Below are 56,576 nucleotides of genomic sequence, written 5' to 3' on the forward strand. Positions count from 1 at the left end.
AGGGCGTGGCGAAGCGGTCGAGCACTTCGAAGGTGTCACCGTCCAGCACGCTCACGTGGTGATCGCCGGTTTCCACGGCCAGCGTGATGTTCATCGGGTCCGAGGACCAGACGGGTGTGTCGGCGGGGGTATAGTCGTCGCGCAATTCGCGGCTGGCCATGATCTCGGCTTCGCCCCAGACCGGGGTTTCGGCAAGCGGGGACTTGAGATAGGCGGCGATTGCGTCAACTTCTTCCGTCGACAGGGTATCTGCGAAGGCGGGCATCTGGGTCGCGGGGCGACCGTCGAGGATCACGCCGGCCACCTTGGGGCCGCGCATACGCTTGAGAGTTTCGGGGATCAGCGCCGGGCCGGTGCCGCCAAGGCGGCTTTCTTCGTGACAGGAGGCGCAGTGCTCCTGATAGAGCGCGTCGGCGTCGATGGTCTCGCTCGCGCCGGCCATGCCTGCAAGGGCGATGGCGGCGCTGGCGAGGCCGAATTTTAGGCCAGCGTGGAGAGAAGGTCGCTGGCCAGAGGCGCGGGCCGAGACTGCATCACCGATCCGTCCAACAGGGGAGTTTGGGAAGGTAGGATGTTTAGAAGAACCGGTGTTGCGGGTCATGGCTTTTGCCTCGGAAAGGGGTGACGTTCAGGCGTTCACCTTCGTCGGTGACGCCGATTTCGGCGTTGCTGAGATAGCAGGCGGGATCTTCGGCCCAGGGGTCGCCGGTCAGTTGCAGGGCGCGGATGCGGGTGTTGCCGCCGCAGACGTCCTTGAGCTGGCAGGCGCCGCAGCGGCCCTTGAGCGGACGCGGGCGGGTGCGCAGGGTGGCAAGCATCGGGTCATCGCCGGTCCAGAGGTCCGAGAACTTCTGCGTCTTGACGTTGCCGATGGTGTAATCCGACCAGTAGGTATCAGGGTGGACCTTGCCCAGAAAGTCGATGTTGGCGACACCGAGACCGGAAGAGTTGCCGCCCCAGGCCGCGAGATGTTCGCGCAGGTGGGCTTCTTTTTCGGCGTTAAAGTTGGCACGGACCCATTGCAGGAAATAGCCTGCGTCGGCGTCGTTGTTGCCGGTGACGATGTCGAGCGGGCGACCACCGGAGGCGGACTCCCATGCGCGTTCCAGCAGCAGGTCGAGGCCTGCGCGGGTCATCAGGTGGTGGGCGTCTTCGCCCCGGTTCTTGTCGCCACGACCGGCATAGACGAGGTGCGAGAGGTAGAATTTGTCGACGCCTTCGTCGTCGCAAAGCTTGATCAGGTCGGGCAGGTTGTGCTGGGTGCCTTCGGTCAGGCAGAAGCGCAGGCCAACCTTGACGCCACGCTTTTTCAGCTCGCGCACACCACGCACGGCGTTGTCAAAGGCGCCTTCGACACCGCGGAACCAATCATTGGTGTCTCCGATGCCGTCGATCGAGATGCCGACATAGTCAAAGCCGATCTCGGCGACGCGGTCGGCGGTTTCGCCGAAGATCTTGGTGCCGTTGGTCGAGAGGGCCAGAACGCGGGTCTGTTTGCGGGCCTTTTCGGCAAGTTGGAAGAGATAGGGGCTGTCGAGGGGTTCACCGCCCGACAGGATCAGCGCAGGCACCTTGAAGTCCCCAAGGTCGGCCAGCGTTGCCATGGCCTGTTCCTCGCTGAGTTCACCGGGAAAGTTCACGTCGGCAGAAACGGTATAGCAGTGGCGGCACTTGAGATTGCAGCGGCGGGTCAAGTTCCAGATGACAACGGGTTTCACGGGCCCCGAACCGCGGCGTTGTCGCACGGGTGTCGGGTTGACCAGCTGGTGCATGTATTCGGTGAGGCGGAACATGGGGTTACCCCTTCTTGCGGAGCCGCAGCCCCGTCTTTTTCAGGATACGGGTCGAATAGAGGATGTCCGCGCCGCGCAGCGCATCGCCAAGGATGGCGGTGATCTGGCTGCGTTTCTCTTCGACCTCGTCGCGCGAGGCGCCGTGGACCATGGCAAACAGGTTGTAAGGCCATTCCGGCAGGGCACGCGGGCGTTCGTAGCAGTGGGTGACAAAGGGCAGGGCGCCGATCTGGGGGCCAAGTTCGTCAAGGCGGTTATCGGCGACGTCCCAGACGGTCATGCCATTGGCTGTCATGCCCAGTTTGTAGTGATTGGTGGCGGCCGCGATACGGCGGATGACACCGGTGTCCTTCATGTCCTGAAGGCGTTCGATCAGCTCCTCTTCGGGAAGGTCCAGCGCTTGCGCGGCCTCGGCATAGGGGGTGGGCACAAGTGGCAGGCCTCCTTGCAGGGCTTCGATGATAGCGCGATCTGTGGCGTCGAGTGTCATGCTGCGACCTTGAACCCTATGAAGAACTCTTTCAGTTTCGGGAAGCAGTGCACCTTGATGCCTGTTTCCGCTTCGATTTTCCCGGCGACGTCGGCAATGCCCTCGGGGGTTTCCGTTGCCAGGACAAACCACATGTTCAGGTGGTGTGTGCGTTCATAATTATGCGCCACCTCGGGATGCGCATTGACTTTGGTCAGGATGGTTTCGAATTCCGCCGCAGGCACCGCCATGGCGCAGAGACAGAAGGCACCACCCATCGGCGCGACATCGAAGAACGGGCCGAAGCGGGTTAGAAAACCGTCTTCTTTCAATTGCTTGATGCGGGCGATCAGGGCGTCTTCGCTGATCCCCAGTTGCGCAGCAAGCGGGGCAAAGGGGCGATGCGCCAGCGGCATGTCTTCCTGAAGCAGGTTGATCAGGTCGCGATCGGATTGGGTCAGGTCACTCATGCCGCGCGCTCCGGCCGGGCGGCGATCATTGCGCCGGTCTGCTTGAAGCAGCGCAGCGAGAACAGCGCCTTGTACTGGACGCCCGCCAGCTCGGGAATGGCGGCGGCATTGCCAAGGTGCTTGAGCGCCTCAAGGCGGCTTTGGGCATGGATCATCGAATAAAGACGATAGGGCCAGACACCTTCGACAGGGGTGCGTTCATAGCAGAGCGTCACACCCGGTTGCAGGGCAAGGCGGGGGCCTGCGATGGCCACCTGATCGGCGGGCACGTCCCAGACAACCATGGCATTGGCGCTCCAGCCAAGGGCGCGGTGACGGACGATCACGCCAAGGCGCGAGATGATGTTGGCCTCGGCCAGAACCGCGACGCGGGTCAGGATGTCGTCTTCGCTGCGACCCAGATCAAAGCCAAGCGCGGCATAGGGGGCGCTGGTGAGGGGGAGGCCGACCGAGAGGGCCTGAAGGATGTCGCGATCGTCTTCGCGCAGGACGCTAAGGTCGGTGGCGCGGCGGGTGCGCGGGATCTTTCCGGCCTCGGGCTGGTTCATGCGGAAGCCGAGATCGACGTTGAAGGGGCGCACAAGGCGCAGGTCGAGAACCCGCAGGCCGCTACGCTGTTCAAGACGGGCGAGGGTGGCATCGACATAGGCGCGGTCGGGGCCGGTGGCGACGAACCAGAGGTTCCAGGTGTCTTCGCGCAGGTAGGAGTGGTTGATGCCCGGTTCGTCCTGAATCAGCGCGGCCACTTCCTCGATGCGCTCGGGCGGCGCGGCGATGGCGGCAAGCGTACTGGCCGAGATGGTGTTGGGCGCGCAGGTTGCGCCGACGCGGGCAATGCGGCCACAGGCGACCATGCGTTGCAGGCGGGCCAGAAGGTCATCCTCGGCGATGTTGAGGACATTGGCCATGCGCTGGAACGGGCGCGCGGTGATCGGGAAGCCGCGCTGCCAGTCGTCAAGCAGCGCGCGGTCGATGGGATCGGCGACGTTTTTCATGATCAAAGCCCCGTGCGGTGGGCGCGGGCGGTAAAGAAGATGCCCGAGGGGCTGTCTGCTTCGATCTCGCGCAGTTTTTCAAAGGTGTGGGTGTCGTAGACCATGACCTTTCCGGCATCGCGGACGCTGATCCAGATTTCGTGGCCGCGCGGTGTGAACTCCATGTGCAGCACGGCCGGGCCGGGTTTGAATTCGTGGATGATGGTCTTGGTCTTGCTGTCGATCACCTGAATGGTGTCGTTCAGCGGGTGGGCAAAATTCACCCAGACCTGGCGGCCGTCCGGACGTGCCATGGCGAACACGGGCTGGCCATAGGTCTGGGTGCGTCCGGTCTCCGTGAGTGTGTCGGCATCGACCCAGAGCACTTCGTGGTGGCCGACGGCAGGCAGGACGAATTCGCGGCCCGTCAATGCCCAGCCTTCGAGGTGAGGCATCTTGTAGACGGGCATTTCCTTTTTGCCACGGCCATAGCCGGGCAGGACGCGGATCGGTTTGGGATCGTCTTCCCAGAGATCCAGCGCGGTGAGGCCGTCTTCGCCGAAGAGGCCGGTGATATAGGTGCGGCCATTGCCGGTGATCAGCGCGTCATAGGGGTTTTCGCCCATGTCGGTGATCTTGGTGATCTCCATCTCGTCGCCGGAGAGGTCGGCAATCCAGGTCTCGCCGGAATCCCACATGGTAAAGACAAAGCGTCGGCCGGGGGCGTCGACTAGGCCGATGGTTTTGCTGTCGGTGGGGATGTCGGCAACCATCTCGAGGGTCTCGGCATCGAAGATGCGCACGCCGCCTGGTTCGTAGTTGGACACCGCGACCAGTTTGCCGTCGTCCGAAATCGCGCCGCCGATGGCGTTGCCGGCCTGAACCACGCGGCCCGCGATTTCACGGGTGACGATGTCGACCTTGGTCAGCCCGCCGTCGCGGCCAAAGACATAGGCAAAGCGTTCGTCGGGCGAATAGACCAGCGAGGCGTGCGAGAGATCGCCAAGGCCTTCGATCCGGGCCAGGGCGGCGCGGTCGGATTGGTCAACCAGAAGGACAGAACCCTTGGCACGTTCGATCACCAGACCCAGATCGCCGGTGGCGGTGGGTTCGGCAGAGACCGAGGTGGCGAGGATCAGGGCAAGCGCGGTGGTGAGGCGTTTCATTCGTAGTCTCCCTTGAGGAGGTAATCGGCAATCCATGCAGCTTCGGTTTCGCTCATCAGCGGGCGCCAGGGCGGCATGGCGGTGCCCTCGATCCCGTCGAGGATCACCATTTGCAGGATGTCGGCTTCGTAGTGTTCGATCGCCTCGCGGCGCAGGTCGGGGCCAAGGCCGCCCTTGAGGCGCAGGCCGTGGCAGGAGCCGCAATCCTGATGGACGAGGCGTTGCAGGGCGTCGGCATTGACCTGATCCTCGGCCCTTGCGGCGCCCGGATGCGTCAGGGCACAGGCCAGGACGATCAGGGCGCCAAGGAGAGCCGCACGCTGGTTTGCATTGCGGCGGGGGAGGATGCGGGCGAAACTAGGCATGGGCGCTAACCGGCTCGAACAGCTCGGCGGCGTTTTCTCCGTAGAGGGACACCACCTTGCCGATGATGAAAAGGGTGGGGTTGATGACGTCGGCCTCGCGTACGTCGCGGGCGGCGTTGCCAAGGGTCGAGACCAGACGGCGCTCTTCCCTGGTGGTGGCCTTGGTGATGGCGAGGACCGGTGTCTGCTCGGAAAGGCCTTCGGTCATCAGGCCCACGGCGATCTGGCCGATGTTGGAAACGCCCATATAGATCACGAGGGTGGTGTCGGGATCGGCGAGGCGCTTCCAGTCGAGATCGAGCACCTTGCCGGCCTGACGGTGGCCGGTCACGTATTGCACGCTGGTGGCAAGGCCGCGGTGTGTGAGCGGCACGCCGGTCGAACAGGACGCGCCCTGCGCGGCTGTGATGCCGGGGGCGTATTCGATGTCGACACCGTGTTCGATGAGGTAGGCGGCTTCTTCCGAGCCACGGCCAAAGATCATCGGATCACCACCCTTGAGGCGGGCCACGGCTTTGCCGGCCTGTGCCTGTTCAAGCAGGATCTCGTTGATCCGGTCCTGCGGCACGGGGTGGTGACGCGGGCATTTGCCCACGGCGATGGTTTCGGCGTCCTTGGGCATCAGGGCGAGGATTTCGTCTGACACCAGTCGGTCGTAGACGACGACTTCGGCAGATTCGAGCATCCGCAGGGCACGCAGGGTCATCAGTTCGGGGTCGCCCGGGCCTGCGCCGATGAGGAAAACTTTGCCGGTCATGGGGTATCTCGCTCGTCCTAAAGATTACTTTGAACCGGGGTACCGTTGCGCCTCTGCCCAGGGTCGGGTGGGGCAATGAGGGCTTGGGAATCCTGGCATCTCATGGACGCAAGATGGCAAGACAGCACTTTGGCTTCCTTGACAAAAGTTAAGGCCCGCAAAAATCATGCGGGCCTCTGGGGTATTTTAGGGATTCTCGGGGCGCGGTCAGGGCGTCACGGTCACCATGCCGATCATGTCATGGCTTTCCCAGTGCGGGCCGCAGAGGTAATCGACGGGTCCCGGTTCCAGGAAGGTGAATTCGATGACTTCCTCGGGAAAGGCGCGATCGGATTCGGGCATGCCCGCGTCGGGCGACAGGACGCTGTGGCTGGTGCGTTTTTCGACGTTGACCCAGCGCACGGTTGTGCCTGCGGGAACGGTGATTTCGGCCGGGCAGAATTTGTATTTGTACATGGTGACAACCGTCACGCCCTCCGCTGCGGAGGATGGTTCACCGAAGATGTCGACGTAACGCTGTTCGGCCTCGGCGCAGAGCGCGGCCGCGTCGTCATCGCCGGCAAGAACGGGGAAAGCCGCCGCGACGGACAGCAGGGTGGCGGTCAGAAAAGAGGTGTGGCGCATCTCGAAAACTCCTCGCCTTGAAAAGAAAGAAGCGGCCGGGAGGGCCCGGCCGCTTGGGTTTGCTTATTGCTTGACCACGTTGATTGTGGCGTTTGCGTCGTCCAGTGCAAGGCTCGTGTTGAGCGTCACGTGGTGGAAGCGCGCAGCGGCATAGTCATCGTGGATGGCAAAGCCGACGGTGTAGGTCTTGCCCGCTTCGAGCGGAACATCACCTGCGGCACCGGTGTCGAGGGCGCGGGAGAAGACCACGGTCCACATGCCAGCCGAGAGTTTGGCCGATGCGGCGATCTCGCCTTCGTTTTGCACCCGGCTTTCCAGCAGGTAGCCGTTGGTGGCGCTGCCGTCGGCATAGACGCGCATCAGGTCCATGAAGGTGCCGTCGGCGAGATACTGGTCGATCTCTTCGGCTGCCTTCAGCTTGTCCCAGCCGCCCTGAGCCTTGCCGCGACGCCCCTTGATCTCGATCTTGGTGCGCGACTCGGCGAGGTACTTGCTGACGCTGGTTTCGGCATTCAGGCGTGCGGCGATGTCACCTGCGGCGGCAAGACCTTCTGCACCCGGATCAAAGGGCATGTAGGTGTTGTCCGCGTGGCAGGTTGCCCAGCAGCCGACCTGTTCCCCCAGTTCGATACCGGTGCCGGTGATCATCATTGCCACCTTGACCTGGTTTTCCGGGTCCATCTTGCCACCGTCCACGAAGGGGGCAGGGGCGTGCGGCGTGTCCGGCCATTGCAGGCGGAAGTAGACGTTTTCACCGTCGTGGGCCGCTTGCAGGGTGGCCGGGATCGTGCCGCGTTTGCCCGGGATCGGGGTGGGTTCAAGCTCGTCTTCCTTGCCGCCAGCGCCAGCCACGATCTTGTTGCCGATGGCTTCAAGTTCCTTGGCGTGGCAGGTGGTGCATTGGTCGCCGCCCTTGGTGAGGGGACGTGCGCCGCCGTGCTGTTTGCCGTTCTGGACCCATTCGAACGAAGCCTGACCCGGGTAGAAGAGGGTCATGTCCGCCGGGGTGATGGCGTTCCAGTCTATGTTGCCGCCAACCGAAGCACCGGCGTCGGCCGAGGTTTCACCGGCTGCCAGGGCACGTTCCGCGGCCACGGCTTCTTCGACCGCAGCTGCGATCTGGGCCTGAACCTGTTCACGCGCTGCCGCGTCTGCCGCTTTCTTTGCGTCGGCTTCGGCTGCTTCCTTGGCTTCGACACGTGCCAGGCTGTCGAGGTATTCCTGCGGGATCTCGCGGATGAAGTCCGGGTTCGGAGCTTCGATCATCTCGAGGAATTCATCGGAGGCGCGGTCACGCGGGCTGGTGTGGGCGATGCCCTTGTGGCAGTCGATACAGGTCTGGCCGGTGGTCATCGCGTTGAGGTGCTGCTGACGGGCGCGGGGTTTCTGGAACTCGGGCATCATCGACTCGAAGTCGTGACAGTTCCGGCACTCGCGCGAGTCGGTGGCCTTCATCCGCTTCCATTCGTTCTTGGCGAGGTGCAGACGCTTGGCTTCGAATTTCTCCTCGGTGTTGATGGTGCCCATCACCTTGCCGTAGAGCTCTTTCGAGGCCTTGATCTTGCGGATCATCTTGTGGGTCCAGTCCTTGGGCACGTGGCAGTCGGAACAGACTGCGCCCACACCCGAGCGGTTCACGTCGTGAATGGTGCCCTTGTACTCCTGGTAGACGAAATCATTCATCTCGTGGCAGGAGATACAGAAATCCTTGGTGTTGGTGGCTTCCATGGCGGTGTTGAAACCACCCCAGAAGACGATACCGGCGATAAACGCCGCAGCGATCCCGGCAAGTGGCATTCCGTAGATGAAATACCGCCGCCAGATCGGCTTTTTGGTTTCCGTTTCGTTGGTCATGTCCAAGCTCCGTCTTGGCTTTTTTGCTAACGGCCCCATGGGGGAAGGGCGCTTGATTGGATTGCGAGGAGCGGAAGGCATTTGCCGGGTTCTTGGCGGGTGCTACCGGACTGTCCTGCCGGTCGCCGCAATCCCGATACCGCTTTGTAAAGAGGAAGGGCGGGCGCTGGGCCCGCCCTTCCGGAGACGATGAAACGTCGGTTTAGGTGACGTGGTTCGAACGGTTGTAGACGTTGAACTTGCCGGTCGGGGCGTAGAGACCCTTCACGCGGCCGATTTCTTCCAGCGTCTTGGCATCGTAGATGACCATTTCGCCGTTCGGCTCCTTCGAGGTTGCACGGTTCCACTTGGAAACCCAGACCTCGGTACCGTCCTTGTTGAATTCGAAGTGAACGGCAACGTTACCTTCGTCTTCAGTGATCTGGATGGTCTTCACGATCTCGCCGGTCTCTTTCGAGATGACCTGCACCGATTGCTGAACTTCCAGCTCGGGGTGCTTGGTCTGGTCAGCCCAGTAGTAGTCCGAATTCGGGTGAGTCCGGATGAACAGGCCCGCACCGTCGGTTTCCACTTCGTAGCAGGTTTTCCAGGCTTGGTCCGGGTGACCTTCGGGGTCGTTGCCCCAGACAGTCACAGTACCTTCGCCGAGGTGAGTCGTACCAGCAACCGGACCGCAGTTCGGGTCGTTCCAGTTGGCGCCGGGGCCGGGGTGCGGCAGCGGTGCGGTGTCGATCATCGCCTCAAGCTTGCGCTCTTTGGTGTCGACAACAACCATCTTGTTCGACGCGTTTGCGGCGATCTGGAAGTAACGACCGGTCGGATCAAAGAAGCCGTCGTGCAGGAACTTGGCCGAGTTGATCTTGTCGATACGCAGGTTGTCGAGGTCCGAGTAGTCGACCTGCCACAGCTGGCCGAGTTCTTTCACGGCAACGATCCAGGTCGGCTCGTTCGGGGTGGTGTAGATGGCAGCCACGCGGCTTTCTTCCACATAGTCACCGTCAACGTTGGTACCGCGGGTCGAAACCACTTTAAGCGGCTCCATGGTCATCGCGTCAACAATTGCGAAGTGCGGAGGCCAGTAGGCACCGCCGATGACGTATTTACCGTCGCCGGAAACAGCCACGTCGCGGGCGTCATAACCGATGGAAACTTCCGAAACCAGCATCTTGTCCGGCGTTTGCCAGAGGTCGATCTTGGTCATCTTGCCGTCGCGGCCCATGGTGTACCAGAAGCGGCCCGGGTTTTCCGGTTCTTCCAGCTTGTGGTGCTCGGACGCTTTCAGAACGTGCACAGCGTAACCCGTTGGGATGTGTGCCAGAACTTCTTTGGTGTCGCCGTCGATCACGGCCACTTTACCCACGTCACGCTCGATGACGACGAAGAAGTTTTCCCAGTTGCGGCCGTGCAGCGGCTCGGTCGGGTAGTCGGCTTCTTCTACATAGACCTTGCGGGTCTGTTTCATCTGCTCAAGCGACATTTCCGGCGGCTTGGGCGGATCCATCATGATGTAGGTCGCCATGTCTTTGATTTCTTGCTCGGTCATGATGTCCGAGAAGTTGTTCATACCGCCTTCGGTACCCCAGGAGATAATCTTTTCAAGACGTTCCTGGCCGAGCTTGAGCGTGCCGGATTCGGTCACGGTGCCGTCGGCATTCTTTTTCTTCACGATCGGCTCGAGGCTTTTGCCGGTCGCGCCTTTGCGCAGTACGCCGTGGCAACCGGCGCAGCGTTCAAAGTAGAGCTGCTTGGAAGCTTCGAAGGCTTCTTCGCTCAGGGTGGGTTGTTCAGCGATTGCAGGCACGGCAGTGGAGCCAAGCAGAAGCGCGAAGCCAATCCCTAGTGCCCGTTTGGATTTTTTGTAGGTGATTCCAAGTGACATGATCACTCTCCGGTTTGCTGGTGAGGCAGGCTCATGTCTGGCGGAATCCGGGATTCGTATCCTTGACTTTCGTTAAGGAGTCACAGGTTTGCCCCGACTACTCCTTAGTACAAGGGACGCGCAGTCCTGTTTCCCGCGTGAAACAGGGTAAAATCAAAAAGCAGGGCAAGCCGATGTTTGCAACGATCGGGCGGATTTATTCCGAAGGTTTCAGGGTCTTTTTCCTGTCAGCGGCAGTTTATGGAATGTTCACCGGGGGGATCTGGCTGATTTGGCTGATCTCGGGGGGCGGGTTCGAGTTCGCCGGACCATCCATGATCGAGACCGAGTGGCATTCGCACGAAATGATCTTTGGCTATGCCACGGCGGCGGTGGGCGGTTTCTTCCTGACCGCCGTGCCGAACTGGACCAATGCGCCGGCTGCGCGGGGCGCGTTCATTGCCGTTGTCTCGGGGGCCTGGTTGATCGGTCGCGTCGCGATCTGGTTTTATGCGGCATTGCCTGTCTGGTTCGTGATCGCGGCTGACCTTCTCTTCGTGCCGATCCTGGCCGCGAAGGTGCTGTCGCAGCTGTTGAAGCGGCCAAAGCCGCAGAACATGGTGTTTCTCTTCATCCTGAGCAGTCTCTGGGTTGCCAACGGGCTTGTGCATCTTGAATGGGCCGGGATCGCCAGCGGCACGCTGGATGTCGGGATGCGCATGGGACTGTTGTCGCTGTGTTCGATGATCGCGATTCTCGGGGGGCGGGTGACACCGGCATTCACGCGCAACGCCATGAAGCGGGCAGGGGTGCCCGAGGCCGATTGGCCCGTGTCGCGCCCGCCGCTTGAAAAGGCAACGATGATCCTTGCGCTGGGTCTGCCGTGGGTGGTCACCTTGCCGTTGGATGACCGCTTTGTCGGGACGCTGGCGGTGCTGTTCGGGGTGGTTCAGATCCTGCGTGTCGGACTTTGGCGTGGGGCGTGGACGCGAGCCCAGCCAATCCTGTGGTCGCTGCACCTTGGCATGGGGTTCCTGGGGCTTGGTTTCATACTCTGGGGCGCGGCGCTCTGGGGGGTGGGAAGCGAGATCGGTGCCCTGCATGTTCTGGGAATCGGCTGTGTTGGCGTGATGACCGTCGCGGTGATGAGCCGGGCCTCTCTCGGGCACACGGGACGGCCGCTCAAAGCGCCGAAACCGGTGGCCTGGGCCTATGGTTTGATGGCGGTGGCGGCTGCGTTGCGCTGGGGCGGGACAAGTTTGCCGGTAGAACTCTACATGCCTGCGATGATGGTCTCGGCGGCTTTGTGGTCCTTGTCTTTTGCCTTGTTTTTCATGGCCTTGGCGCCCGTTCTCGGGGCGCCACGCATGGGGCGCGCCAGCTGATCGGCGCGGTTTTGCCTGCGGAATTTCACCCCCCTTGACTTTCGTTAAGGATAACCCACGCGCCGGACGGCATTTTCACTACATCATCAACTAGGGCAAAGGAGAGCCCAATGCGTGAAGTCATGACTAAAAGCATGGCCCGTAACATCTTCTACGGCGGGTCACTGTTTTTCATCATTATCTTCTTGGGACTATCGTTCCATTCGCATCGCTATATCGTCACCACCTCGACGAACGTCGAGACCCTTACCGAGAGCGTCGCTGCCGGTAAGAAAGTGTGGGAAGATAAAGCATGCATCAACTGCCACACGCTGATGGGGGAAGGCGCCTACTTTGCTCCTGAACTTGTCAACGTAATGACACGCTGGGGTGTAGAAGATGACCCCGAAGGTGCATTCGACGTTCTGAAAGGCTGGATGGACTCTCAGCCCACCGGAATCGAAGGCCGTCGTCAGATGCCTCAGTTCAACCTGAGTGACGAAGAAGTTCGTCAATTGGCTGACTTTTTCCTGTGGATCAACACGATCGACGCACAGGACTGGCCACCGAACGAAGCGGGTTAAGGAGGTCTGAACTATGAAATACAAAACTCAGAGAATTGCCCTTGTCTACTTCGCGGTAGCGATGGCCCTCTTCGCGATCCAGGTGCTGGGCGGTCTGCTCGCCGGCTGGATCTATGTTTCCCCCAACACGCTGTCGGAACTCTTGCCGTTCAACATCGTGCGCATGCTGCACACCAACTCGTTGATCGTCTGGCTGATCCTTGGCTTCTTTGGCGCGGCCTACTTCCTGATCCCGGAAGAGACCGAGCGTGAGATCCACAGCGAAAAACTTGCCTATATCCAACTGGCGATCCTCGTGGTCGGCACCCTGGGTGTGGTCGTGACTTATGTCTTCAACCTGTTCGAGGGCCACTGGCTCCTGGGCAAGGAAGGCCGCGAGTTCATCGAACAGCCCAAGTGGGTCAAGGCAGGTATCGTGGTTGCGGCTCTGATGTTTCTCTACAACATCACGATGACCGTGCTTAAGGGTAAGAAAACCGCTATCTCGAACATCCTGCTTCTGGGTCTTTGGGGTCTGGCGCTGCTCTTCCTCTTCAGCTTCTACAACCCGCACAACCTGGCACTCGACAAGCAATACTGGTGGTACATCGTTCACCTGTGGGTGGAAGGCGTCTGGGAACTCATCATGGCCTCTATCCTGGCCTACCTGATGCTGAAGCTGACCGGTGTTGACCGCGAGGTTGTCGAAAAGTGGCTCTACGTGATCGTTGCTGCGGCCCTGTTCTCGGGCATCCTCGGCACTGGCCACCACTACTACTGGATCGGTACCCCCGGTTACTGGCAGTGGATCGGCTCGATCTTCTCGTCGCTGGAAGTCATCCCGTTCTTCGCCATGATGGCATTCGCCTTCGTGATGGTGTGGAAAGGGCGTCGTGACCACCCGAACAAAGCAGCTCTGCTGTGGTCGCTCGGCTGTGCCACTCTGGCCTTCTTCGGCGCGGGCGTCTGGGGCTTCCTGCACACGCTGCACGGTGTGAACTACTACACCCACGGCACGCAGATCACCGCCGCTCACGGCCACCTGGCCTTCTACGGTGCCTATGTCTGCCTCAACATCGCTATCTTCAGCTACGCATTGCCGATCCTGCGCAATCGTGACCCCTATAACCAGGTGCTGAACATGGCCTCGTTCTGGCTGATGACCTCTGGCATGGTCTTCATGACCTTCGTGCTGACCTTTGCCGGTACGATCCAGACCCACCTGCAACGCGTCCTTGGCGAATACTACATGGACGTTCAGGACCAGGTCGAAATCTTCTACTGGATGCGTTTCGGTTCTGGTGTGGTCGTGGTTCTTGGTGCGCTCCTGTTCATCTACTCGATCTGGGTGCCGCGCAAAGAAATCATCGAACCCGGTGCTGCTGAAACTCCTGCGGAGTAAGGAAAAATGGACGGTTCCATGAACCATAACCCTCAAAACGGAATGGGGGCGGCTGACGCCCCCTTCTACCTCGCGCAGGGCGACGAACGCGAAGTCTTCTCCGCCGCTGCGCAAAACAACCTGCCGGTCCTTCTCAAGGGGCCGACCGGATGCGGCAAGACCCGCTTTGTGGCCCACATGGCCGCGAAACTGGGACGCCCGCTTTACACGGTTGCCTGTCACGATGATCTGGCCGCCGCCGACCTGATCGGTCGCTATCTCCTAAAGGGGGGCGAGACGGTCTGGGTGGACGGACCTTTGACCCGTGCCGTGCGTGAAGGCGCGATCTGCTATCTCGACGAGGTCGTCGAGGCACGCAAGGACGTGACCGTGGTTCTGCACCCGCTGACCGATGACCGACGTATCCTGCCGATCGACCGGACCGGCGAAGAATTGGAAGCCGCACCCGGCTTCATGCTCGTGGCCTCTTACAACCCGGGCTATCAAAATATCCTCAAGACGCTGAAACCCTCTACACGTCAGCGTTTTATCTCCGTCGAGTTCGACTTTCCCAAACCCGAGGTGGAAGCCAAGGTTGTTGCCGAGGAAAGCGGTCTGGACATCGAGCGCGTCAAGCCGCTGGTGCGGTTGGCGAACAAGCTGCGCGATCTCAAGGGGCAGGACCTGGAGGAAGGGGTTTCGACCCGCCTCGTGGTTTATGCCGCGACCCTCATCGCGCAGGGCATGAACGTTGACCGTGCAATCCGCGCGGCAATGGTCGAGCCGCTCACCGATGATGAGGACATCAAACGGGGGCTCCTCGATCTTGTCACGGCTGTCTTTGGGTGAGGCCGGCCGATGGTCAAGATCGACTTTGAGCCATGGGAACCCGAAGAGACCGTCGGGAAACTGTGGCACTCCTTTGCCAGCCGCCTGGATGCGCCGGAGGCGCATGATGGAGCCGCTGTCGACCTTTCCGAGGTCGGAGGGCGGCTGGCAGTCCTATTCAGGGGATTGGGGGGCAGTTCAAGCGTTGAACTGCGCCCCGTCTCTGACGAAGTTTCACGCCACCGTCTGAGCTGGAAGCGCCGCCTTGGTACCGAAGCCGAGTTGATGCCACGCACCAGTTTCGATGGTGAAATATTGCGTTTGCCGTCGCGCCTTGCGGTGCTGCCGACGCGCGAAGCCAATGCCGCCATGTATGTCTGGCTGGCGGCTGCCGCGGCCCATGCGCCGGACCGTATCGCCGAAGACGATGCGCTCCGGGCCGATTTGCGGGCCTTGAAAGCGGCGCGCGAGATGGTCGAGGCAACGCTTGAGGATGCGCCGGGGCTGCGTGATCTCTATGCCGCCTTGTGCGAGGGTATCCTGCACTACCGTCCACGCCCCGACCTGCCGGCAGATGAAGCGGCCGTTGAGGCCATCATTCGCCATCTTCTGGGGGACGAGCTCAAGGCCCATGCCCAGCCGATGTGGCAGGCGCTTGAAACGGGCGCGATGGACAACATCCACGCCCCGCTCCGCTATCAGCCGTTCCGCCCCGTGCCGCTTTGGCCCGAGTTGCGGCCGGTGCAGTTCTCGGAAGGTCACGAGGTGGAAAGCCGCGAGACCGAAGGACCGCCGGAAGAGGCGGGCGAGAATGACAGGACCCACCGCGCGCGTCGCCGCAAATCGGATCAGGCCGAGCGCAATGACAGCTTCATCCTGCACAAGTTCGAAGCGATCCTGAGCTGGGCGGAATTCCTGAACCTCAACCGACGCGTCGATGACGATGATCCCGACAACGCCAAGAAGGCGGCGGATGATCAGGACGAGATCGGGTTGGGGCAGATTTCCAAGGCGCCGCCGACCAAGCTCAAGCTGCACCTCGATCTCGCGCCTGAAGATGTGGATCGCGAACGCCTGTCGGGCAAGATCATGTATCCGGAATGGGATGTGCGCACGGGTCAGTACCTGCCCGATCACTGCTGTGTCCTGACCAGCGTGGCCGAGGCAAAGGAAGAGTTCGCCGACTTCGCCCGCGATCCCGAAGCGGCGCGGCGCATCCGCATGGTGAAACGCCAGTTCGAGGCCCTGCGGCCCGGGCGGGTCACGACACGCGGGCACCTTGATGGGGACAACCTCGATATGGACGCCGCCGTGCGGTCGCAGGTGGACCGGATTGCCGATGGCGAAGGGTCTGAGCGGATCTGGTTGCAGAACCGTCCCGAAGCCCGCGATCTGGCGGTGTCGATCCTGTTGGATGTCAGCCGCTCGACCGAGAGTGCGGTTTCTGGCCGTGCGGTGATCGACGTGGAGCGCGAGGCGCTGGATGCGTTGGCCTGGGGGCTGAATGCCTGTGGCGACGACTTTGCAATTCACGCCTTCTCCTCCCTGAAACGGGATCGGGTCTACGTGCAGAAATGCAAAGGGTTCGACGAGCCGATGAGTGGCCTTGTCGAACAGCGGATCGGCAGCCTGCGGCCGGGGTTCTATACCCGTCTGGGCGCGGCCATCCGGCATGTGTCGGCAGACCTGAGCGAACAGACCCGCAAGCGGCGGCTCTTGCTGGTGATCACGGATGGCAAGCCCAACGACCTTGACCACTATGAAGGCCGTCACGGGATCGAGGATACCGCGATGGCGGTGCGCGAGGCGCGTCGGGCGGGGCACTCCGTCTATGGCGTGACCGTGGATCGTGAAGCCAAGAGCTGGTTTGCCCGCATGTTCGGGCAGGGTAGTTTCGCGGTGATCCCGGAGCCGGACAAGCTGATCTACGCGCTGCCGCAGATCTATCGGCAACTGGTGACCGGATGAGCGACACCGCAGGGCAGGGATCGTTGCTGGACGAGTTGCCCGGAGACCTGATGATGTGGGTTCTCATCATCAGCGAATTGCTGGTGTTCGGGGCCGGTCTTGCGGCCTTCCTTGCCTTGCGTCTGACCGATCCCGTAGGCTTTGCCGAGGCGCAGGACCATCTGCACCGCACCGGTGCGGCGCTCAATACGGTTGTGCTTGTGACCAGCGGTTTTCTGGCGGCAAAGGCGTTTCAGTGGCGCGGGTTGGGTGCCCGGCTCAAGGCGCGGCTGGCGCTTGTCGTAGCCGCGCTTCTGGGCGTTGTGTTCCTGATCATTAAGGGGGCGGAGTATGCGGACAAGGCCGCCAAGGGTATCGACTTTGAAACCCACCCGTTCTTCCTGTTCTACTACATGTTGACCGGGTTCCATGCGGCGCATGTCGTGGCCGGGGTGGTCATACTGTGCCTGATTGCGTGGAAAGACAGCCTGCGCAATATCGAGGTGGGGGCCGCTTTCTGGCACATGGTTGATCTGGTCTGGGTGCTGCTGTTTCCCGTGATCTACCTGTTGGCGTGACGATATGCTGAGGGATCCCCTGAACAAAGCCTGGTTCGCGCTTGTTGCCCTCAGCGGCGCATCTGCCGTCGTGGCAGAACTTGCGATTGGCGGGCTGGACCGGCGGGTTGTCGGGGCCGTGGTCCTGCTGCTGGCCCTGATGAAGGCGCGGGTGATCCTGTCGCGCTATCTTGGCCTGGCCGAAGCCCCGTCCTGGCGACGCGGCTTCAACCTTGTTCTGACGTTGTTCTGTCTGCTTTTGCTAGGGCTCTACCTGATACCTGCGCTGATCAGCTGAAAGCCGCGGCGAGGTTTTCCGGCAGGTCGAAGTCCACCAGCACCTTGGCGCGGGCCGCATCCGACATCTTGCGGGCGGTTTTTTCGACGATGTCCTGCACCTTTTCGGGCGTGTGCTTGGCCGCGAAAGGGGCAAAGTACCAGGTGATGAAGGTGAAACAGATCACGTCTTCCAACGCTTGCACCAGCGGGTCGCGCTTGATGCCCTGCTTGCGCACCATCCGGCCCATTTGGTCAATGGTTTCCGCATCATAGCCGTTGTCCGCCATGATCTCGCCAATCCGGTTGGCATGGTGGTCGGCCAGATCGCGCCGCCATTTGAGATAGCCCGCGCGGCCCTCGGGATAGTCGGCACGTTTCAGGATCCAGCGTTCGATGTGCTGGCCACGGGCGGCGATTTGCAGAACGTCCTGTGCCTCGGGGAACAAGCGCTCACACTGTTCGCTCATGCGCTGGCCATAGAGCAGGGCTTCGGGCTGGCCGTCATCCATGCGTGGATCGGCGTCGTTGGCGGCGTCGATGGCGGCGAGTGTGCGGGAGAGCTGGTCAGTCATGGTCAGTTCAGATCCTCGACATAGTCTTGCAGTTTCTCGACGTCGCCGATCAGGGCGTGGTTCTTCTCGATCTTGACGCCAATTGTCTTGAGGCGGGCAAAGGCGCGCGACAGGCTTTCTGGTTTCATGCCCAGTTTGCCCGCGATCAGCACCTTGTCATAGGGCATCGTGACTTCGCATGCCCCTTCCTCAGCATCGCAGAGATCCAGCAGGAATTCGGCGACACGTTGGGCACCGGTCTGCGCCTTGAGCTGTTCCAGCTGAGCCACCAAGGAATGCAGGTGGTTGAAGCTGGAAGACAGGATGGTCAGCGCAACTTCGGTGTCGCGCTTCATCAGGTCCACGATGACATTGGTGGGGATGTGCATCACGTTGCTTCGGGTCGCGGCTTCAGCAGAGACAGGGTAGGGCATGTTGCGCAGGGCGACGGCCTCTCCGAAACTCTGGCCGCGGGTGAAGACACTCACCACGGCTTCGGTGCCGCTTGGTGTGACGCGGAAGAGCTTGACCCAGCCGTCCAGCACGATGTGGATGGCATTCGCGGTCTCTTCCTGAATAAACAGGGTTTCGCCCCGGTCGTATGTTTTCCAGATCGCCTTGGACAGGATGGCATCCACGTGGACGTCCGGAAGCGCTTTGATGAGAAGCGAATTGCGCGCAATCGCCTTGTGCATCTCGTGTGGCATTGAGTGCCCTTTGATCCGTTTGGTTCCCCAGTCGCACTTCGAGGTGCAACATATTTTTCCTATTGGTAACTTTTTATGGCCCCAAGGTCCATCACTGCTATGCAACAGCCATGTGACTACGGCCGTTGACGCTGCGCGAAAGCACGCTTTGAGGGAGTTGGATTAAAGGTGTTCAGTCAGGGGTTGAGGGGTGAGGCTTCACACACCATAGCGGCACATGATCATCTCAACGCAGGCTTCGACGATCACCGCCATTTCGTCTTCACTCACGATGGCACCGCCGAAAATGAAGGGCCAGAACGCTTTGGCCTTGATCAGGGCAAGGAATTCGTCAGCCGCCGAATCCGGATCTTCAATCCTGAGTTGCCCATCTTCGGCCGCAGCGCGAAGCAGGCTGGAAATCACCGGTTTCTTGTCGATCTTGCCCTGCGCCGCTTCGGCCAATTCGGGATGTCGCAAGGTTTCGCTTACGATCATCCGGGCCATCGACATCACATCGCAGGAGATCAAAAGCCGGCCTTCAGCCCAGGCGAGATCGACCAATTGCTCACGGATCGGACGGCCGGGAACATAGCGGATTTCCTTGAGATCGGCGAAGCGGGATGACAGCTCTTCCACGATCGAACGGAAGAGATTTTCCTTGCTTTCAAAGTACTTGTAGACGGTCCTTTTGGAGACCTGCGCACGTGAGGAGACCCGGTCCATGCTGGCCGAGGCAAAGCCCTTTTCCTGGAACTCCTGAACCGCCGCTTCGATGATCTGGGCGTATTTGGTCGTATTCGGTGCGCTGCATTCGTTCATATGCCCACCTATAGAACCAATTGCCTTTGCCGGTCAAATCTGCGTCTATGAAACTTGTCAGTTTACACCTTGGAAATTCCAATCTACTGTAAACGCGCCAGTTTACCAGAATCTGGAAACAAGCGTGAACAGGAGATTTCCAACATGGCTCTGACTTTGAAGCTGAACGGCGCCACGCATACCGTGGATGCCGAACCGGGAACGCCCTTGCTGTGGGTGATCCGCGATGAACTGAAGATGACGGGAACGAAATTCGGCTGCGGTGTTGCCTCGTGCGGGGCCTGCACCGTGCATCTGGATGGCGAGCCGGTGCGCTCGTGCCAGACCTTTATCGAAGACGTTGAGGGTGCCGAGATCACTACGATTGAGGCCATTGGCGAAGACAAGATCGGCGCGGCGGTTCAGCAGGCCTGGGCCGAGCTGGACGTGGTGCAATGCGGCTATTGCCAGTCGGGGCAGGTGATGTCTGCGGTTGGTCTCCTGGCCGAAAACCCCAAGCCGAGCGCGGACGAGATCGATGCCTATATGGAAGGCAACGCCTGTCGCTGTGCAACGTATCAACGTATCCGCAAGGGCGTTCAGCGCGCTTCGGAAATTCTGGAGGCCTGATCCATGACCATCAACACCTCCCGCCGCGGGTTTCTGAAAGGGGCGGCCGCGACCGCCGCAGTTCTTCTGGTTGGTGCACGTCCGGACGGGGCGATTGCCGCTGCCGGTGCCGAAACGACCCAGCTGAACCCCTTCGTTAAGATCGACGCCAATGGCACCGTGACGGCCATTGTGAAGCACTTTGAAAAGGGGCAAGGGCCGGCCACCGGCCTGCCGACGCTGATCGCCGAGGAAATCGGCCTGCGTATGGACCAGATCGAATACGAATTCGCGCCTTCCAACCCGCAGGTTTACAACAACCTGTTCTTTGGTCCGTTCCAGGGCACGGGTGGATCAACCGCGATGGCGAACTCGTGGCAGCAGTATCGCACCGCAGGCGCAGCCGCCCGCGAGATGCTGATTTCCGCCGCCGCCAAGGACTGGGGCGTTGCCGCTTCGGAACTGACCATCGAAGAGGGCATGGTCAAAGGTGCAGGGAAAACCGCGCCGATTGGCGATTTCGTGGCCATGGCCGCGACGATGGACGCCCCGGAAGCACCGCGCCTGAAAGATCCGTCGGAATTCAAACTGATCGGCAATGAGGGCGTGCGCCGCAAGGACACGGTGATCAAATCGAACGGTCAGGCGATGTTTGCGATGGATGTCCACCTTCCCAACCAGATGGTGGCGATGATTGCCCGTCCCGAAGCCCGTGGCGGTGTGGCGCTTGGGTTCGATGACAGTGCCGCGAAAGAGGTGAAGGGGTACATCCGCGCCGCCGTATTGCCGACAAAGGCCGGGGTTGTGGTCTATGCCGAGAACACCTGGGCGGCAATCCAGGCGCGCGAGGCGCTTGAGGTCGAGTGGGACATGTCCGGAGCGGAAACCCGCAACTCGGATGAAATCCGTAACGAGATCATGGCCGCGCTGGATGCCGCGCCGGAATACAACGTCAACAAGGCCGATATGGCTGCGGTGGCATCTGCCGTGGACGGGGCGGCGAAGGTGGTTGAAAAGACCTTCTATTTCCCGCTGCTGGCCCACGCGCCGATGGAGCCGCTGAACTGTACCATCGAGCAGACCGCAGAGGGCAAGATCGTGCTGCATGACGGCGCGCAGATGCCGACGGGGCCGCATATGGCGTTCCAGCAGATCTTCCAGCTGCCGCCGGAAATGATCGAGATCCGCACCATGCTGGCCGGTGGGTCCTTCGGGCGTCGGGCGACGCCGGATGCGGATTATCAGGTCGAGGCGGGGCTGGCCTTTGTCATGACCGACAGGTCGCGTCCGGTTAAGCTTGTCTGGACCCGTGAGGACGACATACGCGGTGGTTACTATCGCCCGGCGTTTGGTCATAAGGTGCGCGTTGGTCTTGACGAGGCGGGCAACATCGCCGGTTGGGAACACCGTGTTGCGGGCCAGTCGATCATGAAGGGCACCGCGTTCGAATCCTTCTCGGTGCATGACGGCGTGGACCACAGCTCGATCGAGGGTATCGCCGAGAGCCCCTATTCGATCCCGACCCAGTCACTGGGTCTGACGGACACGAAGAAAGCGACCTCGGTTCTTTGGTGGCGGTCCGTGGGGCATACCCACACGGCCTATGCGATGGAGGTCATGATGGACCTCGCCGCAAAGGCGGCAGGGCGCGATCCGGTCGAGTTCCGTCTGGCCTATCTTGACGAAAGCAATCCAGAGGCCGCGCGCAAGGCGGGTGTTCTGAAGCTGGCGGCAGAGAAAGCCGGGTGGGGCAAGGCAGGTGCCGGTCGCACACAGGGTGTGGCGGTTCACAAGTCCTTTGGGTCCTATGTGGCCGAGGTTGTCGAAGTGTCGGGCTCGCCCGAGGACGGCATCGTGATCGAGAACGTCACCTGTGCGGTGGATTGCGGTATCGCCGTGAACCCGGACGTGGTGCGCGCGCAGATGGAGGGCGGTATCGGCTATGGTATCGGCCATGCGATGCGCGACCAGATTACGCTGAGCGACGGGGCGGTTGATCAGACCAACTTCCCCGATTACGAGCCCCTGCGGATTGGCGACATCAAGGCGATTGACGTGCACATCGTGCCCTCTGCCGAAGCCCCGACCGGGGTGGGTGAGCCGGGAACGCCCCCGTCGGCCCCGGCGCTGGCCAACGCGATTGCCGCGATCAGCGACGTCCAGGTGGCCGAGCTGCCAATGGCGGAAAATGGTGTGAGTTTCGCCTGATCCCAAAAACAAAAGCGAGCGGTCCGGCCGCTCGCTTTTTTCGTTTCTCTGAGAGGCCGGTTCAGAAAAGTCCGGCCTCACGCGCAATCAGCGCCGCCTGTGTGCGGTTCTTGGCGTCTACCTTCTTGTAGAGCGTTTTGACGTGCAGCTTGATCGTCGGTTCCGACAGGTCAAGATCACGCGCGATTTCCTTGTTCGACTTGCCTTCGGTCAACCCGCGCAGCACCTGCATTTCGCGTTCGGTCAGCTTGCTGGCCAGAGGGTGGGTGTTTTCCTCGGGTTCGGAGGTCATGAAATCGATGGGGGCGTATTGTTCGCCCATGGCCATGAAACGGATCGCGTTGATCAGAGACTTGGCCGGCAGTGTCTTGGGGACAAAACCCGCAGCGCCCGCTTCGAGGGCTTTTTCGGCAACGTCCTTGGATGCTTCGCCCGAAATCAGCGCAACGCGTGATGCCCCTTCGAGCGCCAGGGCGCGGTTCAGACCGTCCAGCCCGTTCATGCCCGGCATGTTGAAATCGAGCAGAACAAGATCAAACGGGCCTTGCGCGGAAACCATCGCGCTTGCCTCGTCAAAATCAGCAGCGGTCCGGGCTTCGATATCGCCGCTGGTTTCGACGTAGGCCACCAGCGTATCCCTAACCAGACTGTGATCATCAGCTATAAGAATTTTCACGGCACTATCCTAACTGTTTACACTCTACCCTAACACGTACGTCGGCGGGGAGAACCACCAATTCTTGTGTCTTACGGACATAGAGTCATATCCGCTTGGGACAAATGTGTTTACGAAACACGCTTGCGTTGAGGTGTTTCGAAAATTTCTCCAAAAACGTATGCGAAAGGGGGCTTTGTGCGTTGGGTGCAGTATCTTTTCGTGCGCTTACGCACCCTTTCTGAACTTTGTTAGTAAGTTAAGGTGTTGAAAAGTATGAGAGAACCTTAAGGGAAAAGTAGGCGTTTTCCCGTTTTGGGTGAGTGGCACAGTTCGGTCAGCCCGAGTTTTTCGTTGGTTTTGGTCACTCGTTCCAAGATGGCAAAATGCGAAAACTATCCTTTCGGATAGGTTGTTATCCTGAAGGTTTCGTGTGTTGCGTCCCGGTTCGTGCGATAAATTCGGCACAACCTAAGGGGCAATCATGAAACGCAGGGTAACAAGTTTTATTGCGGCTGGCTTTTTCGGGCTGATGCTACCACTCACGACCGAAGCACAAGCCGCAGATGCTCTTCCGAAACCCACTGGGGTTCCGCTTCTGGAAGTTTCGGGAGACATCAAGGTCAAAAACGGTGTTAGGGGCGCCGTTTTTGACCTGCAAATGCTGCGCGATCTGGCCGAGCACGAGTACGTCACCACGACGATTTGGACAGAGGGCGTGCAAACCTTCACGGGCGTGCCGCTGGCTGTGCTGCTTGATCGGCTGGACGTGGAAGACGGAACCTTGATGGCAAAGGCGATCAACGACTATGCCATTGAAATCCCCGTCGCGGACATTGATCCGAAAGCGCCGATGGTTGCCTACATGATGAACGGCAAGGAAATGTCGCGCCGGGACAAGGGGCCTCTTTGGATCGTGTTCCCGTATGACAGCGATGCCAAGTATCGCGCGGAAATCGCATACGCGAGAAGCATTTGGCAACTCGACAGGATCGCCGTCGTCCAATAGCGTACTGGTGAAGGGGCCGGCCGTATTTCAGAGCCGGCGAAGGTGTCGTTCTGATTTCGGGCAGGCCACATAGCAATGGCAAGAGCACGCTGTTGGCGACCGTGCTGGGCGGTGGGCTTGCCGTTCTGCTGGCAGTCACGCTTGTGTTCAGCAGAGATGTCATCACCGATCTTGAAAGTCTGAACTCTGCCAACTCGGACAATGTCCAGTGGACACTAACGCAGGTCGAAGTTGAATACCTGCGGATGGCGCAGGAAATCTCGAGCACTGTCGCGACAGGGTCTGTGGAAGCCGAAAACGCGGTGCTTCTTGCCGATTTGCGCCGGTCTTTCGATGTTTTCTATAGCCGCGTGGGCATTCTTCAGAATTCACCGATTTTTGCAGACCTCAGACAGGATGAGGCGTTTTTTGTGCCGTTGGGCCAGGTGGCGGCCTTTCTTGAAACGCAGGTTGCAACAATCGACGCACCTGACGAGGTGCTTGTCAGCCGGATCAACAGCCTGCACGAGGCAGCGCGGGGGATCGAGGGCGACGTTCGTGAAGTTTCGGTGGCCGGTCTGTCCTATTTCGCCTTGCAGTCCGACCTTGGGCGCGAGGAAATCGCGCTAACGCTGGAACATCTCGCAATCCTTGTGGGCATTCTCCTATTGGCCCTCACCGGGGTGAGCCTGTTCCTTTTGTCGATCAACCGTCAGATGCGGTTTCGGGAGGCCGAACTGACCGAAGCCAATGATCGCATGAACACGATCCTGTCCACATCGTTGGACGGGGTTGTGGTGACGGATGCCGAAGGGCGGGTTCTGGAATTCAACCGGGCAGCCGAGCAGATTTTCCAACGGGACGCGCAGTCTGTGCGTGGTTTGCGGATCGGGGATGTGGTTGTGCCCCCGCATCTGCGTGAATTGCACGATGCGGGTATGAAGCGCATGATTGACAAGGGAGAACGCCGCGTTGTCGGCAAAGGGCGTGTCCAGCTTGAGGGAATGCGCGCCAACGGCGAGGTGTTCCCTGTTGAACTTGCCCTGCAATCGGCCATGCACGAGGACAGCGAGATCTTCATCGCCTTCCTGCGGGATATTTCGCAGCGCGTGGCTGACGAGCAGGAACTGATCGAGGCCCGCGACAAGGCGTTGTTGGGCGAGAAGGCCAAGGCCGACATCCTGACCCTGATGAGCCATGAAATCCGGACCCCCTTGAACGGTATTCTCGGCAACCTGTCGCTGCTGGAGGATACGCGGCTCAGTGGCCGTCAATCGGTCTATCTGCATAACATGCAGATTTCTGGTAAAATCCTGATGCAGCACGTGGATGCGGTTCTCGATATCGAAAGCTTCGAGGCAGGCAAGTTGCAGATTGTCGAGGCGCCGGTGGACCTTGGCGCGCTCATGCAGGACATCGTGGACGGCCAGAGCGGAAGTGCGGCCTCGCGGGGCAATGACGTTTCGTGGCGCTGGGTCGGGCCACCCGCGACGTGGGTTCTGACCGATGGCCCTCGTTTGCAACAGGTTCTGCTAAACCTCGTTGGGAACGCGATCAAGTTTAGCGAGAATGGCCGGGTCATTGTTGAGGCCGAGGTTCAGCCCGAAGTGGACAAGCAGAAGCGGCCGCTGGTCGAGTTCCGGGTATCGGACTCGGGCATCGGCATCCCCGAGGCTGATCTTCAGCGCATTTTTGATGATTTCCACACCTCGGACGCTTCATTTGGCCGTCGTGCAGGTGGCACGGGGCTTGGGCTGGGCATTGCCCGGCGGCTTGTCAAGGCGATGGGCGGCGAGATCGGCGTGGAGAGCGTGGAAGGACATGGCTGTACCTTCTGGTTCCGTCTTCCGATGGCCACGACACCCGAGCCGGAAGCGGTGCTGGATGACGTGCGCCAGCCCGATCACAAGCGCAACCAGCGTATTCTCGTGGTGGAAGACAACCAGATCAACCAGCAGGTCATACGCAACATGCTGGAACGGGAAGGGCACGAGGCGGTCTGCGTCGACAATGGCCGCGACGGTGTCGAGATGGCGTCGGAGCACCGTTTTGACATGATTTTCATGGATATCAGCATGCCGGTGTTGGATGGCATTTCCGCCACGCGCGAAATTCGCAACGGATCGGGCCTGTCGTCGGACGTGCCAATCATCGCGGTTTCGGCGAACGTATTGCCCAAGGATCAGAAGCGTTTCTTCGAGGTGGGGATGACTGGTTTTGTCGGAAAGCCCCTGACCCTTGAGCAGCTGCGCTCGGTGCTGGGGGCGGCAAGCCCGTCCGAGCATCCCGAGGAGATCGCCCCGGCATCGTCCCTTGTGGACCCCGCCCAGATTGAAGAAATGCGTGAAAATGTTGGCCCGGAGGTGTTTGCAACCTTCCTGACCCGCTTTATCGGGGAGACCGATGCGCTTTTGGATCTTTGGGACACCATTGGCGAGACGGGCGATCTGCCGGAGGACATGGCAGGTGAGGCGCATAAGATTGCGGGCAGCGCGGCGGTGTTCGGGGCGGTGGCCTTGCGCGGGGCGCTCTTGTCCATCGAGGAGATGGCCAAGGACAGCGAGACCGCGTCCGTGCGAGAGGCCTTGCCCGAATTGAAGCGCATCTGGTCTGAGACCCGCGAAAGGCTCGAGGCGTCGCGCAGCTGAGGCGAGGGGCGGTTTTTCCAAGCGCCACTGGCCAGCCGTCAGACCTTAAACGCTCAGCCCCAGCTTGCGACCGTCGTGAAAGGCCAGCGCGGCATTGCGCGGGGCGTGTGCGTCGCCCAAGAGCGGCGCCCTGATCCCTTTTCCGGCAAGGTCGCGCCAGAGCTCTGTGTCAGCGCGGTTGACCGTGGCCAGCACCAGCGAGTCTGCCTCGATCAATTGCGACGTGCCTGTGAGGAAAGACAGCACCGTGGCGCCTTCGGGCGACCATTGCGTGATTGCGCTTTCCGTCACGAAGGTCACACCAAGTTGGGCGAGGGTCCGGCGCAGGGGGAAATCTGCGGCCGAGCGCAGAAGTTCCTTGCCGACAAGGCCATCGGGCGTGACGATGGTCACGTCGTGACCTGCTTCGGCCAGTGCCCAAGCGGTGCCGCAGCCCTTCCAGTGACCGCCTTCATCCAATACCACAACGCCTTTGCCAAGCCGCGCGGCACGGCCCATGACATCGGCGGCGGACCAGACGTTGCCGTCAAGGCCGGGCAGGCTGGCAAGGTGGGGCAGGGCCTTTTGAAAGCCCTCTTCGTCGGGCAGGGACCCCGTGGCCATCAGCACCGTGTCGGCCCCGATCGCGGCGATGTCGTCGGCATCCAGATAGGTGTTGAGGCGCAGGTCGACGCCCAGCTTGGCAAGCTGGCGTTCGTACCAGTCAAGAAGGTCGATGATCTGGGCGCGGCGGGGTTGCAGACCTGCCAGACGGAACTGGCCGCCAATCTGCGGCCCTGCTTCGGCGAGGATCACGTTGTGGCCGCGTTCTGCGGCGACGCGTGCGGCCTCGAGACCGGCCGGGCCGGCCCCGACGACAAGAACGGATTTCGGGGTGTCCGTGCGCTCAAACCGATCACCGCCCCATTCATGCTCAAAGCCGACGGAGGGGTTGATGAGGCAGGAAATCCAGTAGTCGCGCCCCCGTCGGCCCCAGCATTGCTGGTTACAGGACAGGCAGCCCCGAATGTCGTCTGGCCGGTCATCCAGTGCCTTGGTCACAAGGTGCGGATCGGCGATCTGGCCGCGCACGATCGAGACCAGATCGGCCTCGCCCGCGCCCAGCACCGTGTTGGCGTTCTCTGGCGTGCGGATGTGGCTTTCGGCGGTGACCACGGCGTGTTGCACCACGCTCTTGAGGCGCGTTGCCAGATCGACGCCCAGTTTCTCGCCATATTGGAAAGTCGGGATGATGCCGTAGAAATCAAGGTAGCTGCCCGAGCCGACGGTGACGTAATCCATCAGGTGCTCGGTGTCATGCAAGGCGACGATCTCGGCCATGTCCTCGCGACCCAAGGAGGCTTCGACGCCGGGTTCGTCGTTGACCGACAGGCCAATGATGAAGTTCTCGCCGCAAGCCTCTCGAATCCGGCGCAGAATCTCGCGCGAGAGGCGGGTTCTGTTTTCAAGGCTGCCGCCCCACTGATCCTCGCGTTGGTTCGAGAACGGGGTCCAGAACTGATCCAGCAGACAGTGGTAAGCAGCCCAGACTTCAACCCCGTCGAACCCGGCTTTCTGACAGCGCATGGCGGCGTCGACAAAGCCCTGGATCGTTTCTTCGATCTCGTCCGTGCTCATCTCGTGGCTGCCGTCGCTGTCATGATAGCTCGGGCCACCGGAGGGCGACCATGACGCGTGGAAAGAATTGTCCTGATCGCCGTGGGCGCCAACATGGTACAGCTGCTGGATCATCACGGTGCCATGGGCGTGGCAGGCATCGGTGAGGCGCTGGAAGGCGGGGATGACTTCGTCCGAGGAATGGCGAAAGTTGCCACGGGTCAAAACGGCGGCAGCGTGCACGGGGACGGGTTCGACCACGATCATCGCCGCTCCGCCGATGGCGCGTTCACGGTAGTAGGCAAGATGCTGGTCACCGGGCAGGCCATCCACGGCCATATTGGTGGTATGCGCCCCAAAGACCACGCGGTTCTTCAGGGTTTTGTGGCGCAATGTCAAAGGTTTGGCGATATGAGAGAACCCCATGGCTACCCTTCCAGTTTGTTCAGCCCCTCGGCGAGATCACGGCCCATTCCGGCCGCTTCCATGTGTTGACGCAGGCGTTGGTTATAGCCTCCGGGCGTGTTCAGTGCGTCGATCAGCGGGCCGGTGGCCTGATCCGCGAGGCTTGAGGCAACAAGCGTGCGCAGGAAGGCTTCGCCCTGCGCCGGATCATCCACCCGCTGAGCCAGCCAATTGGCGGCATCGGCCACCATGCGGGCGGCAGGCGACAGAACGGCCTGCGCACAAAGATAGGCCTGCATTTCGGCCGCGTCCTTGAGGGCGAACACCGTGTTTCTTGGAGCGAACAGGCTTTCGACAAGGGCCACGTCGCCTTGCATCATGATGGGTGAGCCGCCGCGTGCAACGCCCGGAAAAGGCATCATAATCGCGGCTGCGCGGGCCGGGGCCACCATGTCAGCAACCTCTGCCAGCGACGCGCCGGCCATGACGGTGATGATGGCCTGATCTGCGCGAAAGGTAAGCTCTTGCAGGATGGCAGGGGCCGCCTCGGCCATGAGGCCAAGGAAGACAATGTCGCTTTGATCCAGAACGCGCTGATTATCGGCGATGGTCACGTTTTCGAACATCCCGGCAAGGCGCGCGGCTTTCTCGGTCGACCGTTCCGAGACGGTGATCCTGTGGCCGTCACCTGCGATCCCTTCGACAACGGCCGAAGTGATCACGCCGGTGCCGATCACACCTATCCGTTTGATATCAGACATCTTTCATCAATCTCAAGGCGTCGTAGATGGCCGCGTGCGTGTTGCGGGCGCTGACCGCATCGCCGATCCGGAACAGCTGGAAATTGCCGTCCCTGTTGCGCACCACGGTCTGCGGGCGGCCTTCGATCAAGGCGTCGTAATCGACTTCGCCACCGTTCGAAGAGGCCGGTTTCAGGTCGAAATAGAGATCATCCAACGGCAAGGTGCCATAGTTGACCACGATCTGATCATAGGTCTGTTCGGTCACAAGGTCGCTGTAGTCGGTGCCGATCTTCGCCTTCAGCATGTTGCCATCCTTGCTCACATCCAGCAGGCGACGGGTCACGGTAAAGACCGTATCCTTGTCCTGAAGGGCGCGCATGTAGGGCACGAGGTTCATGGCCATAGTGTCGGGAGCGAACATCCGGTCCGGAGTCATCACCTCGACACGCGCGCCGGAATTGGCCGCGATTTCGGCGGCCATGAGACCGGGGTGATCGCCACTTTCGTCATAGATCAACACGTTGTCGCCCGGTTTTACATCACCTGAAATCAGGTCCCAGGAGGTGACAACGAGATTCTGTTCCTTGCCGGATTCGAACAATTCGGTGTTCGGCATGCCGCCGGTGGCGACGATCACGACATCGGGGTTCAGCGCGGTCACGTCATCGGCTTCGGCCCATGTGTTGAAGTGGAATTCCACGTCGCGTGCCGCGCATTGGGCCATGCGCCAGTCGATGATCGAGATCATCTCGCGGCGGCGTTCGGACTGGGCGGTCAGGCGGATCTGTCCGCCGGGATCGGGTTGCGCCTCGAACACGGTGACCTTGTGGCCACGCTCTGCCGCCACACGCGCCGCTTCGAGGCCTGCCGGACCAGCGCCGACAATCACGACCTTCTTTTTCTTTTCCGCTGGCGGAATGTCATGCGGCATGGTCAGTTCCCGACCGGTGGCCGCATTGTGCAGGCACAGCGCGTCTCCGGCCTGATAAATCCTGTCAAGGCAATAGGTTGCGCCGACGCAGGGGCGGATATCGTCCTCGCGTCCCTCGACGATCTTGCGCACGATATGCGGGTCGGCCATGTGGGCGCGGGTCATGCCCACCATGTCCAGAAGGCCCTCGACCACCGCGTGACGGGCGGTGGCGACATCAGGGATTTTCGAGGCGTGGAACGTGGGCATGCCGGTGGCCTTCTTGACCTCGCCTGCGAAATCAAGGTGCGGGGCGTTCTTCATGCCCTGCACCGGGATCACGTCGGTCATGGCGGGGTCGGTATGGATGCGGCCCCGGATCACGTTCAGGAAGTCGACCATGCCGCTGTCGGCAAGGCGTTTGGAAATCTCGATACCTTCTTCCGGCGAGATGCCGCCCGCTTCGGCCTCATCCGCCGTATAGCGCAGGCCGACGATGAAATCGTCGCCCACGCGATCGCGGATGCCGCGCAGCACGTCCATCGGGAATTTCAGACGGCTTTCAAGAGTTTGCCCGCCATAGGGGCCGTCCAGATCGTTGGTCAGCGGCGACCAGAACTGATCAAGGAGGTGGCCGTAAACCTGAAGTTCAACGCCATCCATTCCGCCTTCTTTCATGCGTTCGGTGGCGTCGGCGAAATCGCCGATGATGCGCTCGATGTCCCAGTCTTCTGCCAGCTTTGGAAAGGCGCGGTGCGCGGGTTCACGGTGTTTCGAGGAGCTGACCGAGGGCAGCCAGTTTCCCTTGTTCCAGCCGGTCCGGCGGCCAAGGTGGGTCAGCTGGATCATGACGGCGCAGCCATGCTCGTGGCAGGCGTCAGTCAGTTGTCTGATCCACGGTACCACCTCGTCCTTGTAGGCAAGGATGTTGTTGAAAACAGGGGGAGAATCCTTGGACACCGCCGCCGAACCCGCGGTCATCGCCAGCGCGACGCCGGCCTTGGCCCGTTCCGCGTGATAGGCGGCATATCGGTCCTTGGGCATGCCGTCTTCGGGGTAGGCCGGTTCGTGGCTGGTGGTCATGATCCGGTTCTTCAGCGTCAGGTGTTTGAGCTGATACGGCTGCAACAGGGGATCTTTGGACATGGCTGGGCTTCCCTCGCGTTTTCGTCTTAGTACCAGGCGTCGGCCATTTCGGCTTTTCTACGGGCGACAAAATCTTTCAAGGCTTCGTCGGTTTCTGTCGCCATTTCAGGGGCTTCGTAGTTCGCCAGGGTGTCTTTCCATTTCTTGTTGGCACGGATGGCGGCGTCTTCTCCGCCCTGTTCCGCCCAGGTTTCATAGGGCTGATCGTCGTTCAGGCCGCTGTCCCAATACGCTGTCTCATAATGCCGCAGCGTGTGGGCGGTGCCAAAGAGGTGCTCGCCCGGGCCCTGTTCGGCAAGGGCATCTATGCCAAGGGTGTCGTCGTTGACCTCGAAGCCGTTCATATAGGCGTGCAGGGCGCCGCACATGTCGGTGTCCATTACGAATTTCTCGTAGGACATGGACAGCAGGCCGTCGAGGAAGCCGGCAGAGTGCAGGACAAAGTTTGCGCCGCCCTGAACGGCGGACATCATCGACATCATGCTTTGCTGCATGGCCTGCGCGTCCGGCAGTTTCGAGGTCGAGAAGTTGCCGGCACAGCGCAGGGGCAGGTTCAGGCGGCGGGCCAGCTGGCCCATGACCAGAGAGCCAAGCGCCGGTTCGGGCGTGCCGAAGGTAGGGGAACCCGAGCGCAGCGACATGGAACTTAGGAAACCGGCCAGCACGGCGGGGGCACCGGGGCGCACCAGTTGGGTGATGGCGCAGGAGGTCATGGATTCGGCAAGGCACTGGGCGATTGACCCGGCCATGGTGAGCGGGGAGACCGCGCCGCCAAGGAGGAAGGGCAGGTGGATCGACCCCTGGCCCGCACGGGCATAGGCGGTGATGCCTTGGGTCGTGGCCCCATCAAGCACCAGGGGCGAGGTGGTGTTGAAGTTGCCCATGATGACACAGTTCTGATCGACAAAGTCGGCACCGAACAGGATGCGGCACATCTCGACACTGTCTTCGGCGCGTTCCGGTGCGGTGATCGACCCGAGGAAGGGGCGATCGGAATAGCGCATATGGGCATAGACCATATCGAGGTGGCGTTTGTTCACCGGTACGTCGGTCGGTTCGCAGATGGTGCCGCCGGAATGGTGCAGCCAGGGCGAGGATTGCGCCAGTTTCACAAGGTTTTCAAAGTCTTCGATGGTGCCATAGCGGCGGCCCTTGTCGAGGTCCATCACGAATGGGGAGCCATATGAGGGGGCGAACACCGTAGCATCGCCGCCAATCTCAACCGTGTTGGCGGGGTTGCGGGCGTGTTGGGTGAACCGGCCGGGGGCGGTCTTGAGGATCTCGCGGATCATGCCCGGTTCGAATTTGAGGTTCCACGCTTCTGCACTGACGTCGGTGACCTTTGCCCCGGCCTTGCGGAACAGGTCGACGGTTTCCTTGTCTTCGCGGATTTCGATGCCGATCTCGGCGAGAATGCGGTCGGCACCGGCTTCGATCTTGGTCAGGCTTTCTTCGTCCAGAAGGTCGAGCGTCGGAATCTTGCGGGTGATGTAGGGGACGCGCAGATGCGTGTTCTGGCCTGCCTCGGCCGAACGGCCTGCGGCACGCCGGGAGCGACGGCCACGCGGGGCGGGGGCGCTGGGTTGATCGAGCATGAGATGTCCTTTCCAAAGCCGGAACCGCGATCGGGCGCGTCCGATCCGTGCATTTTCAGGACGCGCTGGATTTGGACAATCTCAAAAAATCTCATGTGGGGTGAGAAGAGGTAATCTCAGGCCTGCGCCTGTGCCTGTGAAATACCGATTGAAATAAGAGGGCTATGAATACAGGTGTGCGGAAGATGGTCCGCGAAAAGGGGTATCCGCAATAGATGATTTCAGGTCTTGGCCGTGGTCACGCGGCGGGTTTCGTGTCTTGCGCAAGGTCCGCCAGGCGCGTGGGTTCGTGCACGCGGATATGTTTGCGTTCGCTTGTCAGGATGCCGTCACGTTCCCATGCCGAGAGCAGGCGGCTGACGGTGTGCAGGGTCGAGCCGGTCATCTCGGAGATCTGGCGACGGGTCAGCGGGAAGGGGATTTCGACGCCGGTGTCTGTCTGGCGTCCGTTTTGTTGTGACAGGCGCAGGATGGCGCTGGCCACCCTTTGTTCGACGTGCTGTGTGGCAAGTTCCATGATGCGGGCGTTCATTTCGCCCACGCGGTGCCCGACCATCTTGTTCGCCTCGCGCCCAAAGCCGGGGTAGGTTTCGACGAAGCTGTCCCAGAGCCGCATCGGCCAGCACAGCACAATACATTCCGCGGCGGCCACGGCGGTGGCGGGATAGGTGTCGCGGCCAAGGGCTGCGGCGATGCCAAAAAGCTGTCCGGGCGGGATGTGCAGAGGGATGACACGGTCGCCTTCGCGCGAAATCCGCTCAACGCGGATGTGTCCGTCCAGCAGGAGAAAGAAGGTTTCGGCTTCTGCGCCTTCCTCGAACACGGAATGGCCTGCCTCGATCCTGCGTGAGTGTGCGTGGCTCAGGATCTCGCGGACCGCCAAAGGCTCAAGCGCCCGGAAGCTGGGCAGGTCGCGGAGAAGGGTTTCGTCGAGGTGCTGCACGAATTCTCGCCAAAGGTTGTTGCGGCGCAAACTTTGATCTCATCGATACCGTTAATGTGCGCCTGAAACAATGGTTGGGCCGTCGGAACCTGTGTCACCGAGGCCTGATTGGGGACAAGACCGTGAAACGAGAAGACCTGGATCACCGGGCAAGCTGCCTTGTGGACCGCAAAGGTGCGTGCCGTGATGCCGCCGGGGCGAAACCCGACAGCACCAAGGGATACATTGTCTTTCCCGGGATGCGGGGCAGCCGTTTCAGCAGGGCCGATTCGGGTGCGTTCAAGGGCAGGCGCGCAGATCGGACCTACGATTTGCGTGAAACATGTGGGGAAAATCCATCTTTTTTCCACACCGAGGCGAGGGGGCAACATGCGCGCCTCGGGTGGCCGGGAAAAGGTGCGGGGCGCCGCACTTTTTCTGGCCAAAAAGCAATGGGTTACCCGGGTTTTCAAACTGCCCATACTTCGGGCGATTTGCGAAATAAATTCGAAAAATCAGATATTTGCGACGACGAAAAAAATGCGAAATCCCCCCGAAACCATGATCCAGATCAACAAATAAGTGTTGCTCCGGTCCTATCGAAAAGGGGGCGGCCCGCATTGGGTCGTGAAGGATCGGAAGGCGCGAACATGACCAGTCAGGACGGAAGAAGAGCATTTCTGCGGGGCCGTTTCACGGCACGCAGCGTGATGCGTCCGTTTGGCGCATTGCCTCCGATGGAGTTCGAAGAGGCCTGCACGGGATGCGGTGACTGTTCCCGAGCCTGTCCGGAAAACATCATCATGAAGGACAGCGAAGGCTTCGCCGTTATCAACTTCAAGAAGGGCGAATGCACCTTCTGCGGCGATTGTATCGAAGCCTGCGAGACCGGCGCACTTGGTGGGGCGCAAACCTGGCTATGGCGGGCGCGCGTTTCCGAAGACTGCCTGTCGCAAAAAGGTGTGCACTGTCGTGCCTGTCAGGACTACTGCGACGAGCAGGCGATCCGTTTCCAGCTCCAGACAGGGGGCAGGGCGGAACCGCAATTCGATCTTCAAAGCTGTACCGGTTGCGGGGCCTGCGCCGCACCTTGCCCGGTCAATGCCATCAAATTCAGCCAAATCAGCCAACCAACGGAGGTCAGCCAATGCTGAACATCTGCGGATGTCTCGTCCACACAATGCCGGAGAAGACCGACAGCGTCATCGCGGCCATTGACGCCTTCGAAGGAGGTGAGGTGCATACCCATGAAGATGGGCGCATCGTTATCACCGTCGAAGACACCCCATCCCAGCGCGCCTCGGATCAGATCATGGACATGCACCAGATCCCCGGCGTTCTGACGATCACTCTCACCTATCACCATTTCGAGGAGCTGGACGATAACGCCGAAGCCCTCGATCAACCTGTACACTGAACGGGAGATCAGCCCATGACCTTGCCAACTTCCCGCCGCTCTTTCCTGAAGGCCACGGCCGCTGCTGCGACCGCCTCGGCCGCAGGCATGACATTGCCGAACGCTGCTGCGGCGCAGCTCGACGGCCCCAACATCCGCTGGGACAAGGCAGCCTGCCGTTTTTGCGGTACAGGCTGTTCGGTTCTTGTCGGTGTCAAGGATGGCCGCGTGGTGGCCACCCAGGGTGACCCCGAGGCCCCGGTGAACCGTGGCCTGAACTGTATCAAAGGCTACTTCCTGTCGAAGATCATGTACGGCAAAGACCGTCTGACCCAACCGCTGCTGCGCAAGTCGAACGGCGTCTATGACAAGAACGGCGACTTCGAGCCGGTGTCCTGGGACGAAGCCTTTGACGTGATGGCCGACAAGTGGAAGGAAACCATCAAGAAAAAAGGCCCGACCGCGGTGTCCATGTTCGGCTCTGGCCAGTGGACCGTCTGGGAAGGCTATGCCGCTGCCAAGTTCATGAAGGCCGGCCTGCGTTCCAACAACATTGACCCCAACGCCCGTCACTGCATGGCGTCGGCCGTGGCCGCCTTTATCCGCGGCTTTGGTATCGACGAGCCGATGGGCTGCTATGACGACCTCGAGCATGCGGATACCTTCGTGCTTTGGGGCTCGAACATGGCCGAGATGCACCCGATCCTGTGGTCGCGCCTCACCGATACCCGCCTGACCAAGCCGGGCTGTGAAGTGCACGTTCTGTCGACGTTTGAGCACCGTTCGTTCGAACTGGCCGACAACGGCATGATCTTTGCGCCGCAGACCGACCTCGCGATCCTGAACTACATCGCCAACTACATCATCCAGAACGGCGCGGTGAACGAGGACTTCGTCAAGAACCACGTCAACATCACCAAGACCAACACCGACATCGGCTATGGTCTGCGCCCGAACCACCCGCTGGAGCAGGCGGCTGAAAACCCGTCGCACGAAGGCAAGCACGGCAAGCTGACCAAGATCAGCTTTGAAGAGTATGCCGAGGCGGTTTCTGAATACACGGTCGAGAAAGTGTCGAAGCTGTCCGGCGTTCCGGAAGCGGCGCTTGAGCGTCTGGCCAAACAGTACGCCGACCCGAACCGCAAGGTGATGTCGCTCTGGACCATGGGCTTCAACCAGCACACCCGTGGTTCCTGGGTGAACGGTCTGATGTACAACGTCCACCTTCTGGTTGGCAAAATCGCCGAGCCGGGCAACTCGCCCTTCTCGCTGACCGGTCAGCCGTCGGCCTGTGGTACCGCCCGCGAGGTTGGCACCTTTGCGCACCGTCTGCCCGCCGACATGGTGGTCATGAAAGAAGCGCACCGCGACATCGCAGAAGCCAAGTGGGGCCTGCCCAAAGGCACCATTCCTGGCAAGCCGGGCTTCCACGCCGTTCTGCAGCACCGCAAGCTGAAAGACGGTGAGCTGAACTGCCACTGGGTCCAGTGCAACAACAACATGCAGGCTGCGCCGAACATGAACGAAGAAGGCTATCCGGGTTACCGCAACCCCGATAACTTCATCACCGTGTCCGACCCGTATCCGACCGTGACCGCACTGGCCGCCGACCTGATCCTGCCCACCGCCATGTGGGTCGAGAAGGAAGGCGCCTATGGTAACGCGGAACGCCGCACCCAGTTCTGGCGCCAGCAGGTGGATGCGCCGGGCGAAGCCAAGTCGGACGTCTGGCAGGTCATGGAGTTCTCGAAACGCTTCAAGATCGAAGACGTATGGCCGGAAGAGTTGATCGCGCAAAAACCCGAGTATCGCGGCAAGACCGTGTACGAGGTCCTGTTCGAGAACGGCAAGGTCAACAAGTACCCGCTGTCGGAGACTGCGGACGGCTTTAACAACGAAGAATCCAAGCACTTTGGCTACTACGTTCAAAAAGGTCTGTTCGAGGAATATGCCGACTTTGGTCGCGGCAAGGCACACGACCTTGCGGACTTTGAAGTCTACCACCAGGCCCGAGGTCTGCGTTGGCCGGTCGTCGACGGCAAGGAAACCCTCTACCGCTTCCGCGAGGGCTATGACCCCTATGTCGAGAAGGGCGCGGGCGTTCAGTTCTACGGCAAGCCGGACGGCAAGGCGAACATCATCTTCGCCCCTTACGAACCGGCGGCGGAAGAGCCTGATGACGAATACGATCTGTGGTTCGTGACCGGCCGTGTTCTCGAGCACTGGCACTCGGGCTCGATGACCCGCCGTGTCCCGGAACTTCACCGTTCGTTCCCGTCGGCCGTCGTGTTCATGCACCCGCAGGACGCCAAGGACCGTGGGCTGCGCCGTGGCCAGGAGATCATGGTCTCGACCCGCCGTGGCGAGGTTCTGTCCCGCGTCGAAACCCGTGGCCGGAACAAGATGCCCCGCGGCGTCGTGTTCATGCCCTGGTTCGATGAAGGCCAACTGACCAACAAGCTGACGCTGGATGCGACCTGCCCGATCTCGAAAGAGACCGACTTCAAGAAATGCGCATGTAAAGTTGAACGCGCGTAACTTGCTGTAAATAGGAGAAAAAAGCCATGTCCGCCCCGAAACGCAAACCCTCGTCGATGGATCGTCGCCGCTTCCTTCAGGATGCTGCACGCGGTGCAGCAGGGTGTGCGGTGGCGGGCATGGCGCTCACACAATTCATCAGCGATGCCCGCGCCCTTCCGGCGCAGGCAATCCGCCCGCCCGGCGCGCTGGACGAGGATGATTTCCTCGCGGCCTGCATCCGCTGTGGTCTTTGCGTGCGCGATTGCCCCTATGACACGCTGAAACTTGCCGAGCTGGGCTATGACGGTCCGGCCACTGGCACGCCATACTTTACCGCCCGCGATATTCCCTGCGAGATGTGTGAAGACATTCCTTGTGTCGTTGCCTGCCCGACTGGCGCGCTCGACAAGGAACTGACGAATATCGACGATGCCGACATGGGCCTCGCGGTGCTGATCGACGAGGAGAAATGCCTCAACGCGCTCGGCCTGCGCTGCGATGTCTGTTATCGCGTCTGCCCCGTCATTGACGAGGCCATCACCCTTGAGCGCCGCCATAACGAGCGTTCGGGTCACCACGCCATCTTCATGCCCATCGTGCATTCCGACAAATGCACCGGTTGCGGCAAATGCGAGAAATCCTGTGTGCTGCCGGGCGAGTCGGCGATCAAGGTGCTGCCGCGCCGGATCGCGATGGCCGAAGCCGCGGATCACTACAAACTCGGCTGGGAAGACAAGAACCCGCTGGTGGATGAGCTGATCGACCTGCCGGACCGCCTGCCCGGACCGGGCACCGACAACCTCGTGGCGCCGGGGGGATACACCACCGATGCGCTGCCTGATCCCAGCATGGAAGGCGGGTTCACCTCGTCCTTCAGCCTGCCGGGGACGGGAGGGTCCAACTGATGAGTGCCAAGACCAAACTCCCCGTTGGACAGGAAGCCATCGACGAATTCGGCTGGCTGCGGGCGCACCGTTTCCTTTTGCTGCGCCGTGCCTCGCAGGTGTTTTTCCTGACCCTGTTCCTGATCGGGCCGTGGTTCGGCATCTGGTGGTTCAAGGGCAACCTGTCCGGATCGATGACCTTCAACGTCCTGCCGCTGACCGATCCTTTCATCACCCTTCAGGGGTTCTTTGCCCTGCACTGGCCGGAAACCACCGCCCTGATTGGTGCGCTGATCGTGGGCGTCGCCTATGCGCTGATTGGCGGCCGGGTCTATTGCTCGTGGGTCTGCCCGATCAACCCGGTCACGGACGGCGCGCATTGGCTGCATGAAAAGCTGGGCATGTCCAAAGGCTGGCAACCCAAGAAGAACACCCGCTATTGGGTGCTGGGCATGGTGCTGGCGGTCTCTGCCATCACTGGCACGGTGGCCTGGGAATTCGTCAACCCGATCAGCATGTTGCACCGTGGCCTGATCTTCGGCATGGGCTTTGCCTGGGCCTTCGTGATCGCGGTCTTCCTGTTCGATGTCTTCGTGTCCCGTCGTGGCTGGTGCGGGCATCTTTGCCCGGTTGGCGCCTTCTATGGCCTGCTTGGCACCAAGTCTGTTCTGCGCATTTCGGCCGAGAAACGCGCCGACTGTGACGACTGCATGGACTGTTTCGCGGTTTGCCCCGAGATGCAGGTCATCACACCGGCCCTGCGCGGCAAGGACGAAGACACGCCGCTTATCCTTTCGTCCGACTGCACCAACTGCGGTCGATGCATCGACGTCTGTGCCATGGACGTCTTCAAATTCACCACCCGTTTCGACGACACGCCCGCACCGGCGCGTGAGCAGAGAACAAGAACTCAACCTGCATCCGGGGCCAGCAAAGCCGCCTGAGCAAGCAACGGAGTAAAACCATGAAGAAGCAAGCCCTCATCAGCGCCATCGCCGCAACGGCCCTTTTCGCCGTCGCAGGTCTCGCGACAGCACAGGAAGTCCAGTCGCTGCGCGGAGCACCGATTGATGAACAAAATGTCGTCGAGGACGTGTTCCACCAGGACAAACAGCGCTTTACCCGCAACTACCGCCAGCAGCCGCCGCTGATCCCGCACTCGATCGATCAGTACCAGATCGACCTCAAGGCCAACCGTTGCCTGAGCTGCCACGACTGGACCACCGCAGGCGAACGCAACGCGCCGACCCTGTCGATGACCCACTATCTGGACCGCGAAGGCAATCAGCTTGACCGCGTCGCAGGCACCCGCTGGTTCTGCAACCAATGCCACGTTCCCCAGGCCGACGCTCCGGCACTGGTGGACAACACCTTCAACGCGTCCAGCAACTGATGCGGCTGTGACCGAGAGGAAGGAGTAAGAAAATGACGGAACAAAACTCTCCCGGCCTTATTCGCCGCATCTGGACCTGGGCCAAGACGCCGATTGGCGCGGTCAGCCTTGGCTTCCTGATGATTGTCAGCTTTGCCGGCGGCATCGTCTTCTGGGGTGGCTTCCACTGGGCCCTTGAAGCGACCAATACCGAGAAGTTCTGTATCTCGTGCCACGAGATGGAGAACAACGTCTATGCGGAATACCAGGGCACCGTTCACCAGAACAACTCGTCCGGTGTGCGCGCCACCTGTCCCGACTGCCACGTGCCCAAGGACTGGGGCCCCAAGATGATCCGCAAGATCCAGGCTTCGAAAGAGCTGTATGGCAAGTTCATCACCAAGTCGGTGTCGACGCCGGAGAAGTTCGAGGAACACCGGATCATCATGGCCTCGCGTGAGTGGAAGCGGATGAAAAAGACCGACTCCAAGGAATGCCGGAACTGCCACAACTTCGAGTTCATGGACTTCACGAAACAGGAAAACCGTGCCGCCCAGAACCACCAGAAAGCACTGGACGAAGGCAAGACCTGTATCGATTGCCACCAGGGTGTCGCGCACAGCCTGCCCGAAGGCTACCTTGACGCCTACAAGGCCGTCGCTGCCGAGGTTGAAGGCAAGTAAGGCAAAGGATTGGGTGAAAAGCTCATGAATGAACTCAAGACAATTTCGCAGGCCGCCGCAGACACCGCGGCGGCCTGTGCCTGTTCCACCAAGGGGCTGCCTTCGGTGGAACAGGCGATGGAGCGCCTGCGCGCGTTGGTCCAGCCGATCCGCGACGTGGAAAGCGTGCCGGTCTTCGATCTGGAAGACCGCATCCTGGCCTGCGATGTGCAGACCGTCTGTGATCTTCCCCTGTTCGACAATGCGGCCATGGACGGCTACGCACTGGCGCTCGACAGTCTGGAGGGGCAGGGGCCTTGGCAGTTGCCGGTGTTCGACCGTATCGCAGCCGGTCAGCCCGGAGATACACCGCTGCCCGCGGGGATGGTCGCGCGGATTTTCACCGGCGCGCCCCTGCCGAAAGGCGCCGATCTGGTCATTCCGCAGGAACAGGTTGTTCGCGTGGGCGATGTGATCACCGTTCAGGATCGCCCTTCGCCCGACGCACATGTGCGGCGCAGCGGATCGGACATGCAAAAGGGGCGTCCGCTGCTGTCGGAAGGCACGCGCCTGACCGCCAACCGGATCGCCGCGCTGGCGGGGGCCGGTATCGGGGCCGCCAAGGTCTATCGCCGTCCGCGCGTTGCCCTGATGATGAGCGGTGACGAAATCCGCGATGCGGGGGCGGAACTGTCGGCTGGTGAAATCTGGGATGTGAACACCCCGATGATCAGCGCCCTTGTCACGGCTGCCGGGGCTGACATCGTCGCCCGCGTGCAGCTGAGTGATACACCGCTGGAAATCGCCTCGGCCTTTGCCCGCGTGGCGGGGCAGGTCGACCTGATCATCACCTCGGGTGGTGTGTCTGTCGGGGAAGAGGACCACCTTCACCAGTCGTTCATCCGCGCCGGCGGGCAGCACGCCTTTTCCGGTGTGGCGATGAAGCCGGGCAAACCGGTCTCGGCCGGACAGATCGAAAGCGCGCTCTGGCTTGGGCTGCCGGGCAATCCGGTGGCGGCCTTTGTGGGCTGGCATCTGTTTGGCAACGGCATCCTTTCCGCGCTGGGCCATCACCCCTCCGAGACGCCCACGCAGACGGCGGTTCTGGGCGGGCAGCTTGAACACAAGGTTGGACGCCGCGAATTCCGCCCCGTGGCCGTCATGGGGCGCGACGCAAGTGGCCGCCCGGTGATCGACCCCGGTGTGCCGGTGCGCTCGGCCTCCCTCTCGCAATTGCTGGCGGCGGATGGCATGATCGACATCGCTGCCGAAACCACCACGGGGCAGGTGGGCGAAACTGTTCGCTTTCTGCCTTTCGTTTCTTGATCCAAGGAAACCGCAATGAAGATTGCCTATACCCTAGCTCCCGGTCGGGGCGAGACGAACCTCCTTCTGGCCGAATTCGCCGAGGAAATGGCCAAGCGCGGCCTGCGCCTGTGCGGCACTGTTCAGGTCGATACCGAGCGTGACAAGGACCACCACTGCGACATGGACGTCAAGGTGCTGCCCGAAGGTCCGGTCATCCGCATTTCGCAGGACCTTGGCAAAGAGGCGCGCGGTTGCCGACTGGACACCAATGCCCTTGAAGAGGCCGTGGCCCTGACAGACAGGCAGTTGGGCGAGGGGGCTGACCTGTTGCTGATCAACAAGTTCGGTAAGCACGAGGCCGACGGCCGCGGTTTTCGCGACACCATCGGACAGGCATTGGCCGCTGGCGTGCCGATCATCGTGGGGGCCAACAAGCTCAACGTGCAGGCGCTGATCGACTTTTGCGATGGCATGGCAGTCGAACTGGCCCCCGAGGTCGATGTGCTGCGCGACTGGGTTCTGACGTCCGAGTGAGCCGGTTTAGAACTGTAGTCCCAGTTCCGTGACAATGCGCGCGCCGACACTTGGATAGGCGCGTGCACCGATCGTGAAGAATGGTCGGGGGGTATTGTTTCTGCGGCTCAGATCAGGTGTCAGGCGCATTGCCGCGGAGACATACGGAAGGTTCTGCGTGTTCCGGTGTTCGACGTCCAGAACCGGCGAGGTAATATGTGTCTTGGTGTGCGTTACCAGAACGCCAGCTGTTCCGGTCAGGTCCAAGTCCATTCGGCGCCCGTCGACAAGACGCCGCCTTGCGCCCGCCGCCAAATCAACCGAGCCTGTGCGAAACTTGATGTTGATTGGTTCAACCAAAACACCGGCCCCGTTCGGCAGCCGATAGTCGGAGCGCCCCAAAGACGCGCTTGCGGTTGCCACCCAAGCCGCCCTGTCCGACATTGCCCGCTCTGCATGCATGCGAACGCCCAGCATTTGTGATCTCGGCAGAGTGTATGTCAGTGTTGATCCGGGCTGTTCTTCCAGGAAATTCGAGGGGATTTCGGTGACACGCCCCGAACTGCCGGTGTCGCCGCGAAACTTCTGGATAGTCGCGTCCATGGCCCCTTCCACATAGGCCACTTCGTCCCTGTCCATGAAAATCTCGCTCCGCGTGGTCCATGTGGACTCGGGTGCGACACAGCCGCTCAAAAGGGCGGTGAGTGCTCCGTAGATTAAAAAAGAACGTGGTAGAATCATTTGTTTTTCAATTACATGCCCGCGAAAGCAATTTTGCTTAGCAAGTTGTTTAAGTGCCCTATTTCGAAGTGGAGGATTTGAGGTGCCCGTATTTAACGTGAATTCTGACCTGTCGTATCTTGTCGAACTGGTAAATGGAAGCTCCCCGCTTCCGACGGCCTTTGACAACCTTGAACTGGACTATATGGCCGGCTTCGAGCTTCTGGACACGCTCGGCCCCGACTTCCAGGTCACCTCGCTGGCGTCGACGCAGGTTGTTCTGGCGGACGCAAGCACCGGCCACACCCTGACCCTGAGCGGTTCGGGCATCAATCCGGTCGGCAGTGTTGCCGAGCTGGAAATCGCCATCGACAACGGTCTTGCCACCGGTGCCTTCTCGCAGCTGAAGCTCGAAGGTCCGCTGACCGCGGGTGGTACGCCGGTTGACCTGCTGGTTCTTGACATGAATGCCAGCGGCTACACCATCACCTCGGGCGACCAGAAGATCATCCTCAGCGGCGGCTTCCCCCTGACGCTGACACAGTTCATGGGGCTGGCAGATCTCCTGCCGCAGATCGAAACCGCCGGTGACCTGACCGGTGCAGCGCGCACCAACCTGCTCAACCAACTGGTAGGGTTTGGCCCCGATGGCCTGACCATCATGAACGGCACTGACACGCTGTTCTCCTTCTCGGTTACCAGCAGCGCGGTCAACCTGTCGTTCGAAGGCTACACCATCACGTTGAACGGTACCTTCCCGACCGATTTGAGCGAGCTGTTCTCGGTCATGTACCAGATCGGTGACATCGTGGATGTCTTCGGCTACTTCACCTCGCTGGCTTCGGTGAGCGGCCTTGCCCTGACCGGCGCAACCATCACTGGTCCCGATGGCACCAACCTGCTGACCATGACCGGTGCCATCACCGACGAAGCGTCGCTGGACAACTCGACTCTGTTCATCAACGGCGTTGCCGTTCAAGAGGTTCAGGTTGGTAGCGATTACGACGACGGTTTGCCTGGATACCCGACTCCCTACTGGGACTGGATTGTCGGTGGTTCGGGTAACGATCACCTTTTCGGTTTGGGTGGAAATGACCAGTTGGAAGGCGGAGAGGGTAACGACTTCCTGTTTGGCGGCTCGGGCAGTGACTACTTGGTCGGCGGTGCTGGCAATGACTACTTCGATCCCGGCGGCAACTCGTTCGAAGCATGGGACACCATCCTGACCGGTTCGGGCAACGATACCGTTGACATGGCCGATGTTGACCAAAGCGGTGTTGGCCTTGATCACGATGATCTGAACGCGGGCATTGTCGCGACAATCAATGGCGCCACCAACACGGGTTCGATCGACAAGGGTCCGAACGGCTCCACAACGCTTCTGGATGTGGTCAATGCGCTCGACTACTGGGGCCTGAGTGTTTACGGCACCGATCACAATGACATCATCAACATCACGCTGGGCACCGATCACTGGTTCGGAATTCACGGCGGGGGCGGCAACAACACTGTCAACATTCTTGGCGGAGACGGGATCGTGCGCCTGAACCATTGGGGGGCGACACAAGGCATCTCGGCGGACCTGACGGTTGGTACTATCAACAATGGCCAAGGTGGCTTAGACGCCATCACGGGCATCGGAAGTGGCCCTGTGATCGAAGTCCAGGCCACCGATTTCAACGACAGCATCCTCGGCAGTGCCTCGAATGACCGGTTCATTCTGCGTCAGGGCTTTGACACGCTGGACGGCGCAGGCGGACGCGACCTCGTGCGCTATGATCGCAGCGGCGTTGAGGAGGTCGAAGTCGACCTTGCACTTGGCTATGCCGAGGGCACTTGGGGTGGCCAGTACTTCTACCACCGCCTGTCGAATATCGAAGACGTTCGCGGCTCGCGTGAACACGGCGACGAGATTTTTGGCAACAACGCCAAGAACAAGCTCGACGGTCGTGGTGGCGATGACTTCCTCTTCGGGGGAGGTGGGGCCGATACGCTGATTGCGGGTGCGGGCGACGACACCCTTTTCGGCGGCAACGGCACCGACCGGGCCGATCTTGATGGCAACCTTGCGGATGCCACCATTGGCCTGAACGCGCTGGGCTTGACCATCTCGCTGGGTGGCGACACCAACACCATCTTCTGGGACGTTGAGAAAATTCGTTTCAACGATGCACAACGCAGCTTTGACACCCTGAAAGGCCTTGTCACCGGCGGTGCGCCGGGCTCGCAAACAGCGGGGGCTGACCTCATCATTGGCACCGGCGGCAACAACAAGCTGTACGGTCTGTCCGGCTTTGACACCCTGCTGGGTGAAGCTGGGAACGATGTTCTCAACGGCGGTAAGGGCGGCGATCATCTGGCCGGTGGTGCAGGTGCCGACACGCTGAACGGTGGTGACGGCAATGACGTCGTGACCGGCGGTCTTGGACGTGACCTCGCGAACCTTGGCGCGGGCAACGACACCTTTGTTGGTGACGAGCAAAGCGGCGCCTTTGCCAAGGACACCATCAACGGTGGCACCGGCAACGACTCGATCTGGGCCGGCGGCGGCAACGACGTTCTCAAGGGCGAAGGCGGTAGCGATGAACTTGACGGCGGTGCCGGCAACGATGTCGTGAACGGCGGCAATGGCGCGGACGAGGTGAACGGCGGTACCGGTGCCGACACCGTGATTGGTGGCGGCGGTGCTGACGACATGGAAGGTGACGGCGGAAACGACCGCCTGACAGCAGGTGCTGGCAATGACACGCTGAACGGCGGTGCGGGCAACGATACGCTGACCGGCAACAAGAACGCCGACACCTTTGTGTTTGAAGGTAACTTCGGCAACGATGTCATCACCGATTTCGCAGCTTTCAACACCGAGAAAGTCGACCTTTCGAGGATTTCCGAAATCACCGATTTTGCCGACCTTCTGGCCGAGCACCTGGTGGACGATGGCGGCAAGGCCAAGATCGTTGTCGGCAGCAACTCGATCCTGTTGCAGAATGTCGACTATACCGACGTGGGTGTTGGTCTAGCTTACTCGGCGAACGACTTCATCTTCTGATCCGGTTCCATTGGGAAAGAAAAGGAGGGGCGGCTTTCGAGCCGCCTCTTTTGCTGTGAAAGGGGCAAATCGCATTGTTCCAATCGAACGTGCCGCATCTGTGGTTGTGCGGTGACGCTAAATGGCAACATATTCTTGAATTTTCCTTTCCCGGTAGTGCTTTGCAGCTTGAGCCTCAAATGGAAGAATGTTTGATTTCGCGCATTCAGTCTTATAGCACCGAGGAATTTTTGATGACCGACATCGTCCCAGCAGTTGACCACTCAAATTTCTCCGATTTCAAAGGGGATCAAGACACCTTCAATGCCAGTCAGCGATCAGTGGGCGCGGCGTTGCAAGCGTCTGGCGCATCGGTCAACGAAATTCGCGGAACGGACGAGCGAGAGTACATTTCCGGAACTGATTTCGACGACCACATCTTCGTGTCTTGGGAACGCGACACAATCGATGGTGGAACCGGTCAGGACTTGATGCGCTTTGACGATCCCAACGTTGAGTACGTCTATGTCCTACTTTTTCACGGAAGCGCAGAACCCTATTTTGACAATGTTTTTGCCGGCTTTCCTTATTCGTTTGATCAAACGCTGCTCAACATTGAACACCTGCGTGGCTCTCTCGAAGGTGATGATCTTCTGGTTGGAAACGAACAAAATAATCGGTTGGAAGGCCTTGGCGGGGCCGACTTGCTTGATGGGCGCGAAGGCGATGATACGCTGATTGCAGGGACTGGCAGCGACAATATCGTTGGAGGAACCGGTTTCGACAGAGCTGTTCTGAATGCGGATTTCGCTGACGCAAGTTTCGATTTGAGCGTCCGGGGCCTGCTGGTCACCTTGGGTCAGGAAACCAAGCGCATCAATTGGGATGTCGAGGAAATCCACTTTGCAGATCAAGTCAAAGCGTTTTCCGAACTTCGGACCTTGGTAACAGGAGACGCACCCGGATCCGAAACAAACGGTGATGACAGGATTTTTGGATCAGGATCAAAAGACGTCGTCGATGGGCTGCTGGGAGCAGATACATTGTTTGGCTTTGGCGGGAACGATGTTCTCAAGGGGGGCGACGGGAATGACCAAATTGCTGGAGGAGATGGAGCCGACACCATCTTTGCGGGCAGTGGAAATGATACTGTCACAGACGGCAAAGGCCGAGATCGCATTAATCTAGGTGATGGCGACGACTACTTTTCTGGTGATACGCAATCCGGAGATTTTTCCAATGACACGATCCTTGGAGGTCTGGGCGCAGACGGGATTTTTGCGGGGGGTGGCGATGACCTCGCCAAAGGAGAGGCTGGAGACGATAGAGTTCATGGCGGTGACGGAGACGACACTTTGTATGGGCATTCCGGCGATGACTACCTTGATGGTGAACTCGGAGCAGACTCTATTTTCGGTGGACTAGGCAATGACTACGCGTCGCTGGGTGAAGGGGACGATGTCTATACTGATTCAAAGAGCGGACCTGCCGGCAATGACACTGTCTTTGGTGGAGCGGGAAATGATCGGATCAAGGTTTTTGCTGGCGACGACAAAGTTTCGAGCGGCGAAGGTTCTGATTTTATCGACGCTGGTCGAGGGGCGGACACCATCAACGCAGCTGCCGGTGACGACACTGTTCTTGCGGGGCAGGGAAATGATAGCGTTAGGGGGGGGATCGGATCGGATCTCGTTCGCCTAGGAGGTGGTGACGACCGCTTTAGTGGTGGCGACCTGCTCGACGGGTTTGATGGAAACAACACAGTCTACGGTGGGGCGGGTGACGACGTTATCTTCGGTGACGGAGGGAACGGTACCTACTATGGCGGATCGGGAAATGACCTTCTGACATCCAGTAGAGGATCATACCAAAAGACCGTTATCGTGGATGGAAAACCTCAAACGGAAACGGTGTTTGAAAGTGGTGACAACTATTTTAATGGTGGTACTGGGGACGATCGGATTTGGGGCGAGGAGGGAGAAGATACCCTTGTCGGCGGAAGTGGTAATGACAGCATGGATGGCAACGGCGGAAACGACCGCCTGACCGCCGGCTCGGGCAATGATACGCTGGAAGGCGGCGCTGGTAACGACACGCTTAGCGGGAACCAGAATGCGGACACGTTCGTGTTCAAAACTGGCTTTGGCACCGATGTAATAACCGACTTCTCGTCATACGATGGCGAAAAGATTGACTTCTCAGCTATCCCCGAAATCACCGATTTCGCCGACCTTCTGGCCGAGCACCTGGTGGACGATGGCGGCAAGGCCAAGATCGTTGTCGGCAGCAACTCGATCCTGTTGCAGAATGTCGATTATACCGACGTGGGTGTTGGTCTTGCTTACTCGGCGAATGACTTCATCTTCTGATCCTCAAAGGATTGTCGATTTTGGGGGCCGGTCTTGCGCCGGCCCCTTTTGTTTTGCTCGTGATGACACATGCCGCTGTCGCGATCGTGATTTCCCTAAAATCGTCTCCTGCCCTTGCAGCCCCCCAAGGGCAGCACTAAGACTCTTACAGACAGGCTTCGGCCAGACGCATTATTGGCGAACAACAGGCAGGCGGATATGACAGACCCATTCGAGACATACATGAATACCCTGGTCCCCATGGTCGTGGAACAGACCAGCCGCGGGGAACGTGCTTACGACATCTTCTCGCGCCTCCTGAAGGAGCGGATCATCTTCATCAACGGCCCGATTCACGATGGCATGTCCTCGCTGATCGTCGCGCAGTTGCTGCACCTCGAAGCCGAGAACCCCTCGAAAGAGATCTCGATGTACATCAACTCGCCCGGTGGCGTGGTGACTTCGGGTCTCTCGATCTATGACACCATGCAGTACATCCGTCCCAAGGTTTCGACCCTGGTGATCGGCCAGGCGGCCTCGATGGGCTCGCTGCTGCTGACCGCTGGTGCCGAAGGCATGCGCTTCTCGCTGCCCAACAGCCGCATCATGGTGCACCAGCCCTCGGGCGGCTATCAGGGTCAGGCGACGGATATCATGATCCACGCGCAGGAAACCCAGAAGCTCAAGGATCGCCTGAACGGCATCTACGTCAAGCACACCGGCCAGAAGATGAAGGCCGTGGTCGACGCGCTTGAGCGCGACAACTTCATGTCCGCCGAAGAGGCCAAGGACTGGGGTCTGATCGACGAGATCGTGGAAAATCGCGCCAAGAGCGACGACGCTGAGTAATATTTGGGCCCTGCGGGTTCGTAACCCGCGGGGCGCTTTTTCGACATTGTGCCTGCCTCTAAGCTAGCCTAAGCTAACTCGGAAACAGGGCTTTGACGCGGAATTTCCCTGACGGCAGTCAGGGGCTGAAAGGTAGGACATGGCAAGCAACTCCGGCGACAGCAAAAACACCCTCTATTGCAGCTTCTGCGGCAAGAGCCAGCACGAGGTTCGCAAACTGATTGCTGGTCCCACCGTTTTCATCTGTGATGAATGCGTTGAACTTTGCATGGACATCATCCGCGAAGAGACCAAGGCAAGCGGCCTGAAATCTTCCGAAGGTGTGCCGACCCCGCAGGAAATCTGCGATGTTCTGAACGACTACGTGATTGGTCAGGCCGTGGCCAAGCGCGTGTTGTCGGTGGCGGTTCACAACCACTACAAGCGCCTCAACCACGCGCAGAAGACCGGCGACATCGAACTGGCCAAGTCGAACATCCTGCTGATTGGCCCGACGGGCTGCGGCAAGACGCTTCTGGCGCAGACGCTGGCGCGCATTTTGGACGTGCCCTTCACGATGGCCGATGCAACCACGCTGACCGAAGCGGGCTATGTCGGGGAAGATGTCGAGAACATTATCCTCAAGCTGCTTCAGGCGTCGGAATACAACGTTGAGCGCGCGCAGCGGGGCATCGTCTATATCGACGAGGTCGACAAGATCACGCGCAAGTCCGAGAACCCCTCGATCACCCGTGACGTGTCGGGCGAGGGCGTGCAGCAGGCGCTTCTGAAGCTGATGGAAGGCACGGTTGCCAGCGTACCGCCGCAGGGTGGCCGCAAGCACCCGCAGCAGGAATTCCTTCAGGTCGACACCACCAACATCCTGTTCATCTGTGGCGGTGCCTTTGCCGGCCTCGACAAGATCATCGCACAGCGTGGCAAGGGCTCGGCGATGGGCTTTGGGGCCGATGTGCGCGACAATGACGAACGCGGCGTTGGCGAGATCTTCAAGGATCTGGAGCCGGAAGACCTGCTGCGCTTTGGCCTGATCCCGGAATTCGTGGGCCGTCTGCCGGTTCTGGCGACGCTGGAAGATCTGGACGAAGACGCGCTGGTTACCATCCTGACCGAACCCAAGAACGCGCTTGTCAAACAGTACCAGCGCCTGTTCGAACTGGAAGACACCGCGCTGACCTTTACCGATGATGCGCTGTCGGCGATTGCCAAACGTGCCATCGAACGCAAGACCGGTGCCCGTGGCCTTCGCTCGATCCTCGAAGACATCCTGCTGGACACCATGTTCGAACTGCCGGGCATGGACAGCGTGACCGAGGTCGTGGTGAACGAAGAGGCGGTGACCTCGGACAAACAGCCGCTGATGATCCACGCGGATGCCGAGAAGGAACCGGCAAGCGCCAGCTGATCCGGGCAACGGTACGAGACATAGAGACGGCGTGGCCCATGGGCTGCGCCGTTTCCATTTGAAACCCCAACCTGAAAAGAGACCTCTGATGATCAAACGCATTTCCTTTGGCGGAGAATTCGAAACCAAGATCGGCTATTGCCGCGCCGTTGTGGCCGGTGGCTTCGTGCATGTCGCGGGCACCGTGGGGCAGGGCGATACCGTTGTCGAACAGTGCCGTTCCGCGCTGGAAACCATCGAGAAGGCACTGGCTGAGGCCGGGGCCAGCTTTGCTGATGCCGTGCGCGTCAACTACTACCTGCCGGATGCTGCCGAGTTCGAACCCTGCTTTCCGATTCTGTCGGAAACCTTTGGTGCCAACCCGCCGGCCGCCACCATGGTCGAGTGCAATCTGATCGATCCCAAGTTCCGTATCGAGATCGAATTGACCGCACTGGCACCGAACTGCTGCTGATCAGGCACTTGCGGCGAAATCGCGCTGCATTGGAAAGGCAACCCGCTGGACCTTTGCGCGCGAATGCGGCATACGGATAGGGAATTCGCGGAGGCACCCATGGGCATTCTGAGCACGATCAACGGAATCTTCACCTGGTGGAATGGCGCCACCTTCAACACCATGCTGTATACCCGTCGCAAGGGTATCAAGGTGGGCGAGGACGATCAGGGCAACGTCTATTACCACAACAAGGACGACAGCAAGCGCTGGGTCATCTACAACGGCGAAGCCGAGGCAAGCCGCATCAGCGCTGCTTGGCATGGCTGGCTGCACCGCACCTTTGACGAGATTCCGTCGGACAAGCCGCTGCCCCGCAAGGAATGGGAAAAGCCGCACCTGGAAAACCTGACCGGGACCGCGATGGCCTATGCGCCCGCAGGCTCGATCCGTAAGGGTGCGCCGGCTGCGCGGTCCGACTACGAAGCCTGGTCGCCGGAATAAGGCCGGGCTTTCCCAATGTCAGCAGTTCGTACAGAAGTAACCGTTGGTGCAGCCGTTGTTGCCGTTGCGGTGGGTTTCCTTGTTTATGCTGGTCAGGTCAGCGGGTTTTCGTCCAGCAGTGCCGGGTATCCGGTAACGGCCTCGTTCCGCTCGATCGAGGGCGTGACCGAAGGCACCGACGTGCGCCTTGCCGGCGTCAAGATCGGCTCTGTCACCGACATCACCCTGAACACACAGACATTCCGCGCCGATACCGAACTGACCATCGAGCAGGGCATTGAACTGCCCGATGACAGCGCCGTGGTGATTTCATCCGAGGGGCTGTTGGGCGGCAACTTCGTGGAAATTCTGCCCGGCGGATCGCCCTTCAACATCGAAGAAGGTGGCGAGCTGGAAGATACCCAAGGGGCTGTCAGCCTCGTTGGTCTTCTCATGAAATTCGTCACGGGCGGAGACGAAGAGTGACGCGCCTTGCGCTGATCCTCGCGCTGGCCGCAGGGACTGCGGCGGCGCAATCCTCGATCACCGTCGAAAGCCTCGACAGTGCCGAACCGCCCATAGTGATCATCCAGCCGGACACCGAGGTTTTTTCGCTCGCACCGTTACAGGATCTCGGCACCGTGACCTCCGAGGTCTCGGTTCCGGCCGTGGCGGGCACAGGGGCCTTCCTGCGGGGCCTCGACAAGCTGACTGGCAAGACGGTCGATTTCGAACTGGACAACGGCTACAGCGTGGCCTTCGGCGGCCTGCGCGTCGATCTGGCTGAATGCCGCCATCCCGAGGACAATGCAACCGGCGAGGCCTATGCCTTCCTGTCGGTGCACGAAGGTCTCGAGGCGACAGATGCACCGTTGTTCCAGGGATGGATGATTGCCTCGTCGCCCGCGCTCAATGCGCTGGATCATGCGCGTTATGACGTCTGGGTCCTGCGCTGCAAGACGCCCTGAGCGTCCGCCACGGCTGGCCTCTCGAAATCCGCGTTTCCCTCGATCGCATCGCGCAACAACACGTGGTATTCCGCGCGGCTGATCTCGACCGCACCAAGCGAGGCCAGATGCGGCGTGATGAACTGTGTGTCGAACAGTCGAAAGCCCCCACGGCGCAGGTGATCCACCAGATAGGCCAGCGCAATCTTTGATGCATCGCGCGCGCGAGAGAACATGCTTTCGCCGAAGAAGGCCGCGCCCAGCGTCACGCCGTAAACCCCGCCAATCAGGTTGTCCTCCCGCCAGACCTCAAGTGAATGGGCCTGGCCGCGTTCGTGCAAGGCGTTGTAAAGGTGGCGTATTTCGGCATTGATCCAGGTGTCGTCACGATCGGCACAGCCGTCGACAACCCCAAGGAAATCCCGATTGATGGTGATTTGGTAATCCTCGCGCCGGATCGTCTTGGCCAGCGAGCGGGATATGTGGAACCCCTCAAGCGGAAAGACGCCGCGGCGGCGTGGGTCGACCCAGAAAATTTCCGGATCGTCCCGGTGTTCGGACATCGGGAACACCCCGATGGCATAGGCGCGCATCAGCATTGCGGGGGTGATTTCCCCCATGCCTTCCTGCGCGCCGTCGCCGGGCATCAGCCCTCGGCCATATTGGCTTCAAGCCACTTTTCCAGCCAGTGGATGTTGTAGTTGCCGCTCAGGATGTCATCTTCGGCCAGAAGCGCCGAGAACAGCGGCAGGCTGGTGTCGATACCGTCGATGATGATCTCGCCCAGGGCCCGTGCCAGACGCGCCAGAGCTTCGGGACGGTCGCGGCCATGCACGATAAGCTTGCCGATCAGCGAGTCATAGTAGGGCGGAATCGAATAGCCGTCATAGAGCGCCGAATCCATCCGCACACCCAGACCGCCGGGGGCGTGATACTGGCTGATCTTGCCGGGGCAGGGGGTGAAGTTCGGCAGTTTCTCGGCGTTGATCCGCACCTCGATCGAGTGTCCGTTGATCTCGAGATCGTCCTGCGTGAACGACATCGGCAGACCTTCGGCCACACGAATCTGTTCGCGCACCAGATCGACACCAAAGATCGACTCGGTCACCGGGTGTTCCACCTGAAGACGGGTGTTCATTTCGATGAAATAGAACTCGCCGTTTTCGTAGAGGAATTCGATGGTGCCCGCGCCGATATAGTTGATGTCGGCCATCGCGTCGGCGCAGATCTTGCCGATCCGTGCCCGCTCTTCCGGCGTGATGCAGGGGCCGGGGGCCTCTTCGAAAACCTTCTGGTGGCGACGTTGCAGCGAACAGTCACGCTCGCCCAGGTGCACCGCGTTGCCCTTGCCGTCCCCAAAGACCTGAATCTCGATGTGGCGCGGGGTGGTGAGGTACTTCTCGATATAGACTTCGTCGTTGCCGAAGTTGGCCTTGCCCTCGGCACGCGCGGTCATGAAGGCTTTCTCCATGTCCTCGGCCGTTTCGGCAACCTTCATGCCCTTGCCGCCGCCGCCGGCGGTGGCCTTGATGATGACAGGATAGCCCATCTCTTCACCAAGTTTCTTGGCAGTCGCGAGATCGGGCACTCCACCGTCCGAGCCGGGAACGCAAGGCACGCCCAGCTTGATCATCGTGTCCTTGGCGGTGATCTTGTCACCCATGATGCGGATGTGCTCCGCGGTCGGGCCGATGAAGGTCAGGCCGTGGTCTTCGATGATCTGCACGAAGTTGGCGTTTTCCGACAGGAAGCCGTAACCGGGGTGGATTGCCTGTGCGCCGGTCACTTCGCAAGCAGCGATGATCGATGCCATGTTGAGATAGCTCTGGGTGCCGGCGGGCGGGCCGATGCAGACGCTTTCGTCGGCCATGCGCACGTGCATGGCATCGGCATCCGCGGTCGAGTGTACTGCGACCGACTGAATGCCCATTTCGCGGCACGCACGGATCACGCGCAGGGCGATCTCTCCGCGGTTTGCGATCAGGATTTTGTCAAACATGCCAGCCTCTTATTCGATGATGACCAGCGGCGAACCAAATTCTACCGAGTCGCCGTCACCCACGAGGATGCGCTTGACGGTGCCGGCTTTGGGGGCCGGGATGTGGTTCATGGTTTTCATCGCTTCGACGATCAGGATGGTGTCACCCTCGCTGACCTGGCTGCCAACGCTCACGAAGGCGGGCGCACCGGGTTCGGCCTGAAGATATACGGTGCCAACCATCGGCGAGGTCACGGCGCCCGGGTGGCTTGCGGGATCGTCGTTCGAGGCAGCAGGAGCAGGTGCGGCAGCCGGGGCTGCGGCAGGTGCGGCGGCGGGCGCAGCGGCGGCCACGGGGGCAGCGGCGGGAGCCACGACAGTGGCGGCAACCTGGGTCTGGCGGCTGACACGTACGTTCAGGCTGTCGTCCTGGCCGTATTCGCGCATCACTTCCAGCTCGGTCAGATCATTTTCGCGCAGAAGCTCTGCCAGTGCCTGGATAAAGGCAACGTCGTTGTCGTGGTTCTTCTTGCTCATCTTGTGTTTCCTCTGCTGCGCTTGAACGCGCGATTGAGTCTTTTGTGGTTTCCCCTAGGGCCGCTTTATATGGCATAGCCGCACCAGAGAAAAGCGCGTGCGTGCGCTCTCAAATGGGGGTGTTTTGCAGAAATTTCGAGGGGAAACCACCTATTTCTCCTCAAAGTGGCATTCCCGAGAGTTTCGCCACCAGTTCGGCCAGCTTGCGGGCCCCGAATTTGCGCAGCAGGCGGGCGCGGTATTCCTCGACAGTTCGGTAGGACAGGTCGAGTTCGAGCCCCACTTCCTTGCTGGTCAACCCGCGACAGGTCAGGATTGCAACCTCGCGCTCTCGCTGGGTGAGTTCGACAATGGGGCGTTCCTCGGACAGGTCGGCAAAAGACCAGATGCCACGCTGGAACGGGTTCTCCGGGGTCAGGGACTGGCCGCGCACCCGGCACCAGAACATCTCGCCCCCGCGCCGCCGCATGACACGTTCGTCGTTATAGCGCCCCGACTCGCGCATTGCCGCAAGGCCGCGTTCCCCGATGGTCTGGAAATCCTCTTCCGAGACATAGAATTCGCCCAGAGAGACCCCTTCGCAGTTGCGGGGGTCTTCGTGAAACATCTCTCCGAACGCGAGATTGCAGCGTCGGATGATCCGGTTTTCAAGCACGGCCAGTCCCACTGGAGCGTGGTCGAATGCGATAGCGTCGAGACTCATGCGCACACCATGCACCAGAAGCACCGGAAAGGCCAAGAGGTGCGCAGTATTTCTACGAATTGCCTGTTCGTTGCCCACTTGGTTAGCTCGGCGGCACGAGTGAGGGAGGACATCATGAATATCGCTTTGTGGCTGGCGCGCACGGCTCAGATCAGCCCGGACCGCCCGGCCTTGTACCTTGGGCGCGAGATGGTGGCCGACTATGGCACCTTCCATGAGCGTGCCATGCGGGTGGCGGGCTGGCTGATCTCGAAGGGCATTCAACCCGGTGATCGTGTCGGCCTGTTCATGAAGAACGTGCCGGAATACCTTGTGGCGCAATACGCGGCATGGGCGGCTGGCGCGGCGGTTGTGCCCATCAACGCCAAACTGCACGCGAAAGAGGCCGAGTGGATTCTCGACAACGCCGGGGCCAGACTGTGCTTTGCCTCGTCCGGCCTGTGCGACGCCCTTTCGGATGCGACGGATGTGGATTGTGTCCTTACTGGTGGGGCGGAGTGGGAAAGGGCGCTGGCCTATGATCCCTTGCCTTCGATGACACCGCGTGCGCCTGCCGATCTGTGCTGGCTGTTCTACACCTCGGGCACCACGGGCCGCCCCAAGGGGGTGATGATCACCCACCGGATGTTGCAGGCGATGGCGCTCAGCTATTTCGCAGATGTCGACGAGGTGCACGAAGACGACACCGCCCTTTACGCCGCCCCCATGAGCCACGGCGCCGGGATCTACAACGTGATGCACGTCCTGAAGGGGGCGCGTCATGTGCATCCGCCGAGCCAGG

Annotated in this window: 54 protein-coding genes (2 of these 54 cut by a window edge); 29 read left to right on the top strand and 25 right to left on the bottom strand. The window is 60.5% G+C overall.

Annotated features, from left to right (window positions below; translation table 11 throughout):
- The 11 genes from NNA36_RS05405 to NNA36_RS05455 all read right to left on the bottom strand — a co-directional run.
- A protein-coding gene (locus NNA36_RS05405; RefSeq protein WP_255105594.1) for a nitrite reductase crosses the window boundary here: on the bottom strand, positions 1 to 442 show its start. 1,067 nt of this gene lie to the left of the window's left edge; 442 of the gene's 1,509 nt are visible here — the first part of the coding sequence; its start codon is at positions 440 to 442; its stop codon lies beyond the left edge, outside the window.
- A 133-nt stretch (positions 443 to 575) separates the two neighbouring features.
- A complete protein-coding gene (gene nirJ, locus NNA36_RS05410) occupies positions 576 to 1,793 on the bottom strand; it encodes a heme d1 biosynthesis radical SAM protein NirJ (protein WP_255104928.1) in 1,218 nt (405 codons plus the stop codon).
- Positions 1,794 to 1,797: 4 nt separating this feature from the next.
- Positions 1,798 to 2,283, bottom strand: a complete 486-nt coding sequence (locus NNA36_RS05415; RefSeq protein ID WP_255104931.1) for an AsnC family transcriptional regulator — start codon at positions 2,281 to 2,283, stop codon at positions 1,798 to 1,800.
- Complete coding sequence (locus NNA36_RS05420; protein ID WP_255104932.1) at positions 2,280 to 2,732, bottom strand: Lrp/AsnC family transcriptional regulator; 453 nt, start codon at positions 2,730 to 2,732, stop codon at positions 2,280 to 2,282. The genes NNA36_RS05415 and NNA36_RS05420 overlap by 4 nt, the downstream gene beginning before the upstream one ends.
- Positions 2,729 to 3,727, bottom strand: a complete 999-nt coding sequence (locus NNA36_RS05425; protein WP_255104935.1) for an Lrp/AsnC family transcriptional regulator — start codon at positions 3,725 to 3,727, stop codon at positions 2,729 to 2,731. Before NNA36_RS05425 ends, NNA36_RS05420 begins: the two co-directional genes overlap by 4 nt.
- Before the next feature lie 2 nt (positions 3,728 to 3,729).
- Positions 3,730 to 4,872 carry a cytochrome D1 domain-containing protein gene (locus NNA36_RS05430; protein WP_255104937.1) on the bottom strand — a complete coding sequence of 381 codons (1,143 nt, stop codon included), beginning with the start codon at positions 4,870 to 4,872 and terminating at the stop codon, positions 3,730 to 3,732.
- Complete coding sequence (locus tag NNA36_RS05435; protein WP_255104939.1) at positions 4,869 to 5,237, bottom strand: cytochrome c; 369 nt, start codon at positions 5,235 to 5,237, stop codon at positions 4,869 to 4,871. Before NNA36_RS05435 ends, NNA36_RS05430 begins: the two co-directional genes overlap by 4 nt.
- Positions 5,230 to 5,994, bottom strand: a complete 765-nt coding sequence (gene cobA / locus NNA36_RS05440; protein ID WP_255104942.1) for a uroporphyrinogen-III C-methyltransferase — start codon at positions 5,992 to 5,994, stop codon at positions 5,230 to 5,232. The genes NNA36_RS05435 and cobA overlap by 8 nt, the downstream gene beginning before the upstream one ends.
- Positions 5,995 to 6,201: 207 nt before the next feature.
- Positions 6,202 to 6,618 carry a plastocyanin/azurin family copper-binding protein gene (locus NNA36_RS05445; protein ID WP_255104944.1) on the bottom strand — a complete coding sequence of 139 codons (417 nt, stop codon included), beginning with the start codon at positions 6,616 to 6,618 and terminating at the stop codon, positions 6,202 to 6,204.
- A gap of 63 nt (positions 6,619 to 6,681) precedes the next feature.
- On the bottom strand, positions 6,682 to 8,472 hold the full coding sequence (locus NNA36_RS05450; protein ID WP_255104945.1) for a NapC/NirT family cytochrome c: 1,791 nt from the start codon (positions 8,470 to 8,472) through the stop codon (positions 6,682 to 6,684).
- A gap of 202 nt (positions 8,473 to 8,674) precedes the next feature.
- Positions 8,675 to 10,351 (bottom strand): cytochrome D1 domain-containing protein, encoded by a 1,677-nt coding sequence (locus NNA36_RS05455; RefSeq protein ID WP_255104948.1) that lies wholly within the window; start codon positions 10,349 to 10,351, stop codon positions 8,675 to 8,677.
- Between the two features lie 173 nt (positions 10,352 to 10,524).
- On the opposite strand from NNA36_RS05455, the gene NNA36_RS05460 reads away from it, so the two are divergent.
- The 7 genes from NNA36_RS05460 (at position 10,525) to NNA36_RS05490 (ending at position 17,268) form a co-directional block, all read left to right on the top strand.
- Positions 10,525 to 11,715: an NnrS family protein gene (locus NNA36_RS05460; RefSeq protein ID WP_255104951.1), complete on the top strand. Its 1,191-nt coding sequence runs from the start codon at positions 10,525 to 10,527 to the stop codon at positions 11,713 to 11,715.
- A 110-nt stretch (positions 11,716 to 11,825) separates the two neighbouring features.
- On the top strand, positions 11,826 to 12,278 hold the full coding sequence (locus tag NNA36_RS05465) for a cytochrome c (RefSeq protein ID WP_255104952.1): 453 nt from the start codon (positions 11,826 to 11,828) through the stop codon (positions 12,276 to 12,278).
- Between the two features lie 13 nt (positions 12,279 to 12,291).
- The gene (locus tag NNA36_RS05470) at positions 12,292 to 13,659 is read left to right on the top strand and encodes a cbb3-type cytochrome c oxidase subunit I (protein WP_255104955.1); all 1,368 of its coding nucleotides are present in this window, start codon (positions 12,292 to 12,294) and stop codon (positions 13,657 to 13,659) included.
- An 18-nt stretch (positions 13,660 to 13,677) separates the two neighbouring features.
- Positions 13,678 to 14,487 carry a CbbQ/NirQ/NorQ/GpvN family protein gene (locus NNA36_RS05475; protein ID WP_255104957.1) on the top strand — a complete coding sequence of 270 codons (810 nt, stop codon included), beginning with the start codon at positions 13,678 to 13,680 and terminating at the stop codon, positions 14,485 to 14,487.
- Between the two features lie 9 nt (positions 14,488 to 14,496).
- Positions 14,497 to 16,434, top strand: coding sequence for a nitric oxide reductase activation protein NorD (locus tag NNA36_RS05480; protein ID WP_255104960.1), 1,938 nt, complete (start codon positions 14,497 to 14,499; stop codon positions 16,432 to 16,434).
- Entirely contained in the window at positions 16,431 to 16,991 is a 561-nt protein-coding gene (locus NNA36_RS05485) for a cytochrome c oxidase subunit 3 (protein ID WP_255104963.1), read from the top strand. Before NNA36_RS05480 ends, NNA36_RS05485 begins: the two co-directional genes overlap by 4 nt.
- Before the next feature lie 4 nt (positions 16,992 to 16,995).
- Positions 16,996 to 17,268 carry a cytochrome C oxidase subunit IV family protein gene (locus NNA36_RS05490; protein WP_255104987.1) on the top strand — a complete coding sequence of 91 codons (273 nt, stop codon included), beginning with the start codon at positions 16,996 to 16,998 and terminating at the stop codon, positions 17,266 to 17,268.
- Here the strand turns inward: NNA36_RS05490 and NNA36_RS05495 are convergent.
- The 3 genes from NNA36_RS05495 to NNA36_RS05505 form a co-directional block, all read right to left on the bottom strand.
- Positions 17,261 to 17,821 (bottom strand): DUF4202 domain-containing protein, encoded by a 561-nt coding sequence (locus NNA36_RS05495; RefSeq protein ID WP_255104991.1) that lies wholly within the window; start codon positions 17,819 to 17,821, stop codon positions 17,261 to 17,263. The two genes, NNA36_RS05490 and NNA36_RS05495, sit on opposite strands and share 8 nt — an antisense overlap.
- Positions 17,822 to 17,823: 2 nt before the next feature.
- Positions 17,824 to 18,507 (bottom strand): Crp/Fnr family transcriptional regulator, encoded by a 684-nt coding sequence (locus tag NNA36_RS05500; RefSeq protein ID WP_255104992.1) that lies wholly within the window; start codon positions 18,505 to 18,507, stop codon positions 17,824 to 17,826.
- Positions 18,508 to 18,705: 198 nt separating this feature from the next.
- On the bottom strand, positions 18,706 to 19,308 hold the full coding sequence (locus tag NNA36_RS05505; protein WP_255104993.1) for a TetR/AcrR family transcriptional regulator: 603 nt from the start codon (positions 19,306 to 19,308) through the stop codon (positions 18,706 to 18,708).
- Between the two features lie 144 nt (positions 19,309 to 19,452).
- Here NNA36_RS05505 and NNA36_RS05510 point away from each other — a divergent pair, with 144 nt between their 5' ends.
- Together NNA36_RS05510 and NNA36_RS05515 are read left to right on the top strand one after the other, a co-directional pair.
- Positions 19,453 to 19,917 carry a (2Fe-2S)-binding protein gene (locus NNA36_RS05510; protein WP_255104995.1) on the top strand — a complete coding sequence of 155 codons (465 nt, stop codon included), beginning with the start codon at positions 19,453 to 19,455 and terminating at the stop codon, positions 19,915 to 19,917.
- 3 nt (positions 19,918 to 19,920) lie between these two features.
- Positions 19,921 to 22,104, top strand: a complete 2,184-nt coding sequence (locus tag NNA36_RS05515) for a xanthine dehydrogenase family protein molybdopterin-binding subunit (protein ID WP_255104997.1) — start codon at positions 19,921 to 19,923, stop codon at positions 22,102 to 22,104.
- 61 nt (positions 22,105 to 22,165) lie between these two features.
- Here the strand turns inward: NNA36_RS05515 and NNA36_RS05520 are convergent, their stop codons facing one another.
- Positions 22,166 to 22,780: a response regulator transcription factor gene (locus NNA36_RS05520; protein ID WP_255104998.1), complete on the bottom strand. Its 615-nt coding sequence runs from the start codon at positions 22,778 to 22,780 to the stop codon at positions 22,166 to 22,168.
- A 463-nt stretch (positions 22,781 to 23,243) separates the two neighbouring features.
- Here NNA36_RS05520 and NNA36_RS05525 point away from each other — a divergent pair, with 463 nt between their 5' ends.
- Entirely contained in the window at positions 23,244 to 23,768 is a 525-nt protein-coding gene (locus NNA36_RS05525; RefSeq protein ID WP_255105000.1) for a molybdopterin-dependent oxidoreductase, read from the top strand.
- Between the two features lie 101 nt (positions 23,769 to 23,869).
- A complete protein-coding gene (locus NNA36_RS05530) occupies positions 23,870 to 26,395 on the top strand; it encodes an ATP-binding protein (RefSeq protein ID WP_255105596.1) in 2,526 nt (841 codons plus the stop codon).
- Positions 26,396 to 26,440: 45 nt separating this feature from the next.
- Here NNA36_RS05530 and NNA36_RS05535 read toward each other — a convergent pair whose 3' ends face one another.
- The 5 genes from NNA36_RS05535 to NNA36_RS05555 all read right to left on the bottom strand — a co-directional run bounded on the left by NNA36_RS05535 (position 26,441) and on the right by NNA36_RS05555 (position 33,733).
- Complete coding sequence (locus NNA36_RS05535; RefSeq protein ID WP_255105002.1) at positions 26,441 to 28,417, bottom strand: FAD-dependent oxidoreductase; 1,977 nt, start codon at positions 28,415 to 28,417, stop codon at positions 26,441 to 26,443.
- A 2-nt stretch (positions 28,418 to 28,419) separates the two neighbouring features.
- The gene (locus NNA36_RS05540) at positions 28,420 to 29,157 is read right to left on the bottom strand and encodes an NAD(P)-binding domain-containing protein (RefSeq protein ID WP_255105004.1); all 738 of its coding nucleotides are present in this window, start codon (positions 29,155 to 29,157) and stop codon (positions 28,420 to 28,422) included.
- A complete protein-coding gene (locus NNA36_RS05545; protein WP_255105006.1) occupies positions 29,150 to 31,195 on the bottom strand; it encodes an NADH:flavin oxidoreductase in 2,046 nt (681 codons plus the stop codon). The genes NNA36_RS05540 and NNA36_RS05545 overlap by 8 nt, the downstream gene beginning before the upstream one ends.
- Positions 31,196 to 31,221: 26 nt before the next feature.
- Positions 31,222 to 32,790, bottom strand: coding sequence for a trimethylamine methyltransferase family protein (locus NNA36_RS05550; RefSeq protein ID WP_255105009.1), 1,569 nt, complete (start codon positions 32,788 to 32,790; stop codon positions 31,222 to 31,224).
- A gap of 238 nt (positions 32,791 to 33,028) precedes the next feature.
- Positions 33,029 to 33,733 carry a Crp/Fnr family transcriptional regulator gene (locus NNA36_RS05555; protein ID WP_255105010.1) on the bottom strand — a complete coding sequence of 235 codons (705 nt, stop codon included), beginning with the start codon at positions 33,731 to 33,733 and terminating at the stop codon, positions 33,029 to 33,031.
- Between the two features lie 122 nt (positions 33,734 to 33,855).
- Between NNA36_RS05555 and napF the strand changes: the two genes are divergently transcribed.
- Genes napF through NNA36_RS05600 form a run of 9 tightly spaced genes read left to right on the top strand, consistent with a single transcriptional unit; the run spans position 33,856 to position 42,388 of the window.
- Positions 33,856 to 34,866: a ferredoxin-type protein NapF gene (gene napF, locus NNA36_RS19970; RefSeq protein WP_255105012.1), complete on the top strand. Its 1,011-nt coding sequence runs from the start codon at positions 33,856 to 33,858 to the stop codon at positions 34,864 to 34,866.
- Positions 34,860 to 35,129: a chaperone NapD gene (locus NNA36_RS05565; protein WP_255105014.1), complete on the top strand. Its 270-nt coding sequence runs from the start codon at positions 34,860 to 34,862 to the stop codon at positions 35,127 to 35,129. The genes napF and NNA36_RS05565 overlap by 7 nt, the downstream gene beginning before the upstream one ends.
- A 15-nt stretch (positions 35,130 to 35,144) precedes the next feature.
- A complete protein-coding gene (gene napA / locus NNA36_RS05570; protein ID WP_255105016.1) occupies positions 35,145 to 37,646 on the top strand; it encodes a nitrate reductase catalytic subunit NapA in 2,502 nt (833 codons plus the stop codon).
- A gap of 26 nt (positions 37,647 to 37,672) precedes the next feature.
- Positions 37,673 to 38,533, top strand: a complete 861-nt coding sequence (napG, locus tag NNA36_RS05575) for a ferredoxin-type protein NapG (RefSeq protein WP_255105018.1) — start codon at positions 37,673 to 37,675, stop codon at positions 38,531 to 38,533.
- Positions 38,533 to 39,456: a quinol dehydrogenase ferredoxin subunit NapH gene (gene napH, locus NNA36_RS05580; protein WP_255105020.1), complete on the top strand. Its 924-nt coding sequence runs from the start codon at positions 38,533 to 38,535 to the stop codon at positions 39,454 to 39,456. Before napG ends, napH begins: the two co-directional genes overlap by 1 nt.
- A gap of 20 nt (positions 39,457 to 39,476) precedes the next feature.
- Positions 39,477 to 39,905: a nitrate reductase cytochrome c-type subunit gene (locus tag NNA36_RS05585; RefSeq protein WP_255105021.1), complete on the top strand. Its 429-nt coding sequence runs from the start codon at positions 39,477 to 39,479 to the stop codon at positions 39,903 to 39,905.
- Between the two features lie 32 nt (positions 39,906 to 39,937).
- A complete protein-coding gene (locus NNA36_RS05590; protein ID WP_255105023.1) occupies positions 39,938 to 40,567 on the top strand; it encodes a NapC/NirT family cytochrome c in 630 nt (209 codons plus the stop codon).
- 24 nt (positions 40,568 to 40,591) lie between these two features.
- The gene (glp, locus tag NNA36_RS05595; RefSeq protein WP_255105025.1) at positions 40,592 to 41,872 is read left to right on the top strand and encodes a gephyrin-like molybdotransferase Glp; all 1,281 of its coding nucleotides are present in this window, start codon (positions 40,592 to 40,594) and stop codon (positions 41,870 to 41,872) included.
- Positions 41,873 to 41,887: 15 nt separating this feature from the next.
- Positions 41,888 to 42,388, top strand: a complete 501-nt coding sequence (locus NNA36_RS05600; protein WP_255105028.1) for a DUF2478 domain-containing protein — start codon at positions 41,888 to 41,890, stop codon at positions 42,386 to 42,388.
- A 6-nt stretch (positions 42,389 to 42,394) separates the two neighbouring features.
- Here the strand turns inward: NNA36_RS05600 and NNA36_RS05605 are convergent, their stop codons facing one another.
- Positions 42,395 to 43,006: a hypothetical protein gene (locus NNA36_RS05605; RefSeq protein ID WP_255105031.1), complete on the bottom strand. Its 612-nt coding sequence runs from the start codon at positions 43,004 to 43,006 to the stop codon at positions 42,395 to 42,397.
- Between the two features lie 184 nt (positions 43,007 to 43,190).
- Between NNA36_RS05605 and NNA36_RS05610 the strand changes: the two genes are divergently transcribed.
- The 8 genes from NNA36_RS05610 (at position 43,191) to NNA36_RS19975 (ending at position 52,598) form a co-directional block, all read left to right on the top strand.
- On the top strand, positions 43,191 to 46,136 hold the full coding sequence (locus NNA36_RS05610; RefSeq protein WP_255105034.1) for a calcium-binding protein: 2,946 nt from the start codon (positions 43,191 to 43,193) through the stop codon (positions 46,134 to 46,136).
- A gap of 233 nt (positions 46,137 to 46,369) precedes the next feature.
- Complete coding sequence (locus tag NNA36_RS05615; RefSeq protein WP_255105036.1) at positions 46,370 to 48,484, top strand: calcium-binding protein; 2,115 nt, start codon at positions 46,370 to 46,372, stop codon at positions 48,482 to 48,484.
- Between the two features lie 198 nt (positions 48,485 to 48,682).
- Positions 48,683 to 49,312 carry an ATP-dependent Clp protease proteolytic subunit gene (locus NNA36_RS05620; RefSeq protein WP_255105038.1) on the top strand — a complete coding sequence of 210 codons (630 nt, stop codon included), beginning with the start codon at positions 48,683 to 48,685 and terminating at the stop codon, positions 49,310 to 49,312.
- A gap of 139 nt (positions 49,313 to 49,451) precedes the next feature.
- Positions 49,452 to 50,714: an ATP-dependent Clp protease ATP-binding subunit ClpX gene (gene clpX, locus NNA36_RS05625; protein ID WP_255105040.1), complete on the top strand. Its 1,263-nt coding sequence runs from the start codon at positions 49,452 to 49,454 to the stop codon at positions 50,712 to 50,714.
- An 88-nt stretch (positions 50,715 to 50,802) separates the two neighbouring features.
- Positions 50,803 to 51,168 (top strand): RidA family protein, encoded by a 366-nt coding sequence (locus NNA36_RS05630; RefSeq protein WP_255105042.1) that lies wholly within the window; start codon positions 50,803 to 50,805, stop codon positions 51,166 to 51,168.
- Positions 51,169 to 51,267: 99 nt separating this feature from the next.
- Positions 51,268 to 51,651, top strand: coding sequence for an NADH:ubiquinone oxidoreductase subunit NDUFA12 (locus NNA36_RS05635; RefSeq protein WP_255105044.1), 384 nt, complete (start codon positions 51,268 to 51,270; stop codon positions 51,649 to 51,651).
- Positions 51,652 to 51,666: 15 nt separating this feature from the next.
- Positions 51,667 to 52,116, top strand: a complete 450-nt coding sequence (gene mlaD / locus NNA36_RS05640) for an outer membrane lipid asymmetry maintenance protein MlaD (RefSeq protein WP_255105046.1) — start codon at positions 51,667 to 51,669, stop codon at positions 52,114 to 52,116.
- Positions 52,113 to 52,598 (top strand): DUF2155 domain-containing protein, encoded by a 486-nt coding sequence (locus NNA36_RS19975; RefSeq protein WP_255105048.1) that lies wholly within the window; start codon positions 52,113 to 52,115, stop codon positions 52,596 to 52,598. The genes mlaD and NNA36_RS19975 overlap by 4 nt, the downstream gene beginning before the upstream one ends.
- Here the strand turns inward: NNA36_RS19975 and aat are convergent.
- The 4 genes from aat to NNA36_RS05665 form a co-directional block, all read right to left on the bottom strand.
- Complete coding sequence (aat, locus tag NNA36_RS05650; RefSeq protein WP_255105598.1) at positions 52,562 to 53,197, bottom strand: leucyl/phenylalanyl-tRNA--protein transferase; 636 nt, start codon at positions 53,195 to 53,197, stop codon at positions 52,562 to 52,564. The genes NNA36_RS19975 and aat overlap by 37 nt on opposite strands.
- Before the next feature lie 26 nt (positions 53,198 to 53,223).
- Positions 53,224 to 54,576, bottom strand: coding sequence for an acetyl-CoA carboxylase biotin carboxylase subunit (gene accC / locus NNA36_RS05655; protein WP_255105049.1), 1,353 nt, complete (start codon positions 54,574 to 54,576; stop codon positions 53,224 to 53,226).
- Positions 54,577 to 54,585: 9 nt separating this feature from the next.
- On the bottom strand, positions 54,586 to 55,092 hold the full coding sequence (gene accB / locus NNA36_RS05660; protein WP_255105051.1) for an acetyl-CoA carboxylase biotin carboxyl carrier protein: 507 nt from the start codon (positions 55,090 to 55,092) through the stop codon (positions 54,586 to 54,588).
- Positions 55,093 to 55,252: 160 nt separating this feature from the next.
- Complete coding sequence (locus tag NNA36_RS05665) at positions 55,253 to 55,795, bottom strand: LuxR C-terminal-related transcriptional regulator (RefSeq protein ID WP_255105053.1); 543 nt, start codon at positions 55,793 to 55,795, stop codon at positions 55,253 to 55,255.
- A gap of 114 nt (positions 55,796 to 55,909) precedes the next feature.
- On the opposite strand from NNA36_RS05665, the gene NNA36_RS05670 reads away from it, so the two are divergent.
- Positions 55,910 to 56,576, top strand: the 5' portion of a protein-coding gene (locus NNA36_RS05670) for a class I adenylate-forming enzyme family protein (protein ID WP_255105055.1). It continues 845 nt past the right edge of the window; only the first 667 of its 1,512 coding nucleotides appear in the window; its start codon is at positions 55,910 to 55,912; its stop codon lies off the right edge, out of view.

The organism is Shimia sp. CNT1-13L.2, from assembly GCF_024331145.1.
Taxonomy (GTDB): Bacteria; Pseudomonadota; Alphaproteobacteria; order Rhodobacterales; family Rhodobacteraceae; genus Shimia.

Excerpts from the sequence above, each read along its gene's own strand:
- NNA36_RS05435 (WP_255104939.1), bottom strand. The coding sequence starts at position 5,237 with ATGCCTAGTTTCGCCCGCATCCTCCCCCGCCGCAATGCAAACCAGCGT.
- NNA36_RS05430 (WP_255104937.1), bottom strand. The coding sequence starts at position 4,872 with ATGAAACGCCTCACCACCGCGCTTGCCCTGATCCTCGCCACCTCGGTC.
- NNA36_RS05545 (WP_255105006.1), bottom strand. The coding sequence starts at position 31,195 with ATGTCCAAAGATCCCCTGTTGCAGCCGTATCAGCTCAAACACCTGACG.
- NNA36_RS05665 (WP_255105053.1), bottom strand. The coding sequence starts at position 55,795 with ATGAGTCTCGACGCTATCGCATTCGACCACGCTCCAGTGGGACTGGCC.
- NNA36_RS05550 (WP_255105009.1), bottom strand. The coding sequence starts at position 32,790 with ATGCTCGATCAACCCAGCGCCCCCGCCCCGCGTGGCCGTCGCTCCCGG.
- NNA36_RS05480 (WP_255104960.1), top strand. The coding sequence starts at position 14,497 with ATGGTCAAGATCGACTTTGAGCCATGGGAACCCGAAGAGACCGTCGGG.
- NNA36_RS05585 (WP_255105021.1), top strand. The coding sequence starts at position 39,477 with ATGAAGAAGCAAGCCCTCATCAGCGCCATCGCCGCAACGGCCCTTTTC.
- NNA36_RS05535 (WP_255105002.1), bottom strand. The coding sequence starts at position 28,417 with ATGGGGTTCTCTCATATCGCCAAACCTTTGACATTGCGCCACAAAACC.
- nirJ (WP_255104928.1), bottom strand. The coding sequence starts at position 1,793 with ATGTTCCGCCTCACCGAATACATGCACCAGCTGGTCAACCCGACACCC.
- NNA36_RS05540 (WP_255105004.1), bottom strand. The coding sequence starts at position 29,157 with ATGTCTGATATCAAACGGATAGGTGTGATCGGCACCGGCGTGATCACT.
- NNA36_RS05505 (WP_255104993.1), bottom strand. The coding sequence starts at position 19,308 with ATGAACGAATGCAGCGCACCGAATACGACCAAATACGCCCAGATCATC.
- NNA36_RS05445 (WP_255104944.1), bottom strand. The coding sequence starts at position 6,618 with ATGCGCCACACCTCTTTTCTGACCGCCACCCTGCTGTCCGTCGCGGCG.
- mlaD (WP_255105046.1), top strand. The coding sequence starts at position 51,667 with ATGTCAGCAGTTCGTACAGAAGTAACCGTTGGTGCAGCCGTTGTTGCC.
- accC (WP_255105049.1), bottom strand. The coding sequence starts at position 54,576 with ATGTTTGACAAAATCCTGATCGCAAACCGCGGAGAGATCGCCCTGCGC.
- aat (WP_255105598.1), bottom strand. The coding sequence starts at position 53,197 with ATGGGGGAAATCACCCCCGCAATGCTGATGCGCGCCTATGCCATCGGG.
- NNA36_RS05460 (WP_255104951.1), top strand. The coding sequence starts at position 10,525 with ATGTTTGCAACGATCGGGCGGATTTATTCCGAAGGTTTCAGGGTCTTT.
- NNA36_RS05420 (WP_255104932.1), bottom strand. The coding sequence starts at position 2,732 with ATGAGTGACCTGACCCAATCCGATCGCGACCTGATCAACCTGCTTCAG.
- cobA (WP_255104942.1), bottom strand. The coding sequence starts at position 5,994 with ATGACCGGCAAAGTTTTCCTCATCGGCGCAGGCCCGGGCGACCCCGAA.
- NNA36_RS05515 (WP_255104997.1), top strand. The coding sequence starts at position 19,921 with ATGACCATCAACACCTCCCGCCGCGGGTTTCTGAAAGGGGCGGCCGCG.
- NNA36_RS05485 (WP_255104963.1), top strand. The coding sequence starts at position 16,431 with ATGAGCGACACCGCAGGGCAGGGATCGTTGCTGGACGAGTTGCCCGGA.
- NNA36_RS05590 (WP_255105023.1), top strand. The coding sequence starts at position 39,938 with ATGACGGAACAAAACTCTCCCGGCCTTATTCGCCGCATCTGGACCTGG.
- napH (WP_255105020.1), top strand. The coding sequence starts at position 38,533 with ATGAGTGCCAAGACCAAACTCCCCGTTGGACAGGAAGCCATCGACGAA.
- NNA36_RS05630 (WP_255105042.1), top strand. The coding sequence starts at position 50,803 with ATGATCAAACGCATTTCCTTTGGCGGAGAATTCGAAACCAAGATCGGC.
- NNA36_RS05600 (WP_255105028.1), top strand. The coding sequence starts at position 41,888 with ATGAAGATTGCCTATACCCTAGCTCCCGGTCGGGGCGAGACGAACCTC.
- NNA36_RS05490 (WP_255104987.1), top strand. The coding sequence starts at position 16,996 with ATGCTGAGGGATCCCCTGAACAAAGCCTGGTTCGCGCTTGTTGCCCTC.
- accB (WP_255105051.1), bottom strand. The coding sequence starts at position 55,092 with ATGAGCAAGAAGAACCACGACAACGACGTTGCCTTTATCCAGGCACTG.
- NNA36_RS05635 (WP_255105044.1), top strand. The coding sequence starts at position 51,268 with ATGGGCATTCTGAGCACGATCAACGGAATCTTCACCTGGTGGAATGGC.
- glp (WP_255105025.1), top strand. The coding sequence starts at position 40,592 with ATGAATGAACTCAAGACAATTTCGCAGGCCGCCGCAGACACCGCGGCG.
- NNA36_RS05500 (WP_255104992.1), bottom strand. The coding sequence starts at position 18,507 with ATGCCACACGAGATGCACAAGGCGATTGCGCGCAATTCGCTTCTCATC.
- NNA36_RS05455 (WP_255104948.1), bottom strand. The coding sequence starts at position 10,351 with ATGTCACTTGGAATCACCTACAAAAAATCCAAACGGGCACTAGGGATT.
- NNA36_RS05450 (WP_255104945.1), bottom strand. The coding sequence starts at position 8,472 with ATGACCAACGAAACGGAAACCAAAAAGCCGATCTGGCGGCGGTATTTC.
- NNA36_RS05415 (WP_255104931.1), bottom strand. The coding sequence starts at position 2,283 with ATGACACTCGACGCCACAGATCGCGCTATCATCGAAGCCCTGCAAGGA.
- napA (WP_255105016.1), top strand. The coding sequence starts at position 35,145 with ATGACCTTGCCAACTTCCCGCCGCTCTTTCCTGAAGGCCACGGCCGCT.
- NNA36_RS05465 (WP_255104952.1), top strand. The coding sequence starts at position 11,826 with ATGCGTGAAGTCATGACTAAAAGCATGGCCCGTAACATCTTCTACGGC.
- NNA36_RS05565 (WP_255105014.1), top strand. The coding sequence starts at position 34,860 with ATGCTGAACATCTGCGGATGTCTCGTCCACACAATGCCGGAGAAGACC.
- NNA36_RS05425 (WP_255104935.1), bottom strand. The coding sequence starts at position 3,727 with ATGAAAAACGTCGCCGATCCCATCGACCGCGCGCTGCTTGACGACTGG.
- NNA36_RS05470 (WP_255104955.1), top strand. The coding sequence starts at position 12,292 with ATGAAATACAAAACTCAGAGAATTGCCCTTGTCTACTTCGCGGTAGCG.
- NNA36_RS05495 (WP_255104991.1), bottom strand. The coding sequence starts at position 17,821 with ATGACTGACCAGCTCTCCCGCACACTCGCCGCCATCGACGCCGCCAAC.
- NNA36_RS05605 (WP_255105031.1), bottom strand. The coding sequence starts at position 43,006 with ATGGACAGGGACGAAGTGGCCTATGTGGAAGGGGCCATGGACGCGACT.
- clpX (WP_255105040.1), top strand. The coding sequence starts at position 49,452 with ATGGCAAGCAACTCCGGCGACAGCAAAAACACCCTCTATTGCAGCTTC.
- NNA36_RS05525 (WP_255105000.1), top strand. The coding sequence starts at position 23,244 with ATGAAACGCAGGGTAACAAGTTTTATTGCGGCTGGCTTTTTCGGGCTG.
- napG (WP_255105018.1), top strand. The coding sequence starts at position 37,673 with ATGTCCGCCCCGAAACGCAAACCCTCGTCGATGGATCGTCGCCGCTTC.
- NNA36_RS05620 (WP_255105038.1), top strand. The coding sequence starts at position 48,683 with ATGACAGACCCATTCGAGACATACATGAATACCCTGGTCCCCATGGTC.
- NNA36_RS05615 (WP_255105036.1), top strand. The coding sequence starts at position 46,370 with ATGACCGACATCGTCCCAGCAGTTGACCACTCAAATTTCTCCGATTTC.
- NNA36_RS05510 (WP_255104995.1), top strand. The coding sequence starts at position 19,453 with ATGGCTCTGACTTTGAAGCTGAACGGCGCCACGCATACCGTGGATGCC.
- NNA36_RS05475 (WP_255104957.1), top strand. The coding sequence starts at position 13,678 with ATGAACCATAACCCTCAAAACGGAATGGGGGCGGCTGACGCCCCCTTC.